General features: G+C 50.2%; 37 protein-coding genes and 1 tRNA gene (1 of these 38 running past the window's edge). 18 read left to right on the top strand and 20 right to left on the bottom strand.

What is annotated here, in order from left to right; genetic code table 11:
* A protein-coding gene (locus tag ACN0YR_RS03435) for an NAD+ synthase (RefSeq protein WP_417847795.1) crosses the window boundary here: on the top strand, window positions 1-1,487 show its 3' portion. Its footprint begins 181 nt before the window's first position; 1,487 of the gene's 1,668 nt are visible here — the last part of the coding sequence; its start codon lies beyond the left edge, outside the window; it ends in the stop codon at window positions 1,485-1,487.
* Between the two features lie 461 nt (window positions 1,488-1,948).
* The gene (gene leuC / locus ACN0YR_RS03430; RefSeq protein ID WP_417847794.1) at window positions 1,949-3,367 is read left to right on the top strand and encodes a 3-isopropylmalate dehydratase large subunit; all 1,419 of its coding nucleotides are present in this window, start codon (window positions 1,949-1,951) and stop codon (window positions 3,365-3,367) included.
* A 32-nt stretch (window positions 3,368-3,399) separates the two neighbouring features.
* Here leuC and ACN0YR_RS03425 read toward each other — a convergent pair whose 3' ends face one another.
* Window positions 3,400-4,515: a GDP-mannose 4,6-dehydratase gene (locus ACN0YR_RS03425; RefSeq protein WP_417847793.1), complete on the bottom strand. Its 1,116-nt coding sequence runs from the start codon at window positions 4,513-4,515 to the stop codon at window positions 3,400-3,402.
* Between the two features lie 73 nt (window positions 4,516-4,588).
* Here ACN0YR_RS03425 and ACN0YR_RS03420 point away from each other — a divergent pair, with 73 nt between their 5' ends.
* Window positions 4,589-6,211, top strand: coding sequence for a sulfatase (locus tag ACN0YR_RS03420; protein WP_417848007.1), 1,623 nt, complete (start codon window positions 4,589-4,591; stop codon window positions 6,209-6,211).
* Window positions 6,212-6,423: 212 nt separating this feature from the next.
* Here ACN0YR_RS03420 and ACN0YR_RS03415 read toward each other — a convergent pair whose 3' ends face one another.
* Window positions 6,424-7,014, bottom strand: a complete 591-nt coding sequence (locus ACN0YR_RS03415) for a superoxide dismutase family protein (protein ID WP_417847792.1) — start codon at window positions 7,012-7,014, stop codon at window positions 6,424-6,426.
* A 630-nt stretch (window positions 7,015-7,644) separates the two neighbouring features.
* Between ACN0YR_RS03415 and ACN0YR_RS03410 the strand changes: the two genes are divergently transcribed.
* Window positions 7,645-9,261 (top strand): serine/threonine protein kinase, encoded by a 1,617-nt coding sequence (locus tag ACN0YR_RS03410; protein ID WP_417847791.1) that lies wholly within the window; start codon window positions 7,645-7,647, stop codon window positions 9,259-9,261.
* A 136-nt stretch (window positions 9,262-9,397) separates the two neighbouring features.
* On the opposite strand, the gene ACN0YR_RS03405 is transcribed toward ACN0YR_RS03410, so the two are convergent.
* Window positions 9,398-10,858, bottom strand: a complete 1,461-nt coding sequence (locus ACN0YR_RS03405; RefSeq protein WP_417847790.1) for a hypothetical protein — start codon at window positions 10,856-10,858, stop codon at window positions 9,398-9,400.
* Window positions 10,859-11,338: 480 nt separating this feature from the next.
* Between ACN0YR_RS03405 and ACN0YR_RS03400 the strand changes: the two genes are divergently transcribed.
* Entirely contained in the window at window positions 11,339-12,253 is a 915-nt protein-coding gene (locus tag ACN0YR_RS03400; RefSeq protein WP_417847789.1) for a DUF58 domain-containing protein, read from the top strand.
* Window positions 12,254-12,265: 12 nt separating this feature from the next.
* Here ACN0YR_RS03400 and ACN0YR_RS03395 read toward each other — a convergent pair whose 3' ends face one another.
* Window positions 12,266-13,504 (bottom strand): HEAT repeat domain-containing protein, encoded by a 1,239-nt coding sequence (locus ACN0YR_RS03395; protein WP_417847788.1) that lies wholly within the window; start codon window positions 13,502-13,504, stop codon window positions 12,266-12,268.
* Between the two features lie 348 nt (window positions 13,505-13,852).
* Between ACN0YR_RS03395 and ACN0YR_RS03390 the strand changes: the two genes are divergently transcribed.
* Window positions 13,853-14,860: an RluA family pseudouridine synthase gene (locus tag ACN0YR_RS03390; RefSeq protein WP_417847787.1), complete on the top strand. Its 1,008-nt coding sequence runs from the start codon at window positions 13,853-13,855 to the stop codon at window positions 14,858-14,860.
* 4 nt (window positions 14,861-14,864) lie between these two features.
* Here ACN0YR_RS03390 and ACN0YR_RS03385 read toward each other — a convergent pair whose 3' ends face one another.
* From ACN0YR_RS03385 to ACN0YR_RS03365, 5 genes are all read right to left on the bottom strand, one after another.
* Window positions 14,865-16,295, bottom strand: coding sequence for an MFS transporter (locus ACN0YR_RS03385; protein WP_417847786.1), 1,431 nt, complete (start codon window positions 16,293-16,295; stop codon window positions 14,865-14,867).
* 474 nt (window positions 16,296-16,769) lie between these two features.
* Entirely contained in the window at window positions 16,770-17,399 is a 630-nt protein-coding gene (locus ACN0YR_RS03380) for a hypothetical protein (protein ID WP_417847785.1), read from the bottom strand.
* Window positions 17,400-18,004: 605 nt separating this feature from the next.
* On the bottom strand, window positions 18,005-20,881 hold the full coding sequence (locus ACN0YR_RS03375) for an SMP-30/gluconolactonase/LRE family protein (protein ID WP_417847784.1): 2,877 nt from the start codon (window positions 20,879-20,881) through the stop codon (window positions 18,005-18,007).
* 185 nt (window positions 20,882-21,066) lie between these two features.
* The gene (locus tag ACN0YR_RS03370) at window positions 21,067-22,815 is read right to left on the bottom strand and encodes a serine hydrolase domain-containing protein (RefSeq protein WP_417847783.1); all 1,749 of its coding nucleotides are present in this window, start codon (window positions 22,813-22,815) and stop codon (window positions 21,067-21,069) included.
* Between the two features lie 101 nt (window positions 22,816-22,916).
* Window positions 22,917-24,326: a DUF1501 domain-containing protein gene (locus ACN0YR_RS03365; protein WP_417847782.1), complete on the bottom strand. Its 1,410-nt coding sequence runs from the start codon at window positions 24,324-24,326 to the stop codon at window positions 22,917-22,919.
* Between the two features lie 349 nt (window positions 24,327-24,675).
* On the opposite strand from ACN0YR_RS03365, the gene greA reads away from it, so the two are divergent.
* The gene (gene greA, locus ACN0YR_RS03360; protein ID WP_417847781.1) at window positions 24,676-25,164 is read left to right on the top strand and encodes a transcription elongation factor GreA; all 489 of its coding nucleotides are present in this window, start codon (window positions 24,676-24,678) and stop codon (window positions 25,162-25,164) included.
* Window positions 25,165-25,457: 293 nt separating this feature from the next.
* Here the strand turns inward: greA and ppdK are convergent, their stop codons facing one another.
* The 4 genes from ppdK to gatC form a co-directional block, all read right to left on the bottom strand.
* Window positions 25,458-28,181, bottom strand: a complete 2,724-nt coding sequence (ppdK, locus tag ACN0YR_RS03355) for a pyruvate, phosphate dikinase (protein WP_417847780.1) — start codon at window positions 28,179-28,181, stop codon at window positions 25,458-25,460.
* A gap of 398 nt (window positions 28,182-28,579) precedes the next feature.
* Window positions 28,580-28,891 (bottom strand): L28 family ribosomal protein, encoded by a 312-nt coding sequence (locus ACN0YR_RS03350; protein WP_417847779.1) that lies wholly within the window; start codon window positions 28,889-28,891, stop codon window positions 28,580-28,582.
* Window positions 28,892-29,046: 155 nt separating this feature from the next.
* A complete protein-coding gene (gatA, locus tag ACN0YR_RS03345) occupies window positions 29,047-30,510 on the bottom strand; it encodes an Asp-tRNA(Asn)/Glu-tRNA(Gln) amidotransferase subunit GatA (protein ID WP_417847778.1) in 1,464 nt (487 codons plus the stop codon).
* Between the two features lie 262 nt (window positions 30,511-30,772).
* Window positions 30,773-31,066 (bottom strand): Asp-tRNA(Asn)/Glu-tRNA(Gln) amidotransferase subunit GatC, encoded by a 294-nt coding sequence (gene gatC, locus ACN0YR_RS03340; RefSeq protein ID WP_417847777.1) that lies wholly within the window; start codon window positions 31,064-31,066, stop codon window positions 30,773-30,775.
* Between the two features lie 286 nt (window positions 31,067-31,352).
* Here gatC and ACN0YR_RS03335 point away from each other — a divergent pair, with 286 nt between their 5' ends.
* Window positions 31,353-32,648, top strand: a complete 1,296-nt coding sequence (locus ACN0YR_RS03335) for a PLP-dependent aminotransferase family protein (protein WP_417847776.1) — start codon at window positions 31,353-31,355, stop codon at window positions 32,646-32,648.
* A gap of 257 nt (window positions 32,649-32,905) precedes the next feature.
* On the opposite strand, the gene speA is transcribed toward ACN0YR_RS03335, so the two are convergent.
* Both speA and ACN0YR_RS03325 read right to left on the bottom strand, forming a co-directional pair.
* Entirely contained in the window at window positions 32,906-34,822 is a 1,917-nt protein-coding gene (gene speA / locus ACN0YR_RS03330; RefSeq protein ID WP_417847775.1) for a biosynthetic arginine decarboxylase, read from the bottom strand.
* 447 nt (window positions 34,823-35,269) lie between these two features.
* On the bottom strand, window positions 35,270-37,423 hold the full coding sequence (locus tag ACN0YR_RS03325) for a prolyl oligopeptidase family serine peptidase (RefSeq protein ID WP_417847774.1): 2,154 nt from the start codon (window positions 37,421-37,423) through the stop codon (window positions 35,270-35,272).
* A gap of 291 nt (window positions 37,424-37,714) precedes the next feature.
* Here ACN0YR_RS03325 and ACN0YR_RS03320 point away from each other — a divergent pair, with 291 nt between their 5' ends.
* Entirely contained in the window at window positions 37,715-38,899 is a 1,185-nt protein-coding gene (locus ACN0YR_RS03320) for a methyltransferase domain-containing protein (protein WP_417847773.1), read from the top strand.
* Window positions 38,900-39,049: 150 nt separating this feature from the next.
* A complete protein-coding gene (locus ACN0YR_RS03315) occupies window positions 39,050-39,790 on the top strand; it encodes a PEP-CTERM sorting domain-containing protein (protein WP_417847772.1) in 741 nt (246 codons plus the stop codon).
* A 29-nt stretch (window positions 39,791-39,819) separates the two neighbouring features.
* Here ACN0YR_RS03315 and ACN0YR_RS03310 read toward each other — a convergent pair whose 3' ends face one another.
* Together ACN0YR_RS03310 and ACN0YR_RS03305 are read right to left on the bottom strand one after the other, a co-directional pair.
* Window positions 39,820-40,110 (bottom strand): hypothetical protein, encoded by a 291-nt coding sequence (locus tag ACN0YR_RS03310; protein ID WP_417847771.1) that lies wholly within the window; start codon window positions 40,108-40,110, stop codon window positions 39,820-39,822.
* Window positions 40,111-40,960: 850 nt separating this feature from the next.
* The gene (locus tag ACN0YR_RS03305; RefSeq protein WP_417847770.1) at window positions 40,961-42,145 is read right to left on the bottom strand and encodes a M28 family metallopeptidase; all 1,185 of its coding nucleotides are present in this window, start codon (window positions 42,143-42,145) and stop codon (window positions 40,961-40,963) included.
* A gap of 273 nt (window positions 42,146-42,418) precedes the next feature.
* Here ACN0YR_RS03305 and ACN0YR_RS03300 point away from each other — a divergent pair, with 273 nt between their 5' ends.
* On the top strand, window positions 42,419-42,721 hold the full coding sequence (locus ACN0YR_RS03300; RefSeq protein ID WP_145202445.1) for a hypothetical protein: 303 nt from the start codon (window positions 42,419-42,421) through the stop codon (window positions 42,719-42,721).
* A gap of 932 nt (window positions 42,722-43,653) precedes the next feature.
* Window positions 43,654-44,796: a hypothetical protein gene (locus ACN0YR_RS03295; protein WP_417847769.1), complete on the top strand. Its 1,143-nt coding sequence runs from the start codon at window positions 43,654-43,656 to the stop codon at window positions 44,794-44,796.
* Between the two features lie 159 nt (window positions 44,797-44,955).
* Here ACN0YR_RS03295 and ACN0YR_RS03290 read toward each other — a convergent pair whose 3' ends face one another.
* Window positions 44,956-46,323, bottom strand: a complete 1,368-nt coding sequence (locus ACN0YR_RS03290; RefSeq protein ID WP_417847768.1) for a glycerate kinase type-2 family protein — start codon at window positions 46,321-46,323, stop codon at window positions 44,956-44,958.
* Between the two features lie 240 nt (window positions 46,324-46,563).
* Window positions 46,564-46,636 (bottom strand) — tRNA-Thr (locus ACN0YR_RS03285).
* Window positions 46,637-47,406: 770 nt separating this feature from the next.
* Between ACN0YR_RS03285 and ACN0YR_RS03280 the strand changes: the two genes are divergently transcribed.
* The 3 genes from ACN0YR_RS03280 (at window position 47,407) to ACN0YR_RS03270 (ending at window position 53,794) form a co-directional block, all read left to right on the top strand.
* Window positions 47,407-48,633: a phosphoglycerate kinase gene (locus ACN0YR_RS03280; RefSeq protein ID WP_417847767.1), complete on the top strand. Its 1,227-nt coding sequence runs from the start codon at window positions 47,407-47,409 to the stop codon at window positions 48,631-48,633.
* 596 nt (window positions 48,634-49,229) lie between these two features.
* Entirely contained in the window at window positions 49,230-50,420 is a 1,191-nt protein-coding gene (locus tag ACN0YR_RS03275) for a TlpA family protein disulfide reductase (protein ID WP_417847766.1), read from the top strand.
* A 281-nt stretch (window positions 50,421-50,701) separates the two neighbouring features.
* Complete coding sequence (locus tag ACN0YR_RS03270; protein ID WP_417847765.1) at window positions 50,702-53,794, top strand: DUF1553 domain-containing protein; 3,093 nt, start codon at window positions 50,702-50,704, stop codon at window positions 53,792-53,794.
* Between the two features lie 760 nt (window positions 53,795-54,554).
* Here ACN0YR_RS03270 and ACN0YR_RS03265 read toward each other — a convergent pair.
* A complete protein-coding gene (locus ACN0YR_RS03265; protein ID WP_417847764.1) occupies window positions 54,555-55,019 on the bottom strand; it encodes a hypothetical protein in 465 nt (154 codons plus the stop codon).
* Between the two features lie 482 nt (window positions 55,020-55,501).
* Here ACN0YR_RS03265 and ACN0YR_RS03260 point away from each other — a divergent pair, with 482 nt between their 5' ends.
* The 3 genes from ACN0YR_RS03260 (at window position 55,502) to ACN0YR_RS03250 (ending at window position 57,620) form a co-directional block, all read left to right on the top strand.
* Complete coding sequence (locus ACN0YR_RS03260; RefSeq protein ID WP_417847763.1) at window positions 55,502-55,915, top strand: TadE family protein; 414 nt, start codon at window positions 55,502-55,504, stop codon at window positions 55,913-55,915.
* 67 nt (window positions 55,916-55,982) lie between these two features.
* A complete protein-coding gene (locus tag ACN0YR_RS03255) occupies window positions 55,983-57,161 on the top strand; it encodes a VWA domain-containing protein (protein WP_417847762.1) in 1,179 nt (392 codons plus the stop codon).
* Between the two features lie 30 nt (window positions 57,162-57,191).
* Complete coding sequence (locus ACN0YR_RS03250; protein WP_417847761.1) at window positions 57,192-57,620, top strand: TadE/TadG family type IV pilus assembly protein; 429 nt, start codon at window positions 57,192-57,194, stop codon at window positions 57,618-57,620.
* Window positions 57,621-57,671 lie beyond the last annotated feature (51 nt).

The raw sequence follows: 57,671 nt of genomic DNA, 5'->3' as shown, positions 1-57,671 counted from the left end.
CTTGTGACGCAGCGGTTCTCGAACTGACTGACCTCACGACCGGGAATTTTGGAATCCTGATCGGTCACCCTTCCCTGTGGGACTCAGCTTCTGGCAAGCCATTCAATTCAGCGACTCTTCTCGGCGACGGCAAACGGCTCGCGACAATCCACAAATCCTTGCTCCCCAACTACGACGTTTTCGACGAAGAGCGATATTTCGATCCGGGGAAAGATCAATCACCCGTTGAGTTTCTCGGAAAGCGATTGGGGATTCACATTTGCGAAGATGCCTGGTTTGGAGAGCCTGAAACGTTTTACAGTCTCCCCCCGATTGTGCGGAAAGATCCCGTTCTTAATCTCGCCGAACAAGGTGTGGATATTTTTATCAACTTGTCTGCCAGTCCCTTCGAAGCTGGAAAGTTTGCACGACGACAAGAGATCGTGAAGCGGCATGTGTCGACGCATCGACGTCCGGTCGTTTTTGCAAATCAAATCGGCGGCAACGACGACCTTGTTTTTGATGGCAACAGCTTCGTTCTGAATACCGACGGAGAGGTCGTTCAATCACTGGCTGCTTTTGAAGAAGACATGCAGATCGTTGGTTTCAACAACCTTCCCTCTCCAATTGTGCAGGAGTTTGATCGAGAACAAGAACTTCTCGACGCGCTGGTACTCGGGCTGGGAGACTACATGAGAAAGTGTGGTTTCACCGATTGCGTCCTCGGTCTTTCTGGCGGCATCGACAGTGCACTCGCAGCGGCAATCGCAGCCCGGGCGGTCGGCGGAGAGCGAGTCCATGCGATACTGATGCCAAGCCGCTACAGCACGGACCACAGCATTGACGACTCGCTCAAGCTCGCCGAAGCTCTTGGGCTCGATACGGAAACAATCCCAATTGATGCGGTCCATCGAGCATATGAAGGACTGCCTGTTGTGGGAGAGGACCTGGCGATCAACCCGACAGGCCTTCCCGATCAAAATCTGCAAGCCCGAATCCGGGGAGCCATCGTCATGACCCGGAGCAACACCCATGGGTGGATTCCGCTTGCAACAGGAAATAAAAGTGAACTCTCCGTCGGCTATTGCACCCTGTACGGCGATATGTGTGGAGGATTTGCCGCACTGTGCGATCTCTACAAACAGGACGTTTACGAACTGTCTCGCCACATCAATAAGATCGAAGGTCGAGAAGTCATTCCTAAGAACATTATCGACAAAGCTCCCAGTGCAGAGTTGGCACCAAACCAGTTCGATCAAGACAGCCTTCCGCCCTACCCGATTCTTGATGCGATCCTGAAAGGGTTGATCGACGAGCAGGCTTCACCCGCTGAGCTCGCCAAAGAGTTCCCGGAAGAGACAGTCCGCTGGGTCGTTCGACAACTCGACCGCAACGAGTTCAAACGTTGGCAAATCCCTCCAGGCACGAAACTCTCTGCGAAAGCCTTTGGAACCGGTCGACGTATGCCCATGGCATCCCGCAGCTACACCGGATTTGAAGATTCGTAATCGAAGGCAAAGTTTTTTCAGACGGAAATCTCGCCTCGATTCTTCCGAAGTTTCGCTCAGGACGAACCTTCACGGAGTTCGAATTGTCGTGCTCATGTGCATTTACAACGCTTGCAGTTCGTGTGAAGTTCATTTTCACAACTTCATAGACTGCTCCGCGCGGTATAGAATGTGACGAGCGATATTGAATTTGCTCGTCAACGTTCTCATTTTACACAACTGTTTATCATAACAGGGATTTTCCCTACTGAATCGAATCGGTGGAGCGGAAATCTGATCTGCCATTCTGGACAATTGGTAGGCATTTTTCGTACAAAGAGATATTCGAGTTTCTCGCAGAAGTCTCGTTAAAAATCCGGAAACCTGCGTCACGAAGGCTTTCTCAGCGTATGAGAGGTCAGGTTCATGCTTCCGGGTAAACTCTTACATCAAACCTTCTGCATGTGTCTGGAAAGTGAATCATGAGCGACAAACAAAACCTGTTTAACAAAGTCTGGGATCTTCACACTGTTGGGACGTTGCCATCCGGGCTCGACCAGCTCTTTGTTGGTCTCCACCTGATTCACGAAGTCACCAGTCCGCAAGCATTCGAAATGTTGCGTGAACGTGGCCTGAAAGTCCTGGCTCCAGAGCGGACAGTTGCAACTGTGGACCACATCGTCCCGACCGATGTCCAGTCACGGCCTTTCAATGACATGCTTGCAGAACAGATGATGTCTGCGATTGAAAAGAACTGTCAGGAATTCGGCGTCACGTTGATGGACCTCAAAGACAGCCGACAGGGAATTGTCCACGCAGTTGGACCAGAGCAAGGACTTACCCAGCCAGGTATGACCATTGCCTGCGGTGACAGTCACACATCAACTCACGGCGCCTTCGGAACAATTGCTTTCGGTATTGGAACGTCACAAGTTGCGTATGTCCTTTCGACACAAACCCTCGCCATGAGTCGCCCGAAAGTTCGACGTGTTGTCGTCAACGGCGAATTGGCCCCGAGTGTGTTTGCGAAAGATGTGATCCTGTACATTATCCGGAAATTGGGTGTCAAAGGCGGAATTGGATACGCCTACGAATTTGCCGGCGAAGTCTTCGACCGAATGACCATGGAAGAACGGATGACCGTTTGTAACATGAGCATCGAAGGGGGAGCTCGCTGCGGTTACATCAACCCCGATCAAACAACAGTCGACTACCTCGAAGGTCGCCCGTTTGCTCCTAAAGGGGAAGAGTTCGATAAAGCAGCTCAGTGGTGGCTCTCATTGGCATCTGGCGAAGATGCAGAATTCGATGACGAAGTCGTCTTCAACGCTGCAGATATCGAACCAACTGTGACTTGGGGAATTAACCCCGGTCAGTCTGTCGGGATCAACGAAAACATCCCAGCCGTCTCCGCATTCCCTCAAGAAGAGCAAGTCGGCGTGCAGGAAGCTCTTGAGTTCATGGAACTCGAAGCTGAACAATCAATGAACGGCGTCAAAATCGATGTCGCCTTCATCGGCTCTTGCACAAACGGTCGAATCTCTGACCTGCGTGAAGCAGCCACTATCGTCAAAGGGCACAAAGTTGCCGACGGAGTGAAGGCGTTGGTCGTCCCCGGATCACAGCTCATCGCGAAACAAGCCGAGAAAGAAGGTCTGGATAAGATCTTTATCGACGCCGGTTTTGAATGGCGCGAAGCGGGTTGCTCGATGTGCCTCGCCATGAACCCTGACAAACTCAAGGGCCGCGAGATGTGTGCATCCTCATCAAACCGAAACTTCAAAGGCCGACAGGGAAGCCCGACTGGAAGAACCCTGCTAATGAGCCCCGCCATGGTCGCCGCCGCTGCGATCCGCGGAGAAGTCACCGACGTCCGAGAATTCTCCGCCGTCCCGGCTTAAAGTCACGAATGAATTCCATTTCACCGCACACTTTAAGTGTGCGGTGAAATACGGTTTCTCTCTGACTCATTACGCCGCTGAACGATGCGCTGCTTGACCATTTCTTCGATCATTTCGACAAAGGTCGTTCCGGGTTGCCAGCCGAGTTCAGTTTTGATGCGGGTCGGATCTCCAACGAGTCGTGTTGGCTCAACAGGTCGGAAGAATTTGGGATCGGACGTCGTGTAGTCTTGCCAATCGAGTCCGACGGTTTGAAATGCGATTTCTAAAAACTCTCGCAGCGAGTGCCATTCTCCGGTGGCAATCACAAAGTCTTTCGGTACTTCATGCTGAAGCATCATCCACATCGCTTCAACATAATCGCCTGCGAAGCCCCAGTCTCGACCAGTCTCCAGATTGCCTAACACAAGTTTGTGTTCTTCTCCGAGAGCAATGCGTGCAGCGGCATCAACAATCTTTCCAGTCACAAACTCCGTAGAGCGCCGGGGTGATTCGTGGTTGTACAGAATCCCTGAGCAAACAAACAGGCCGTAAGCTTCTCGATACGACTCGACCAGTGATTGAGCGGCAACTTTCGAGGCAGCATAGGGTGAACGTGGCGCGTATCGCGTCAATTCAGTTTGCGGAGACTCTTCTGCCCCACCAAATATCTCGGCACTGCTCGCCTGAAAGAATCGGATTGATTGAGACCTGCTCGATGTCCGAATCGCCTCGAGCAGCGAAAGAGTCGACTTCACATTGGCATTGAACGTGGCTGTGGGACGATCGAACGAATCACCAACCCGAGTCTGCCCTGCAAGGTGATAAATTTCGTCGATCTTGTGCTTGTCGAGAAATTCACTTATCGATTCTTTCGTAGCGAAATCCAACTCATGGATCTTCAAGACTGAGTCGAGTGGATCTTCAATCGGGCGGGCCTTGTTGAGTCCCGCTTTCAGGTGATTCAGACTCTCGCTTTCCGCTGATCGCGTTGATCCGTGGACGCAGTACCCTTTAGAAAGCAGGAGTTCACACAAGTATGAACCATCCTGTCCGGTAATTCCGGTGATCAGTGCCGTTTGTGGCATTTCGAGATAAGTCCCGGTAGGTGAGATGAATGTCAGGGAGATGAGTGGTTGAGCCGTCTCTACGTCGACTCGCTTGACCACTCAGATGGGAAACCGGATGATCGTTGAGAACAACTCAGAGATCAACAAACCAACGATGGAGAATATTAAGCAGATGCTGAATCGTAACCCCTTTCTCACATTCATAGCAGCCTTCTTCACGTTGACGGCAGCAATTCAGGCTGCCGATAAGCGCCCGAATATTTTGTTCATTTTCACGGATGATCACGCTTCGCACTCGATTAGTGCTTACGGATCGAAAATCAACAAGACTCCGAATCTCGATCGCATCGCAAATGAAGGGATGCTCTTCGAAAATTGCTTTTGTACAAACTCCATCTGCGGACCGTCCCGAGCGGTTATTCAGACCGGTAAGTACAGCCACCTCAATGGGTTCCGTACGAATGCCGACAAGTTCGATGGGACTCAACAAACATTTCCGAAGCTCCTGAAAAAATCCGGCTACGAAACTGCAGTCATCGGAAAGTGGCACCTGGGTGAGCACATGCCCCCTCAAGGCTACAACTATTCTGAAGTTCTGATTGGTCAAGGTCCGTACTATAACCCTCTGATGCTCAGAGACGAGAAGGGTGATGGAAATCCGAAGCGGACGAAATACACCGGCTACACCACAGAGATCATCACCGACCTCGCATTGGAGTGGCTGAAGAATTCTCGCGACGACGAGAAACCATTCATGCTGATGTATCAGCATAAGGCTCCGCACCGCGAATGGGCTCCGGGCCCGGACTACTTGCACATGTTTGACGACGTTGAGATTCCCGAACCGCCAAATCTGTTCGATGACTACTCAACCCGAGGACGTGCCGCCCACGAACAAGACATGTCGATCGCTAAAACGATGACTCCGCGCGATCTCAAGTTGACTCCCCCGCCATATTTGAATGAAGAACAACTCAAAGTTTGGAACGCTGCGTACGAACCGAAAAACGAAGCCTTCCGCAAAGCCAATCTCAAAGGCGACGACCTGATCCGCTGGAAGTATCAACGGTATATCAAAGACTATCTTCGCTGCATTGCTTCGGTCGATGACAACATTGGTCGCATGCTTGATTACCTGGATGAAGCAGGACTGGCTGAGAATACTGTCGTCATTTACAGCTCTGATCAAGGGTTCTATCTGGGCGACCATGGTTGGTTCGATAAGCGTTTCATGTATGAAGAATCATATCGACAACCACTTCTCGTTCGCTGGCCAGGTGTCACGAAACCGAAGTCGAAAGATAAGCATCTCGTTTCGAATATCGACTTTGCAGAAACATTTCTGGACATTGCAGGACTCGATATCCCCAACGATATGCAAGGTCATAGTCTGGTTCCGCTACTAAAAGGCGAGTCGCCCAGCGACTGGCGGAAATCACACTACTACCACTATTACGAATTCTTAAACGACCGCCGTACTTCCCACATGGTCAGGCGTCACTACGGAGCTCGCACTGACAGATACAAACTGATTCACTTCTATAATCTTGACGAATGGGAACTCTACGATCTGGAAGCGGACCCGCTGGAAATGACTAACATCTATGCCGAGCCACAATACAAGTCGCTCGTCAAAGAGTTGAAGGCAGAGATCAAACGACTACAAACGGAACTTGAAGTCCCCGATGACACCGGTTCGGTTGAAGTCAATCCACCGTCTTTGAAACTCAAGCAAAATCCGCCACGTCAAAGGCAGAAACCAAAGCAAACTCCAAACAAGAACAATTCTCAATAGCGTAATCACGTGCGGTTTGCGTCTGCAATGAAATGGGGTACTCAAAAAAAACGCCGCGTTCGGAATTTCCGAACGCGGCGTTTACTATTTCACAACAAAGAGTTGATCGACTCGAGCAGTTTGCTCTACCGTTTGCCCGTGAAGAACGCATTTCTCCAGTAAAAACGCTGTTCGCCACGAGGCAGAACCTGCAAACCAATTCGAAGGATGCTCTAGTTCTTCTTCTTTGGAGGTTGAGCGATTCCAATCACGCCGACTGCAACACGTGGGCCAGCATCACCAGAAGGTTGACTCTTCAGATCATCTTTCCCAGCGTGGACGACGATTGAACGTCCAATGACAAAGTGAAGTTTCAAATCTTTTTGAGTGATATCGACTTTGGAGACGCCTTCACTATCTGCGGTGATATTTCCAAGATCCCCTGCATGTCGTTCATGGTCATCTGGAGCACCGTGATCGTGTCCATCAGGATTGTAGTGTCCACCGGCAGCTGTTCCGTCGGCAGCTCGAAGGTCTCCAAATTCATGAATATGGAAGCCGTGCTCACCAGGAGTCAGACCAGTCACTCGTCCGGTCACACGAACTCCGGACTTGGTTTGTTTCAATGTCAGGCGACCTCGAACCTTGTTTCCTTTTGTGGATCGCAAAACGACGACACCCTCCGTAAACATTGGGGCATGTGAGTCGTCATGGGCATGACCATGCTTTTCTTTACTATCCTCCGCTTGAGCCGGTGACAGCAAGACCGTCATCCCCAAAAGCGCACAGAATGTCATTCCTAGAGTTGTCGATTTCTTAAGCATTTGTTTTCCTTTCAACATCGAGTTCGTTCTTCACAGAGAAGAATCTTATCCACGTCACAACACAGTGGTCAGAAGCCAGAGGCTACAACCAGAGGAGAATCAAATCCACCATTCAGCATTAGGCATAGTTGATTCATCCATTCCACTCCACTGTAATCAATTCGTTGTCATATTTCCTCTCTGCTCCACATATTCATTAGCTGTAACCGCGCTCGCATGAAGTTTCGACGCCTGTCGCGGGCCTCACAAAGGAGGTGCCGTAGTGTCCCTCCCCCCTTAAATGCGGTGAGTAAAGGTGATGCACAATGAAACACAAATCCGTGCGATAACGATCGGCCTTCAGGAAATCAAACCACATCGCAGCAGGTAAGATCTTTGATAAATAATCTCGTACTGCGACCTTATGAAAGATTCTAGAGGAAGCCGACCTCTCCCAAATATCTGAGCAATTTTGCGTTTCTTCAGGAATTCTACACGCATTTCAATCAAGAGAGCCTCATTCACTCAGATGTGCACGTGTGCTCTCTCGAACTTTGTATGCAGTTTCTCATGAAATTTTCGGATTCGGCATGTGGCGTGCTTACTGCTTCTTATTGGTTTAGATAGTTGAGACAAAAGCGGGAACCAAGCATGACGACACAAACAACTTCCATGACGGAGATGCCTGAACAAATCGGGCCGTTTTTGGTTAAAGAACAAATTGGCCAGGGAGGAATGGGAGTCGTCTTTAGAGCGGAACACTTCGAAACCGGTCAGTCGGTCGCGATTAAGATTCTCAATGAAAAATCCTCGACGGACACTACCGTCAATGAGCGATTCACTCGCGAAATAGACATTCTCAAAAAGTGTCAGCATCCAAATATCGTTCGTTCCTTGGGAACGGGAGCGATTCACGATCGCAAATTCTACATCATGGAGTTTGTTGAGAACGGTTCCGTCGCTGACCTCCTGAAAAAGAAGCGTAAGCAGTCCTGGCAAAAGGTGATCGGATGTGGAATTCAGGTCGCCAAGGCTCTTGAATATGCGCATGGAAAAGGAATCATCCATCGTGACCTGAAGCCAGCGAATTTGATGATCGACAAAAAGGGGTACATCAAGCTTGCGGACTTCGGCATCGCTCGCGATATGCACGAAAGCGCGTTGACGCAAACCGGAAAAACGGTCGGAACGCTGGCGTACATGTCCCCCGAGCAAATCACGGGGAAATCTCTCGTCACACCTCGAAGCGATATCTATGCGCTGGGCTGTGTCCTCTACGAAATGCTCACCGGACAACCCCCTTTCACTGGTGAAAACGAAGTGGAAGTTCTGTTCAAACACATTCAAGATGAACCGCCGCAGATTTCGGTCCTCGCTCCTGAAACTCCTGTGTGGCTTTCAAAACTGATTCACAGCATGCTCGAGAAAGATGCGAACGAACGCCCCTGGGACGCGCCGTTTCTCATCATGAAACTCAATGAAATCCCAAAGAAAGTCGAAGATCAGGAGGCGCGACTGCTCAAGTCGACCAAACAGGGAAAGAGCCTTCTGACAGCCAGATACGATAAAAAAGAACGCCTGAAGAAGAAGAAAAAGAACTCTACAAACCAGAAAGGAGCTTTCTACGAACAGAGTTGGTTCCTGGTTTTGACGCTCGTTCTGGTCTTCGGCGGGATCGCTGGCATCGTTCAATATTCCCGCAGCGAAGGCCGACTCTACACTCGAGCAGCTGAAGCGATGGCGAGTTCAAACCCATCTGACTGGACTCGAGTTGAAGGAGACCTGATCGCCCTGCAAACGCGATTTCCAGAGAGTCAGCACGCGACAGAAATTACGGGCTGGCTCGACCAGATTGGGATGCATCGTGCCGAAAGAAAAATCGAAACAAATGTCCGCTTCGGTCGCGATCCTCAATCTGAAGCAGAGCGACTTTATGTGGAAGCTCAACAGTTTGAAAAGTTCGGGGACCGACTGACAAGCTTAGAGAAATATGAGGCGATGCAGCACGTTCTGACTAATGATGACGACAACCGCCCTTTCCTCAACCTTGCCAGACAACAGAGTGAAAAAATCAAAACTGCCGTCGGTTCTACGAGTGACCGAACAGAATTCGTTAAGGAACAACTCGATCTGGCAGCGAAGCTGGAGCAGGAAGGAAAAACCATCGGAAGTAAAAAGAAGCTTCAGGCTATCATCCGCTTATACGGCAACAATCCAGAGTTCGACTCACTCACCGAACAGGCACGAACTCAGCTGAAAGAACTTTAGAGCATCTTTCGAATTGGTCTGCAGGTTCTGCCTCGTGGCGAACAGCATTTTTACTGGAGAAATACGTTCTTCACGGGCACACGGTAGAGCAAACTGCTCTAGAGACGCGGGAGTAAACCGACTACCTCGAAGAGCTCTATATCTCTTCATCTCCTTGCGTTCCGTGATCCCATTCATCGAGCATTTTCTGGATGCGTTTCTGGTCCAGTTCGTCAGGATTGCAGTGCGCGAGTGCGTATTTCAGAGCTTCTTTGGCATCGTCCGTTTCACCAAGATCTTGCAGCGTCAATGCCCATTGAACTTGCACGACAGTGAGTGTCGGGGTTTCTGATTTGGCGTAGTGCCAGAGCGTCAGAGGTTGCGACCAGACCGGCAAGTAGGTCAAGGTCCCCCAGCAATAAAGTGAAACGATTGCCACGCAACTCAGAAGAGGTCCCATTGCAAATCGCCTCGAAAGTTGTGGAAGTTGAAACGATTGCCAGATTTCTTTTGCTCCAAGAAGCACTCCGCAGAAGAAGGGGACCATCGGTAAATAGAGATACCGATCATTCATCAAGGTCGTAATGGGAAAGAGATTCAAGACAGGAACGAGCAATAAAATCCAGCTGACAAAACAGAACACAATCATTGGATAGCGTTTGTGGAACTTCCAGGCGAGAACTGCCAGACCGATCCAACTTACAACGGAAAGTCCAATCCAGCCCGCAATGCCAGTTGTCGCGGGATCGTACAGGACACAAAGATCGGTCGGCACAAACATCATGCCGACGTATCGCCACAGCACAGTGCAGTCAATCGCGAAGATCCAGAGTTTGCTCGCACCGATATGGCTTCGCACTCCGCCCACAATTGTTGTTTGTGCAGACATTGTGATAAAGATCAGCATGACACAGAAGAACATCGGGATAATCTGCTTAGCAGCCGAGTCAGCAAATTTCTTTTTACAAACAAGAACATCCCAGGCGACCACAATCGGCGGGACAACAACAACAGAAGCTTTGCTCAACAATCCCAGCAGCAACCAGATAATGCCCCACCCTTCATGCCGTGAAGTCCTCTCAACTCTCAACCAGCAGATGAGACTCGCGAGCATAAAAGTCGTTGAGAGCAATGTCTTTCGAGAAGAGATCCAGGCGACTGTTTCAACTTGCAGTGGATGTAAAGCGAACAGAGCAGCGAGGCCCCAGGCAGCGAGTTGATTCTTTGAAATCCGTTCAACCAAGCTGTAAACAAGAACGGCATTCACAGCATGCAGAAGAACGTTCGTCAGGTGGTATCCTCCCGGCCACAACCCCCACAAAGTGTGCTCGACGAGAAAAGTCCCTATCGTTAACGGAGCAAAATTTCTGGCAACCGGTTCAGTCGCAATCTTGTAGAGATTGAGCGGATTCCAACTCTTAATAAGGTCGTTCTGAACGATGTACCAGGTGTCATCCCAGTTCAGGAATCCAAAATTCACAACCGGTGCGTAAACGAGAAACGTTAGCGTGACTAAGCCTAGAACCGGCCAGAGATTCGTTTGCAACCAGGCACGAAACTGAGTCCGTACCCTCTTCCAGAAGGAGATCTGCTGTTCTTGTTCTGGCAATGACGACACGTTCAAGCTCCGAGAGGATGAGAGGTTTCATCCCAAACGTAGGTCAAAAAAGACTGCTGCTCGAACGCAACAGATCCGGACAATCGAAAGAATCGCAAGCGAGACTGTACTTGCGGTTTGTAACGATTTTCCGTTCAACGGAAGGCAGAACCGCTCCTCTTCGATGCCGACCTGATAGATTTTTTCGAATTGGTGTTCGCGCCTGTTGATTTCGAATCGAAGTGGATTGAGTTACGATATCGAACATTGGGAAAAACTGCAGAGCTTGAGAAGTGTTCATCGGCTCCAAACAAACTAACTGAATCAGAGAGCGAGTGAAGTTTCCTTGAGTTATGTTTCCTCCCACCTGATTTGACAGATCGTCAACACTGACCGAGCACGCCTGTGAGCGAGCAGTTTTCTGGCGACGCCTCTTATCAGGCCTGATCAAACATCAGGAATGGAATTCAACCGATCAGTCTCAACACGACAGGTTCGATTGTGGCAAAAGATGTTCCGTTACATGATCCCAGCGCATTGGCGAAGTTTGGCAATCTTGATGTCATCGCTAAGCTGATCGTGGAAGGATATATGATCGGTCAGCACAAGAGTCCCTTCAAAGGGACAAGCGTCGAGTTCGTCGAACATCGTCAATATTACCCTGGCGACGAAATTCGCCACATCGACTGGCGTGCCTACGGGAAAACCGGAAAGTACTACATCAAGGAATATGAAGAAGAAACGAACCTGCGGGCTTATCTTTTCCTCGATTGTTCTGGCAGCATGAGCTACGGAGAAAGCACTCTCTCAAAGTTTGCATATGCGAAACAACTGGCTGCGGCGTTTACCTATTTGCTTCATGCCCAACGAGACGCCATCGGCCTGCTGACTTTCGACGAGAAAATCCGTGAGCGAATCGATCCGGGAACCAGCCAGAAGAACTTTCAGCAGATCATGAAAGTTCTGGAAGATTGCAAACCTGCTGGAGAAACGAGTCTGGGGAAGATCTTCAACTCCGCAATTCCGACTCTCAAACGGCGAAGCTTGATCATTATCTTTAGTGACCTCTTCGACAACATTGAGGCACTCAAGCAGGCAATACAGCTCTTCAAACGAAATCGCCACGAAGTGATGCTCTTTCAAATCCTCGCTCCCGAGGAAGAAGAGTTTCCGTTCAGCAAACCAACGCAATTCCGCAGTTTGGAACAGAATCGGAACCGCATTCTTGTTGATCCTCATCGCCTGCGATCGATCTATCTCACGCAGTTCGCAGAGTTCCAGAAAAATCTGACTGAACTCTGCGGCCATTCCCGCTACGACTTTGCATCGATGAAGACAACAACCCCTTACGGACAGGCTCTGGGAAACTATCTCGACGCTCGAACGCGATTCTCTTCACACGCGTCAGCCAGATAAGCAATAGAAACGTTAATTCTCTTGCGGCTTTGGTGACTCTCGTTGATCGAACGTTAGCTTTCTCAACAGCTTCTTCGCAGAAGATCGCTCCAAAGGAGGAACATCAAGATCGTTCGCAATTCGAAGAACCTCCTGCTGTAATTCAGGCGACTTTTCCAGGTGTTCATCAAGTGCTTGATACGCATTCAACCGCACTCTTCGATCAACAGCTCCAAGGTGGTCAAGCAGAATCTGCTGAGCTGCCTGATGAGTGACATCACGCCGGAGGATCTCCGCAGCAGCTTCCGTTTGAATAATTTCTGAGGAATCCTGCAGTGCCGTATCAAGCAACTGAGAGACTTCATCAGACATCTTCATTTGCTTGATCGAACGGATCACGTATTGGCGTACACTCTCGTCGTGATCTTTCTGCAAGTGCTGTAATGCTCGGACAGAATCAATTCCAATTTTCCCGAGAGCATCGGCAGCGGCTTCTCGTACTTCGCCAGCCTCGTCAAAGAGAATGGCATCGACCAATGTCGGAATCGCAATTTCTCCGCGCGGCCCAACTTGACCAATCGACGTGATCGCAGCGAGTCGCATTGGAACCCGGTCTTCCCTCGCAGCATCCACCAGTGCAGAGAGTGCAGGTGCCGCTGCTGGCCCTAAAATCCAGAGTGCCTCAACTGCTGCTACTCGTAACTCGTTCTGACCTGCTCGTTCCTGTTTCGAACCCTCTTGCAAAATTTTGAGATAAGTTGGGAGCGCGACGTTTCCATTCTTGCCGACTCGTCCCAGAGTCTCCATGGCATTCACGCGAATGAGATGCGGAAACTCTTCATTGAGGATGATGTCACGAATTTGCTCATCAAGATCAGAAGCAACTGTCCCGTACAAAGAAAGCGACTTCAAGACCCATAAGCGGGTGTCGACAGGCTGATCACCGGGATTTTTCAGCAGTTCCTCAAGAAGTGGAATCGCGGACTCCGCATCCTGACCAATCCGTCCGAGTGTCTCAGCCGCCTGACGTCGACTTGCCCAGGGAGCCTCTTCATCCTCGACAATGGAAGTCAGACCATTCACGTAAACGGGTTGGCCAAGAGTCTTGAAGTCAGACGATTTGACGAGCTGGCTCCATTCATCGAGAGTCAGTTCGCCATATTTTTTCTCTTCTTCCGCTACGACGACTGTGGCAACGAAGAGGCACAGCATAAACGAAAACGGGATCGCATCATAAAATCGAATTTTGCTGGCGTGTTGAATGCTTTGCACGTTAATTTCTCGCAAGTAGATGAAATTTCAGTGGTCAGGCCGCTACGAAGCTTCACAGAGCAGTTTGCTCGAAATCCAGGGAAATTCGCTTCGTGGAGTCCCTCCGCGACCCGAAGATCGGTGAGACGGACCTCAATAGCTCCTGTTTTCAGCGTGGACTCTCCATAACCGCAATGAGGTTCGCTGACGACGCCAGACAATTTCCTCTCTGGGCGATATAGTATCATAGACATCAGAGTGTACTTCGTGTGAAAAACATTATCGCGTTCTGCGTAACATGTTCAAATTCACTTCTCCGAGGGTATCACTTATTTCGACAGTGACTGTTACATAAAGAAATCCCCTGAGTTGCCGACTTTTTCACCACCTACATTCGAATTCATTGTTGATCGCTCTTTGAGTGGAATTCGCATTGATTCTTTTCTGATCAAACACCTTCGGAACTACACCCCCTGGCGGATACAGCGTATCGTCGCTGCCGGTGGGGTCCGAATCAATAATGCCGTTGCCGAACAAACAGATCGTATCTTCAAAGGGCAAACTGTCAGCGTTCGGTTGATCGAAGCTCCTGACAAACTGCTCGCTCCGAAAGAGATGGAGCTTGAGATAATTTATCAGGACGAATGGTTAATCGTGGTCAACAAACCAGCCGACCTGATCGTCCATCCGGTGGGTGAAGAACAGTCTCGAACGCTTGCCAACGGGCTACAACATTTCCTCGATCAACAGACTGGAACGAAAGGCATATTACGCCCGGGGATGGTCCATCGTCTTGATCGCCAAACCAGTGGAGCCATCGCAGTTGCGTTGACTTACAATGCTCACGCGAAACTCGCGGGCGAATTTGAAGCGTCACGCGTCTCCAAAAGCTATCTGGCAATTGTCGAGGGTGTCATTGAACGAGACGAAGGGCGTATCGACCGCCCTATCGGCAAGGCTCGCTCAGGCATGCACGTCTTGATGTCTTGCCGCCCCGATGCCGTCAAAGCAAGAAATTCCAAGACGAATTTCCGAGTGCTTGAACGCTTTCCAAACCATACTCTGGTTCTGGCACGTCCTGTCACAGGCCGGAATCACCAGATTCGAGTTCACTTTGCCCACATTGGCCATCCCCTCATTGGTGATGAGTTCTACAAAGCCCACGGAAAGTTCCATCCGAACTATGCCGATCTCAACGACGGCGAGTCCCGCACTGTCGAAACCGGATTTCCGATCAAGCGACACGCCTTGCACGCCGTACAACTCGAGTTCGCCCATCCGATCACAAGTCGTTGGGAAACATTCATCGCTCCACTTCCCAGCGACTTTCTACAAACGCTGGGAAAGCTACGAAAACAGCAGGTTGTTCAGCGATGAGCAATCAGGTCTCAACGGTTTCGACTTTTTCTGCACCAAGTTGAGACGGCTTAGCGGCCTGGGCTGTCTTCGCGGCATTCTCTGCGGAAGACCAGTTTCGATACAGTCCAGCTGGATACCGGAGAACACGCAGAGGGCTCACCCCGATGAGGTGTGTGACCACTTGCATGGTGTCGAGCGAAGCCGGCTCTTTAATTCGCAACACCATTTTCACGGACAATATCCTCAAAATGAGGCTGACAAAAAAGAAGAGGTGGTACTCTGAGAAAGTCCAGCCGTTCACCACCACCGACCAACCATCAATTTGCGTCAGAATCGCCCCCGCCATGATCGCTGTGATTCCACCAACAACCCCAGCCATGGCAGTTCCCGAAGCAATGTACATCGTCCGGTTTTCAGAGGGTGAATTTTTGAGGAGGAATCCATTTGTCGCGATAGCAAACCCTGCATTCAATGCGGCATCGAACATGAAGATCGGGACCAAAATATTAAATGCCATACTTGGATCTTTGGGAACAAGCAGCAATCCGATCATGTTGAGGGTCTTGAAGCAAACACACAAAATCAGCAACGGCCGATTCCCAAAATGATCCCCCAGCCGTCCAAGCCATCGCGACGTGAGTGCTCCGCCCACCCATGAGAGTGTCCAGAGTAACAAGACCTGAAACAGACTCATTCCGATGTAATCAAGCAGATACAAACTGATGAAAGCAGCCCCAATCATCGCTGCGAAATGCCAGAAACACATAAAAGCAATAAACGACCGAAAACCCTGGTGCAAAAACGGGGCAAGGAAAATCGTTTTCATCGAAGTCGGCGGCAGCTTGCTCACAGGCGGCTCATCGACTTTCAGAAAGATCAGAATGTCCGCAATGCCCAACACCCCGGCAACCGTCGCCAGGATCGGATAGCCGATTCGGATATCAAGCCCAGGGCGAGAAATCAACAACGCTCCTCCAAGGAGCGAAGCCGCAGCTGACCATTGAACCCAGCGATGCCTGTATCCCCAGTAGCTGTTTAAGTCGCCATGTGGGAGGTAATCTCCCATCCAGGAGAGCCACAGTGGTGTACAAAAATGAAGCAACCCCTGATTAATCGCGACCGCTCCCAGAAACATCCAAATCCAGAAGAGGTCTCCCATCTCTGGCCACAACCAGGGACCAAGAGCAATGGGAACAATCATGGCACGCTGCAGTAGGGACAAGCTCATCCACAGTCCGCGCCGATAGGTCAGATGATTAGCGACGAAGGCTGCCAGAAACTGAAATCCGAGCAGCATGACAGGGAGAGAATTCAAGATGCCGACATGAAAGCTCGTGCCCCCCAGCCCTCGCACAAAATCGATCGAGGCAGCCGAGAGCGTCAATTGCGTATAGGACATTCCCAGGCAACCGGCGACGATGATGTTCCGTTTCGCAGTCTTAAGAGGCCACACTCGATTCAATCCATTTCACGCCTGCAGGAGACTTCGGCACAGTCAACACAACTCAAAACGATCCAACAACTGTGGTTCCAGCAACTGTGATCGGGCTTAAGAAGCTTCTACGAAAGCAGTTTTGAATTGGTGCGCGCGATCTGCCTCGTGGAGTCCAGTATATTTCTGGAGGAACCATTTCTTCACGGGCATCGAAGGCACGTACCTGTTCAAAAGCGAACTGTATCAGGTTCGCTCATTCTTGAGGAATAGCGAAACCCGGAATGAGGTACATCGACCCGTTATTCACAACCTTGAGAAAATCGCCCCGGTCGCATTTACGAATCGGCGTCCGCGTTCCGCCTCGCTAAGAACAGCATTTTCACTGGTGAATCGCATTCTGCATCGGCACACGGGAGTGCAAACTGATCTTAGATCAGAGAGCGTAAATGCTCGATGACTGGCAGTTCGTGCGGCGGTTTGAGTTTGGGAACCCTACTTTTGATTCGCAAGATAAGCCTGGCGATATCGTTCGAGCTTTTCCATCTGCTCGTCCGGGATCTCTGAGCTGTTTGCGGCAGCCGGTTGCTGCGTGGGCTGCTGTTGAGCAGGCTGTTCGAAAAAATCTCCTTCGGTGACCTGTTCCTGATCCCCATCTTCTTTGTAGGTGAACCCAGAGTAGAGGAGGATCGCGCCGAGAACGCAAAAAACAGAACAGACTAGAATCCGGGACATCGGAGAATGTTCTACGAATGAATCGACGGGGAGGTAAACACCATAGCCCTTCGCAGCATTAATGCTGGGTTGGTGCGAATGATACTGAACGGTGATTTTCTGGCCTACGGCAAGCCCTTGGGCCTCAGCCTCGCTGATCGTGGCTGTTTTTCCGTATGTCTTGCCATTTTCAGCGACAAATTCATAGTCAAACTGGTAGTGCTTACTAAGGTCGATTCCCGTCAGCTTATGCTCAACAACATCCGCATACAGGTCCGTAATCACACCTTTTGTTTCGAGATCCTTCTTCACCACAGCAGGAGCACCAATGCTGCTAATTGCAAGAAAAACGCCGAACGCACCAATCAGAAACAGACCTGCGCCTAAACAGATTGCCGTTTTCTTGCCCATCAAACTTGCCTCATCTATGCTCTTGCTCGATTTACACAACTCCATCTTCAAAAATCTCTCCCTAGTCCAAACTCTAGCTGCCATTCTGGATGAGTGACTGAAATTTTATGTGAGTTTTCAAAACTCCAGTGCGGGCAAGTGCTCTAGAGCATCTTTCTAATCGGTTTGCAGGATCTGCCTCATGGCGAACAGCATTTTCACTAGAGAAATGCGTTCTTCACGGGCACACGGTAGAGCAAACTGCTCTAAAATAAAGGTCGCTCAAGTCTTCAGTGCCCATTTAGCGCCTGGTGTGTCACCCGTGCCATATGACGAGATATGACCTTAGACGAACCGTCAACAAGCTCTCGAGGCAAGCGCAAGTTGCTCTGAACACTCTCTTAAAGAACCAGCACAACGGGCAGTTTCCCGAGTGAATGCCAGCTATTCCGGAAGCTGCGTGAGTGTTGATTTAATATTGACCTGCCCGTGATCTCCCCGTTCTGCCTCGTGGCGAGCAGCCCAGGAGTCACGAAAGTGACTTTCGCGGGCACAAAAAGAATTGAAAACGCACCCAAAATATTTGCAGCGGAATTCACCATCTCGGAGATGATTCGGTCACATCGTTATTGATTGAACTGTTTCCAGGATCGACCGGGACGATCAACTCGAAATGTGACAAGTCGCGTCGATTCGACTTCCGTCACGTAAACGGAACGCCCATCGGAACCACCAAAGCAAAGATTGCTCGGCCGCATCCCTAACACGTGGATCTCACGCAATATTTCTCCAGTGGGAGTCATCTTCACGACAGTCCCTTTCCCATAACGAGTCAGGTACAAGTTGCCGTCGACATCCGCACGCATTCCGTCAAAACCGTGATCCGGAAACTGTCGAATGAGTCGTTTGTCTGTCAGCGTCTTCTCTTCGGTAATGGTAAACGCCCAGACGTTTCGTTGACTACTTTCGTTGACGTACAGGGTTCTCCCATCCGGACTAACTTCAATCCCGTTTGTCGTTCCAAGATCTTTGGCAAGTCGCGTTGTCGTTCCATCAGGATCGATTCGCCAGAGCTGCCCTGTCGATTCCTTCCAATTGGGATCGCTTGCGTACAGGGTTCCATCGTCCGTGATTGCGATATCGTTTGGCTGATTCATCGCTGCATCCTGAGCATGCAGCGAGATGGCGCGGGTTTCAGGATTGATCCGCCAAATTTTATGGTTGACATAATCAGCAACAAACATTTCTCCCCCTTGCCCAAAGCGGATGCCGTTTCCAACACCGTTCTCAGGAAGATTCACAAAGACTTCCCCTGCCCCATCAGGAGTGACTCGACCGATGGTCCCCTGCCGCGAGTAATTCACAGCGTAGATATTGCCTTGAGCGTCGCAGGCCGGGCCTTCGATGCCCGGTGTAAACTCACCGGGCCGAGTCACCGCACGAGCGACCCACAAAGGTTCTTCCGGAGAAAAAACAATATCCGATCCTCCTCCAAACTTTGCTGGAAGTGGCATGTTTTCAAACCCCGCATCAGTTGCTCCCAACCGAAACTGCCACCTTCCCGCTAGCTTCATCTCACGCTTTGCGGCATGAAGTATCGGGGCCGCAGTGAGTGCAGCTGTCTCTCCGGGAACATTCAGCGTCAACAGGTTGTAATCGCCGACTGCGATTGCTTCCTTTGCAATTTCAAAAATGCTTCCATCCCGAGAATCCAGCTCCTTGCCGTTCACCCATACCCGAACAGCCCCGTCTGGAGCCGGACTTGTCAGCCGGAACGAAAGTGGTTGCCCCTCTTCAATAAAAGACGTTGGGAGATAGAGCACACAACGATACCAGCCAGAGCCTTCGACTTCTTTCAGAACACCCTGCGAAGCCCCCTCCCAAGTCGACGGGACAGCTACATTTACCCAATGCTCTCGATATTCTTCTTCCGGAGTCAACGACGGAATCGATTCCGGGACAGCCTGATCAACTCCCCAGTAGACGGAGTTCGTCAGGAGTCGTACGAATGAAGTTTGCTGAAAATCGTCCGGATGCCCCAATGCAACATAGAACGACTTTCCGCCATCGGACCGAGTGTATATCCACGCAACCGGGTCCGCGTCATGCCCTTTGACAGAACCTTCCATGATCACGTTCGCCCCGGATCGTAAAGGACCTGTTTTATATTGATGACCACTCTGCACAAACGGAGTCTCATCAATCCCGGTCGAGACGACATGCTCTCCACCTGCAGGAGTGAGCTTCACTGTCGAACGAAGTTCATCTGGATAACTTCCGTGGTAGTTACCGCCAAAAACGTCGGCATCGAACTCCGGCCAGTCGCTGTAACCTTCAGGAACTTCTGAGTTCCGCAAGGCGAACGCATGGCTGGATGTACGTAGACCGATCACCGGCTTTCCTGCGGTAACGTACTCGCGAAGAATCGACATGTCAGCTTCGGGTAAGAGACGCCGCCTGACACTCAGTAGAAGCAGGTCAGCATCGCGGATCACCTCAAAGCCGGGAATTGAATATGGGTCCTCTTCATCGGCGTGCAACACGGTCACTCGAAAGTCGCGACCGAGTGCCCTGACCGCGAAATCGGGCAGCGTCGCATGCGACCCATACGGCTTCTCAGCGATGACCATTACGACGTGCGGACGGCTGTCTTTCGAAAATCGAAATGGTTCTCCACCAAGAATCTGGTCACTCGTGATCGTTGGGCAAATGTATCGTTCAATGTGCGAAATAATCAGGTCATTCCCTGTAAAGTGAGAGACATAAGGCCATCGCTGTGGGTTGTACATGGCGTCAGTCATGTCACTCATCAAGACAACCCGTTTACCATTCCGTGCCATCTGCCGCAGACCAAACGGACGCCCAAGAACACACATATTGACATGCACGCCAGTCAGAATCACATTTTTGATGCCGCGACTTTCCAGCACATTCCAAACTTCATCCCCTCGGTCTGAAATAAAATCTCGCGCCGCGTCGATGGAAATCAAAGCTGATTGTCGTTGCCAGGGGAGGTTCGGATCGCGTCCCAGTTTAATTAGCTTTTCCCGCCAGACTGCATGCTCTTGAGGATCGTCGTCCTCTCCTCCATCCGACTGATCAATCGGATAAGCGGCACGTTCTTCAGATGGAATTTGCGAACACCAATCGCCAATCGCATGCGGAACTTGCTTCGCACGAGGAGCAGCCACCGCTCTTTGCCGGGCAGCATGCCCCTCATAGGCGGGCATGCAGTCACTCGGCGAATGAATAATCGTCACTCCTTGATCGCGTGCTTTCTTCAGCACCTCATCGAGACGAGGTGCAAACTCCTCCAGTCGACGGACTGCATTCAGGCAATGGTGATAGTCCCAGACATCACAAACAATGATCGCAGTTTCGGATGGAGACCAGGACTCCATTGTGGTGACTGGCAGAAACCGTCCCGTTCCAACACCCGATTCCCGTTGTGAATGCAGTTCCAGTTTGAGCGGTTCAGCAGTCTGACTCGTAGTCGGCAACATGATATTCGGCAACGCAGTTCCAAAGATCAGTGCAAGAAAACGGACTGACGAAAATGAATGTCGCTTGAGCATGTCGATCCAAATGGGCTGAGCTATTCTGGAGTCTTTTAATCGATGCGACTCAGTGTAACACGATTGAGCCACACGTGAAGCTCTCGCAGACAAACGGTTCTACGGTCCACCAATCAATCCTCACAACACTTTCTCAACAACGTCATGACAGCTGCTCGGTGTTTTTGAAAATCCTTCCCTGCTCCGTTCCGAGCCATCGCAAAGACCAGCCGCTTATCAGGATTGACGACCAGAAGTGTTCCGCACCCGCCAGCGTGGCCATAGCTCCCCGGTCCTAAAAAATGACCAAAGTCCTGAAGCCCAATCCCGTACTTCGTTTTCAAGTCGGGAAAGAAAGGTGTGAGCGATGTAGGAAGGATCGCATCGTGAGTTTCCTCAGAAATGACTTCCCATGAACCATATTTTCCTCTGTTAGCCAACACCACACCGATTCGTGCCATGTCCTCTGCTGAGAAGCCAGTTCCACCGGGCAGCATGTCGTGGATGCCAAGCGGTGAGAACATGTCCCGCTCCATCGCATCCCAGTAGTTTCGCCCTCGCAAAAGTTCCAGTGAACGAACCGAAAGAATCACACCGACGACGCCATACCGAGACTTGGCCCCGGGGTCCCATTCTCGTGGACAATGAGCGATCAGACTCTCATTCCACGTGTGAAAGTAAAACAATCGTCGAAATGCGAGTTCCCACGGGAAGTGAATTCCGGTCGCGTGAACGTGACCGGCGCGGAATGTCAGCTTGCGATCCTTCGCACTGTTGAAGTCTGGAAGAAAGTTGCCAATCGGTTCGTCTAGCTGAATCGCACCTTGATCAACATACATCGCGAGTTGAAGTCCAATGAGTGGCTTCATAGCTGAGTCCAGCCGCATCGGAGTATTGACAGTGACTTGGTCACCTTCCACTTCTCCGTATCCTTGTGAAAGAACAACTGCGCCGTTCCGCGCGACCACGACCGCCATCGGTTCCTGCGAGGCTGCATACCATTCATCAAGTTTGAGCTTGAGGATCTTGACCTGCTCTTCAGAAATTCCAGTCTGATCAAGTGGCCTGTTGTGCAACGTCGGGGCCGGCGCACCAGCAAGTTTTTTCGGAACAGCTTTTACGAGCGGAGTCTGGTCGATCCCCATGAATTTGCGTTTCAACCGCACATGTCGAGTCGCGTTCTCCATTTGCAACTGCCCCAACCGAATCGAACCCGTTGGCTGATCTGAATCAAGCAGCGCAGCCAGTTCGACTGCCCCCGCTTCTGTGCTTTTCCAGCGGTTCAACAGTTCAGCTGCTTCTTCACGTTGACGATCAGAATTCTTGCCGGCCTCACTGGTTCCCAGGCTCTTCTCCGCGATTCTCTCATTCGCAAGTTTCGTAAGATCCCGAGACTTCACGACACAACAACAAGTCATCGCTCGACGTAAAGGAGGTCCGTCGGGAACAGGCGCTTCTCCATAGACATAGTAACGTCCCGGTTCGCTGGCAACCTTCACTGATTCGAACTGATCGTTGAACCAGCGAGTCGGAATTGTCGCGTCATCGAGCACCTTCGAAACGAGCAAAGGGTGCTCCCAAACCAGTTCGGGCAACTGTTGGCCTTGCCTCAGAATAAAGCCACCGGGCGGTGAGAACTGCTGCTCACCGAAATGCCTGCGAAGCTCCAACTCACCCGAACGGTGTTCGTTTCCAACGGGTTGCTGCCCCCACGCGACCGATGCAACGACAAGGAAAATGATTGAAACTAGAGCATCTCTCGAATTGGTTTGCAGGTTCTGCCTCGTGGCGAACAGCATTTTTGCTAGAGAAATGCGTTCTTCACAGGCAAACGGTAGAGCAAACTGCTCTAAGCAGCTACAGCACCCGGTTTTGTGAACCATTATGATGTTGGTCTCTTGTTATCTGCTGATCCACAATCCATCCACAACTCGATGCGCCATTTGACATAAACATCTGATGCAGCAGGCTACCGCCAGCCAACTCACCCCACTTCTGCAAGCGGCTGCGCCTCATCCAGGATGTATTGAGGACGGCCTTGAGGGTCGATCAGGGCGACTTGGCTGGCATCGATACCGAGGTTTTTATAAAGCGTGGCAAAGACATCCTTGTAGGTTACAGGACGCTCGATCGTCTCAGCTGCAAGACGGTCTGTTTTCCCGATCACTTGACCGGTTTTCATACCACCGCCTGCAAGGAAACAGGGACCGACTCGCGGCCAGTGATCTCGACCACCGTTAGAGTTCACTTTCGGAGTCCGTCCAAATTCTCCCCAGACGACAATCGTCACGTCATCCAGCATTCCACGTTCCTGCAAGTCAGTCACAAGTGCATGGAGTCCAAAGTCGACGATCGGCATCAGTGTGTTGATGCGTCCGAAGTGGTCTCGATGGGTATCAAAGTCGCTGATGGAAACACTGACAACACGAACCCCCGCTTCGATCAATCGTCTGGCGAGCAAGAACTTCTGCGGAGCATTGGGCCCTTCACTGGTGTAAGAGGCAAGCTCATCGCTACTTGAGGGGGCAGTAAACTTCTGGACGACTTCTGGATCTTCCCGGGAAAGATCCATCGCCTCTGCAAGCTTTCCTGAAGTCAGAATCCCGGTCGCCTGTTGATGGAACTCATCCATCGCGTCCATCATTCCGGTGGCGTCGACCTTTCGTTGAATGCGATCTAACCCGGAGAGCAACGATTGCCGATGATCGATTCGAGAAACAGTCAAGCTTTCATTGAGTTCTAAACTCATCTGATGATCAGCCCCGAGCCGTCGAAGTTCTCCTTTCATTGCCGCTTCAAGTTCGCGTTCGAACATCTTGGAAATGTCAGGGCGAAACGGTTGATATGCTGGACCAAGAAAACCTGGACGCGCACTGTTTCGCACGAGCGGTCGACCTTGCATGATGTCGACAAATGCCGGAGCGGAATCGGTGGGGCTTCCAAAAAGTTTATTGATCACGCTTCCCATCGCAGGCCGACCACCGAGAGACGCCAGGTCTTTAAAACCATATCCCGATTGACATTGAAAGGCATCGTGACGACCGGCAGATTCCACGAGGGTTCGAATGAAGACAAACTGCTCTGCGATTGAGGCCACCTTCGGCATCAACTCACAGATCTGAACTCCAGGAATCGATGTGGAGATCGGACCGAACTCTCCGCGAATTTCAGCAGGAGCATTCGGTTTGGGATCAAGTGTTTCCCACTGAGGCGGACCGCCGTCGAGATGGATGTTGATCACCGCTTTCTGAGAGTTCTTGACACCAGCCTGTGCTTCCGCTTTCAACAAACCCGCCAGCGTTAAGCCACCGAAACCGATCGCGCCAGCGTTGAGAAATTCCCGACGTGTCAAACCGTCGCAATGTTGAACGGGCGATCCCAGAAATCGAATCATTTGTACAGACCCCAAAGATAAAAATTAGTCGATATTATCATATCACATGTTGTTGATAATACTGCAAGCCCTGATTGGAATTTCGCTCCATTCGCGAATTCATCGTTTCCATGACAGGGTGAAATGAGCTAGACTCGGGTTTACAAATTGCACCTACACGGAACCGGCTTCTGTCGCGTTCCGTGTTTTTTATGGCCTTATTAGTCCTGACGAAATCTGAAAGTGATCGCAATTCATGCGATTTAAGCAACTTCAGTGGGACTATTCGAATTTCTTAGACAACTTAAGATTCGGGACCGAACACCAGCCTCTGGGGCGGGTCGAATCACAGAGAAGACGAGGAGAGATCATGGCACCGCAACCGATTACCCGAGAAGGCTTCGAAAAAATCAAGGCTGAAATTAAGCATCTCGAAGATGTCGTCATGCCGGAGATTGCAGAGAAGATCGCTGAAGCTCGCGCAGAGGGAGACCTCAAGGAGAATGCCGAATACCACGGACAACGAGATGAGCAGGGTCGGGTGGCCGCCAAAATTTCTCAACTCAAGTCACGTCTCAAGGATTGCCAGATCCTCGATAAGGCTGATATGCCCAAAGGTGTCGTCACTTTTGGTTCCACAGTGACCATCAAAGATCTGGACATGGATGAAGAAGAGACTTACGAATTCGTCGGCCCTGGCGAAGAAGACTACGACGGCCCGATCATGAAGATCCTGACCACCAGCCCGATTGCGACTGCGCTGATGGGCATGAAGGTCGGCGAAAAAGTCAGCATCGAACTTCCACGAACAACAATGGATGTCGAGATCGTAAAGATCGTCGACCACGGTAGTACCTAGCGTATTCCCCAAAGATGCGTGAAACCTGTCTCGTGGAGATGTGTCATTCACCGGATGAAAAGCACTCTTCACAGAGACCAGAAACACGAAAGTGTTCTACCTCAGCCTGTGACTCTCATGAAACTGATATGAGTTGGATTCGACAGAGCGTTGAACTCCGAGAAAGCTCAGCAACCAACTTCTCTGCATTTTCAAAGCGAAACCAACAGGTCAACCAAACGGGTGAAACAAAGAAAAAAGCCCCTCACAATTTGTGAGGGGCTTATTTTGTTCATTCGGTCGATTCGAATATGTTACGAATCCAAAGCTGCTTGAGCGGCAGCCAAGCGAGCGATTGGAATTCGGCGTGGTGAACAACTGACGTAGTTCAGGCCGATTTCGTGACAGAAGAAGACTGATTTCGGGTCACCACCATGTTCGCCACAGATTCCGATTTTCAGATCTTTCCGTGTTGAGCGACCACCTTCGACACCAATTTTCATCAACTTGCCAACGCCTGTTTGGTCGACAGTCTGGAATGGGTCAGCAGGCACAATGTCGTGTTCCTGGTAGTAGCCGATGAAGCCCTTGTAGTCGTCTCGACTCATTCCGAGAGCTGTTTGGGTCAGGTCGTTTGTTCCGAAGCTGAAGAACTCTGCATCTTCTGCAATTTCATCAGCTGTCAAAGCAGCACGTGGAATTTCGATCATGGTTCCGACCATGTAATCAACTTCAACGCCTTGCTCTTCGAAGACCTTAGCTGCGGTCTCACGAATTACCTTAGCCTGGTTTTCAAATTCTGTTTTGAAACCAGCCAGCGGAACCATGACTTCCGGGTAACAGTTAATTCCCTCTTTCTTCAAGCCACAAGCAGCTTCGAAGATGGCACGAGCTTGCATCGCTGTGATTTCTGGATAGACAATTCCAAGCCGGCAACCACGATGCCCAAGCATTGGGTTAGTTTCTTCCAGTTCTTCAACACGTCGTAACACAGCTTCTTCACTCACTCCAAACTCTTTAGCGAGTTTCGGTCCGAGAGTCGGATCATCGTGCATGTGATGCTTCGACAAGAACTCGTGAAGTGGTGGATCTAACAGACGAATTGTGACGGGACGGTCGCCCAGTGTTTTAAACAGGTGGGTAAAGTCGTCACGTTGGAATGGAAGAAGTTTTGCGAGTGCCTTGGCACGGTCTTCCGGTTTGGTCGCGAAGATCATCTCGCGAATTTCGTCAAGGTGATCGAAGAACATGTGCTCAGTTCGGCACAGTCCCACACCTTCTGCTCCCAAAGCGACAGCAGCCACAGCGTCGTCCGCTTCAGCATTTGCTCGTACGTTTAGAGTACGGTACTCATCCGCCCATTTCATGAGCTGTTCGTAGCGTGCGTATGTTGGAGCATCTTCAGCATTCATGTTGCCGAGAAGAACTTCCATTACTTCTGAAGCGGAAGTGTCAATCTGGCCGTTGAAGACTTCGCCAGTGAATCCGTCAACTGAGATCCAGTCACCCTCTTTGAGGACGGTGTCACCAACGGTAACGGTACCTGCTTCGTAGTTAATGTTCAGTTTATCACAACCACAGACACAGGTTTTTCCCATTTGACGGCTCACGAGAGCAGCGTGTGAAGATGCTCCCCCGAAGGCTGTCAAAATTCCCTTGGCGACTTTCATTCCTCGAAGGTCTTCTGGGCTGGTTTCACGACGAACAAGAATCAACTGCTTGTCGTTGTCTTCGTTCCACTGAGCTTCAGCATCTGAAGCGTGGAAAACAATTTGACCAGAAGCTGCCCCAGGACCGGCGTTGATTCCTTTTGCCAGCAGGCGATTATCTTTCTGAGCCGCTTCCTTAGCTGCTGGATCGAAGATCGGCTGAAGAAGTTGGTTCAGATCGTCCGCAGGGATACGACGCTTTTGCAACGCAGTCTTTGGATCAATCAGACCTTCGTTGACGAGGTCGACAGCGATGCGAACAGCTGCGAAACCGGTTCGTTTAGCGTTCCGAGTCTGGAGCATCCAGACCTTACCTTTTTGAACGGTGAACTCGATGTCCTGAACATCCTTGTAATGATTTTCGAGCTTCTTCCCGATTTCCACCAACTCAGCGTAGGCTGCTGGATCGTCTTGCTCGAAAGTCTCTTCGACACGCTTAGGTGTGCGTGTTCCTGCCACAACGTCTTCACCTTGAGCGTTGATGAGGTAGTCACCGCAGAAACCAGGTGTTCCGTCTGAGCAGTTCCGTGTCAGTCCTACACCAGTGGCACAGTCATTGCCAAGGTTTCCGAAGACCATCGCCTGTACGTTGGTTGCAGTTCCCCAAGTGTGAGGAATTCCGTATTGACGGCGGTAAACCGTCGCACGGTCGTTCATCCAACTTCCGAAGACAGCACCGATACAACCCCAGAGTTGTTGCATTGGATCTGTCGGGAACTCAACGCCAGCATGTTTTTTGATGACAGCTTTGAACTCAGCCACGATCTGCTTGAGTTGATCGACAGTCAAATCTTTCTCGTGCTCGACGCCGGTTGATTCGCGGGCTTTGTCGAGAATATCCTCGAAGTGATCTGGATCATTCTTTGATTCTGGCTTGAGACCAAGAACGACGTCACCGTACATTTGAATGAAACGGCGATAACTATCCCAGGCGAAGTGTTCGTTTCCAGACTGTTTAATCAGAGCGGCAACAGTCTCGTCGTTGAGCCCGATGTTGAGGACAGTGTCCATCATTCCTGGCATCGACTCACGAGCACCCGACCGGCAAGAAAGAAGAAGCGGGTTTTCTTTGTCGCCAAACTTGGCTCCCATGACTTCTTCGGTATTTTTCAGCCCAGCGAGAACCTGCTCTTCAAGACCTTCAGGATATCCACCATCGTTGTCGTTGTAGTGAATGCAAACTTCGGTCGAGAGCGTAAATCCGGCGGGTACGGGCAGACCAATCTTGTTCATCTCTGCCAGATTCGCTCCTTTTCCACCAAGGAGATTCTTCTGAGATGCGTCCGCATCTGCTTTTCCGCCACCGAAGGTGTAAACATACTTTGACATGGTTTTTCCTTACCTTGACCACCTCTGTGCGGAATCTCCACACAGAGTATTGAAACAGGTGATTGGTGATTTTATCCCGAAATCCCAGGAGTCGGGATATCGTCAAGAAGGTCTCTGAGCAACTTCGGCGCAGATTTTCTCTTCATTCCTCGAAAGAAAAATGGACACTAACGACCCATAACACGGACTTCAAGTGTTCGCAGCCCGGATGCCGCCATCGTCCTTGAATCGAGAATTTCAAACCCGAAATGTTGCTTCCACTCTGAATCGACATACAGAAAAGCCCAAGGCAACCGAGCCGCTGGGCTTACTGTTTTCGAATGCGATCACGCTGCGCTAAATCTGCACTACGTCAGATTTGCTGCGTTTACCTGCAATATCAGAGTGTGAACCACTGACTATTTTGAAGCAGTTTCGTTCAGATCAACCGTGAATGGTTGACGAACGACTGGAAGATCGACCATTCCCGATCGAATCAAACTGACAGGAACTCGACGGCGAACAACTTTTCCATCTTCGACCACTCGAATCTTCTGCAAGTTCTTTTTGAACTTACGTCGAGTAATACCAGTCGTTTTACGACCGTTACCGCCGAGGTACTTGGGTTTACCACGCTGTGACACGCTGTTCCCGATGGCTGGCTTATTCTCACCATACAGCTTGTGTTTTTTTGCCAGTTTCGCTCGTTTATTTTTTTTCAACGTACTCATGGGAACAACTCTTTTTGACTTCTCAGTCGGATACTGTTCAAAATTGAGAGCGGGCGATTGTAATCATTCGACCGAATGACTTCAATTCCATCACGCGAAAAGATTTTCACGCGTAAAAATCCCGTAAACCTCAACACATTAACACTTTACAATTTTCACAAAGCAGGAGTCAGGCAACTTTCGGAGTTTGCGGCCTCGTACATTCTTGCCGCGCGGAGCAGTTTCCCCTCTTCAAAGGCGGGTGCGAGAAGTTGGACGCCGATGGGAAGGCCACTCGCGGAAGGCCCAGCTGAGATCGAGATCCCGGGAATTCCCGCCAGGTTTGCCCCAATCGTATAAATGTCATTGAGATACATTTTGAGTGGGTCATCGACCAACTCCCCAAGCTTGAACGCTGGGGTCGGGCTCGTGGGCGAGAGGATCACATCAACATCTTCAAATGCCTTCTGATAATCCTCGGCAATGAGACGCCGAACCTTCAACGCTTTCAAATAGTACGCATCGTAATAGCCAGACGAGAGAGCGTAAGCTCCGAGCATGATGCGGCGTTTCACTTCAGGTCCAAACCCTTCTCCGCGGGAGGCTTCGTACAAATCTGCCAGGCTCATCTTCCCATCGGATGAAGCTCGATGCCCGTAATGAATCCCATCGTATCGAGAAAGATTACTCGAAGCTTCAGAGGGAGCGATGATGTAGTAAGCTGCCACTCCGTATTTCGCGTACGGCAACTCCACTTCTTGAATAGTTGCCCCTTGAGATCTGTAAGATTCGATCGCCTGTTCAGTTTTATTTCGAACCTCGTCGTCCAGTCCATTACTGAAATGTTCTGGTACGATCCCGATCTTCAAGCCTTTGAGTGGTTCTTCAAGCTGGTCGCATAAAGAAGACGTTGGAACATCAACCGAGGTTGAATCTCTGCGATCATGTCCCCAGATTGATTCCAGTAACAACGCAGCGTCTGTCACGTTTCTCGCAAACGGACCAATCTGATCGAGAGAACTCGCAAATGCGACGAGACCATACCGCGAGACCCGGCCGTAAGTCGGCTTCATCCCGACCACCCCGCAAAACGATGCCGGCTGACGGATCGATCCACCGGTATCAGAACCGAGAGCAAGCGGAACCATCCCAGCGGCGACGGCGGCAGCGGACCCACCACTTGAGCCCCCCGGAGCACGTTCGAGATCCCAGGGGTTGTGCGTTTGTTGAAAAGCTGAGTTTTCACAGGACGAACCCATCGCGAATTCATCCAGATTTGTACGACCGACCAGAACCGCACCCGCAGCTTTTAACTTCTCAATCACATGTGCATCATAGACTGAAGTGAAGTTCTCCAGCATTTTGCTTGCACAAGAAGCTTTCCAGCCATCAACGCAAATATTGTCTTTAACAGCAATTGGAACCCCAGCCAGTGGACCGACTGTTTCTCCTGCGGCTCTTTGCCGGTCAATTTCCTCAGCCTGCTGGAGTGCAGAATCGGAGCAGACTTCTAAAAATGCATTGACGTTGCCATCGACAGCCTCAATCCGATCCAAATGTTGCTGGACGAGTTCGACGCTGGTGGTCTCACCAGATTGGAGTTGTGCGAGTTGCTCGTTTGCGGATTTGTAGTGATTCACAGCTCAGAGTCTTTCAGGACAACATACGTGGGCGATGCATGTATGTTTGTAAAGGATTTCAAACCTCTCCAACATCCTCTGCAAAGAAGGATTTCCTCAGTGATTGGGAGGCCAAATTCAGTTTTAGTACCAGTCTTCAAAAGTCCGGATCTCGGAACCATTAAGTTAAAAGCCTGCTTTCAGTTGTTTCACTCTTAACTCGAGATCCGTGGCCAACGGCCTAAGTGAAACACTCTTCTCAGTAGCAGCCGCACATGTCGCGTTAATTTCCATCCAAAATTTGCGGAACGAGGAAGTATTTCCCGTCGGTCTTTGGAGAGTTTTTCAGAGCCGTTTCTCTCGGAAGCGAGGGTTGCACTTCATCGCTCCGAAAAACGTTCGTCACATCCGCAGCGTGTGCCATCGGCTGAACGTTGTCGGTGTCGACTTCGCTGAACATCTCGACATAGCCGAGAATATGCCCCAACTGACCGGCAAATTGCTCAACTTCTTCTGGAGTCAATTTCAGTCGGGCCAGTTTGGCGACTTTCTGAACATCTTCTGTACTAAGAGTCATTGGGTTCCACTTCTTTCAATAATTCCGCCGTTGAACTTCAATGCCGAGTCGCTCCACTGTTCAAACGTGCCCTGCTGAACGCTGAACCTGTTAAATCCACCCTATAAAATGAGGGGCACATTCCGATCTGACCAACTTGATCAACGAAACGTCAACCGATTGAAGTCAATTGATTTTCTATGATCATTGCACCACAGTTCAAGGGTGCTGCAAACTCGACGATTTTGATTTCTTTGCGAACAATAACACAAGAGTCGGGTCTGACGAAGCAGAAAGAAAGAGCAACATGTCCACATCGACAAAGTCACCCCTGATTCTCAGTGAGCGAAGCCACCAGACCCGAGACCTCGCGATCAGCTTTCTGATGCAGCAAGGGGTCGAAAATCCGCAATGCCTTTCCCTGGCTGCCGGACTTGTTGATCCTCACACTTTGCCTGTTCAAGATGCACTTCAGGCAGCTTCTCAGGTTTTGTCGACAGAGGAATCGGGCCGCAGTGCTCTTCAATACGGAACAACACAAGGGAGCCTCGGATTAAGAAGCGAGTTGCTAAACCATTTCGCTTCGCTGGAAGATGTCGAGGCCAATGATCTCGGCATCGATAAACACCAATTGATCGCAACCACCGGGTCACAGCAACTGCTCTCACTTGTTTGCGAAGTCCTTTTCGACCCGGGTGACATTTGTCTTGTCGCTGGCCCAACGTACTTTGTTTTCGCAGGAAATCTTGCAGGAGTCGGAGCCAGGTCCGTCACCATTCCGGCTGACGAACAGGGAATGCAGCCCGAGGCTCTGAACGCTGCACTTGAACAAATCGACTCGATGCAAGAGCTACATCGAGTCAAAATGATTTACGTGGTCAGCTATTACGACAACCCAAGTGGAGTTTGTGTCTCGACCGAACGGCGTCAGCAAATTGTCGAAATTGCTCAGAAGTGGTCTCGGGACCATCGCATTCTCGTTCTCGAAGATGCCGCTTATCGAGAGCTCCAGTACGACGGTGAAATTCATCCTAGCTTGTGGTCCTTCGATGAGTCACGAGACCATGTGATTTACACTCAAACATTCTCAAAGACATTTTCACCGGGGATTCGCGTGGGGTTTGGAGTCCTTCCGGAAGATCTGGTCAGCCCAATCTGCGATCGAAAAGGGAACGAAGATTTCGGCTCATCCAACTTCAATCAGCACCTCATCGCGGAGACCCTCAGAAGTGGGCGATACACTCAGCATCTTCAAAACGTCCGAGAAGGATACCGCCAGAAACGAGACTCAATGCTCGCTGCAGCCAAGGAATACTTTGAAGATCTGCCAGGAGTCTCGTGGATCTCACCTCACGGCGGTCTTTATGTCTGGATGTCCTTACCTGAAGGAATCGCAACCGGTTTTGACTCCCCACTCTTCAAGGAAGCCGTCGCCAATAAGGTGATGTATGTTCCAGGAGAACTCTGCTACGCCGGTCCAGTTGAGAATCGCCCGAAACATCAAATGCGACTCAGCTACGGAGTACTGACACCAGATAACATCACCGAGGCGATGAAACGACTCGCGGTCTCAGTAAAAAATGTGATGGCAAATAATGCTTAAAGCACGTCTGCACAGTTTGCTCGCGAATTTTCACTGCAGGTGAGATTTAAACCTGAGCCTGAACATTGAAGGCTCGGGAGCTTCCTTGGCGGGAGCACCCGAGCCATACAAAACGACTATTGGAAATGCCGAAAGCGAAAATCGAATCCTGCGATCTAGAGCAGTTTGCTCTATCGTTTGCCCGTGAAGAACGCATTTCTCTAGCAAAAATGCTGTTCGCCATCAGGCAGAACCTGCAAACCAATTCGAAAGACGCTCTAATCACTGACACCTTCAAGATACGTGTAGCCGCTGAGTCCATCTTCATAGAATTTGATGAACCGCCCCGCTTCGGCATTGTCAATTCGTGATTCGCGGACTGCTTGCTCGATAGCAGTTTGCAATCGCGCAATCAACTCTTTCCCGTCGAACTGAACATAGTCCAGAACTTCGTTGACGGTTTCACCTTTGATCATTGTCTGCAAGACAACCTGCCCCTTTTCATCGAGTTCGACGTGAACCGTATTTGTATCACCGAAGAGGTTGTGCAAGTCTCCGAGAATCTCCTGGTACGCTCCAATGAGAAACGCAGCGAGGTAATACGGCGAGCCGTCAAATTCATGAAGCCGGAGTGTTTTCTTGACGTCTCGACGATCGATGAATGTGTCAATTTTTCCATCTGAATCACAAGTGATGTCACACAAGACGGCATCACGCGTTGGTCGTTCTTCGAGTCGGTGAATCGGCATCACGGGGAAGAGCTGCTTAATCGCCCAACTGTCTGGCATCGACTGAAACAGTGAAAAGTTACAGAAGAACAAATCAGACAACATACTCGGAAGCGACGTCAATTCTTCGGGAATGTACTCGAGTTCTTCGACAAGCTTTCCAATTTTGCGACAGATGGCGAAAAACAGGTTCTCTGCCAAAACACGCTGCTCCAATGGAAGATACCCACCACTAAACAGGCTCATCGCCATGTCCATTGCCTGTTGAGCATCGTGGTAGCTCTCCTGAACGTTTCGTACGGTCAGTTCCTGAGAGGTCAAGAACAGATCATGCAGTGGCTGTTCATAGTCCTCGGGAATCTCGGCCAGAGTCGTATCGTATTCCCCTTGACGAGTCACACCTAGAGTTCCGAATACGAGCACGCTGTGAAAAGCTGCGATCGCCCTGCCACTCTCCGAGAGAATGATTGGGTGTGGAACATCCGTTTCTTCGCAAACTGTCGTGACGTGATAAATAATGTCGTTTGCATATTCCTGGAGCGTGTAATTCATGCTCGATTGATAGTTGGTCTGCGAACCGTCGTAATCCACTCCCAACCCTCCACCGACATCCAGATATTCCAGTCCGGCACCGCGTCGATAAAGATCTGCGTAAGTACGAATCGCTTCAGTGACCGCAGCTTTCACTTGTCGAATGTTGGTAATTTGACTGCCGAGATGAAAATGCAGAAGCTTGAAACAATCTTCCATTCCTTCTGATTCCAGAAGCTTTAATCCCTGCAGTACTTCACTGACAGTCAGCCCGAACTTTGAACGGTATCCTCCTGAAGACTGCCAACGACCGGCTCCCCGGGCAGCGAGTTTCACCCGCATACCAATTTGCGGACGGACGCCGATTCTTTTCGCCAAAACCAGAATGCGTTCGAGTTCGCTGTATTTCTCGACGACTGGAATGACTGTGCGACCGATCTTCTGGGCAAGCAATGCCATCTCGATAAATTCATCATCCTTGAAGCCGTTGCAGATGATTGGCATCGATGGATCGGTCATCGCGACGACAGCGAGGAGTTCAGGCTTGCTGCCAGCTTCGAGGCCGAACCCATACTCACGTCCGTACTCAACGATCTTCTCAACAACTCCTCGCTGTTGATTCACTTTGATCGGATAGACGCAAGCATACCGTCCCTTGTAATCGTTCTCCGCGATTGCTTTCGCGAAGACATCACGAATTTCAGTCAACCGTTCTTTGAGAATCCCATTAAATCGCAGCAGGATCGGCAAGTCGAATCCACGCACCTGGATTCGATCAATCAGATCTTTGAGATCAATTGAAGTTTCCTGATTCCGATTTGGATGGACTTGTAAATGTCCATTTTCCCCAACGGAAAAGAAACCATTCCCCCAACGAGAGACATCATACAGCTCGTTGGAATCGTTTGTGGACCATTGCCGATTCGGATCGATCATATTCCGTTACTTCGTAAATCTAGAGCATTTTGAAAAAGATGGACGCATTCAGCTTCTTGCAAAGGAACGATTCACAACATGAAAAGCCTCCCTCACAGACACAGGAAACACGAAATCTTCTATTGGTAAAAAAGCGCAGCGAGATGCACTTGGCATAGCCAGTTTGCAAACGTCGGGCATTCTGCAAAATTCACGGACCCGAATATAGGATGACACACAAATATCGCCGAAGATTCTCGCCACCGAGAGTTGCACTCTTCAGCTGACTCGAACTGTCTTCAATTTCTTCCAGGATTTGAACTCTTAACTGGTAAGAATCTTCCAAGTCATGGAAATATGGATCTCCCCGAAAACAAGTGACGCCAAAGCCAAAGGTAGGAACTCTGTACTACAAAGCCGGGATCAACCTCACATCACTGATTTCCCCTTCAGCCACGACTGAGTCAATTAATCCAGCTCAACTCCGAGAGTCTGAACCAGGAACGCCCAATGATCGGCAAGTTCCTCGATGATCTTGGATGTTGGTTTCCCGGAACCGTGACCAGCTTTGGTCTCGATACGAATCAGAATTGGATTATCACAGCTTTGTGCATATTGAATAGCCGCTGCAAATTTGAAACTGTGCCCAGGAACAACACGGTCATCGGTATCAGCCGTCGAGATCAGAGTCGGCGGATAGCAGACTCCTTCTTTCGCATTGTGATACGGCGAGTAAGTCAGCAGAGCTTTGAATTCGTCTTCGTTGTCCGAAGAACCGTAGTCGTCAGTCCAGTACCGTCCGGCAGTGAACTTGTGGAAGCGGAGCATGTCCATCACACCGACTGCTGGCAGACAAGCGCCGAAGAGATCGGGACGCTGCGTCATGCACGCGCCGACCAACAGTCCTCCGTTACTCCCGCCTTGAATCGCAAGCTTCTTTGTTTGAGTGTATTTGTTCTCGATCAGCCACTCAGCTGCGGCAATAAAATCATCGAAAACGTTTTGCTTGTTCAGCTTCGTCCCAGCTTTGTGCCACTTCTCTCCGTATTCACCGCCACCTCGCAAATTCGCCACAGCGTAAACGCCTCCCATTTCCATCCAGGCGAGCCGACTGATCGAAAAGGATGGCGTGAGCGGGATGTTAAATCCACCGTAGCCGTACAGAAGCGTCGGGTTATTGCCGTCGAGTTTGATCCCTTTCTTATAAGAGATAAACATCGGGATGCGAGTCCCATCTTTACTCGTATAGAAGACCTGCTTGGCTTCGTAATCATCGGGATTGAAGTCAACTTTCGCCTGGCGAATCTGCTCGCTTTCGCCAGTCAGCATGTCGTACTTGTAAATTGTCGGAGGGAGCACGTAGCTGGAGAAGGAATAATAAGTTTCTGTGTCTGTCGATTTCCCACGGAAACCGAACGCTGAACCGATAGCGGGAAACTCGACATTTCGGAGAAGTTCTCCAGATTTCCGATAGACTGCGACTTGCGTCTTGGCATCTTTCAACGATTCCACCACAAACAGATTGGCAATGATCGTGACATCCCGCATCGCTTCCGGCTGTTCTGGAATGACCTCTTTATACGGAACCTCTGGAGCGACACCTTCCTCTTCGATTTGCTTAGAGACTTTGCGAGTGTCGATGGAAATCACTCTTCCGCGTGGAGCATCCAGATCAGTCTTAAAGAAGAAGACAGGTCCATCATTGCCAATAAAGCTGTACTCATTTTCAAAGTTTCGAATCAGCGGCAAAGGCATCGCCAGCGAGTCGTCGAGGTCTTTGTAGAATACGCGATAGCGATCATCGGTCCCGACATGAACTGTGATGATCAGGTAGCGACCATCTTCCGTAACCGAGGTCGAGTAACCCCACTCAGGCTGATCAGGTCGATGAAAGACGAGGACATCGTCAGCTTGGGATTCGCCAATACGGTGATAGTAAATCGCCTGATTGACATTCAGATTCTGAAACTCCGCGCCTTCAACAGGTTCAGGGAAACGACCGTAGAAAAACCCTCTCCCGTCCGGGGTCCATGCAGGCGAGTTAAATTTGATCCAATTCAGTTCGTCATCCAGAATCTTACCGGAATCGATCTCCATCACCTTCCAGGTTCGCCAGTCTGAACCCGCATCCTGAATTGAGTAGGCCAAGTAGCGGCCGTCATCACTGAAAGCTGTTCCACCGATCGCGACAGTCCCATCCTCGGACCACTCGTTCGGATCGATCAAAACACGCGGCTCGGCTTCTGAATCGTCCTGGACGTACAGCACATATTGATTCTGCAGACCATCATTCTTGTAGAAGTAAATCCGTCCGCCTGCGGTAAACGGAGTTCCGAATTTCTCGAAGTTCCAGAGTTCGGTCAGGCGCTTCCGAATCAGTTCGCGCTCGGCAATTTTTTCTAGGAAGCCGAACGTATGTTCATTCTGCTTTTTGACCCATTCGGCGACCTGCTCACTTTCGCGGACATCGTCCTCCAGCCAGCGATATGGGTCGTGGACTTTTTGTCCGAAATATTCATCAAAATGGTCAATGCGTTGAGTCATGGGAACTTCAGCTGATGCAGTCAAAGAAAACGTCACGAGCAGTCCCGACAATGCGAGGACCGTTGGGAATGGATTCATCGACATCTTCCTGAATAAGATTTGAATACGAGAAGTTGTACGTTAACAGAACCGTATCGGGAATTTCAGTATCGAGAGAATTGCCGAGAAAAATTCCCGGAGATTCGAGAAACAGTCATATGAGCACTCTCAAACCTGTTCTCGAACTGATTGATTTCGAATCAGTGAATGCAAGAATGATAGAGCGTTCGCGAATGTGATTCGCTTCACAGACTCCCATTCGGAATTGCCAGAGACTGCGGAGCTGCTATCCTCAAATTTCAAGAACAATGACTTTCTACGGAGATCTTCATGTCAAGCACAATGGACTCGCCCGAACGACCAGCCCTCAACGTCGACGCAGCCGTTCGCGACCGCTACTCAGCAGCTGCAGAAGCAGCTGAGGCGGCGTTGTGTTGTCCTGTCAGCTATGACCCGCAATACCTCAAGATTATCCCCGAAGAAATCATCGAACGCGACTACGGTTGTGGCGATCCATCAAAGTGGGTCAATGAAGGCGAGACGGTTCTCGACTTGGGATCGGGCGGAGGAAAAATCTGCTACATCGCATCTCAAATCGTCGGCGCATCTGGCAAAGTGATCGGAGTCGATTGCAACGACACCATGCTAGGCTTGGCACGGCAGTATCAAGGCGAAATGGCTGAAAAAATTGGCTATGCCAATGTCGACTTTCGAAAAGGTCGAATTCAGGACTTACAACTCAATCTTGATTTGCTTGAAGAATACCTTCAGCAGAATCCAACGCGAACATCGGCGGACTGGCTGCAGATGCAAGAGTACGCAGACCATTTACGAGCAACACAACCGCTCATCGCAGCGGACTCAGTCGATGTTGTGGTTTCAAACTGCGTCCTCAACCTCGTCAAAGATGAGGACCGACGTCAACTCTTCTCCGAGTTGCATCGCGTTCTGAAACGGGGTGGTCGCGCAGTCATCAGCGATATCGTTTGCGACGAACTGGTCCCGGAGAATTTACGAAACGACCCGCACCTCTGGAGTGGCTGTATCAGCGGTGCATTTCGCGAAGACCTGTTTTTGGAAGCATTTGCCGACGCCGGATTTTACGGCATCGAAATCGTCTCGCGACAAGAAGAAGCCTGGGCTACCGTGGAAGGTATTGAATTCCGCAGCATGACCGTTCAGGCATTCAAAGGAAAAGATGGCCCTTGCCTCGATCGACGACAAGCGGTCATCTACAACGGCCCCTGGAAGTCTGTCGTTGATGATGACGGACACAAACTCGTTCGCGGTCAACGCATGGCTGTCTGCGACAAAACATTCAAGATGTACACCCAATCCCCCTACGCAGACAAAATAACTCCAATTCCGCCAGCGACCGAAGTTGCACTCAAAGACGCCAAACCATTCGATTGCCACGGAGTCCCAACCCGCTCCCCTAAAGAAACCAAACAGGGCTCCCCCCTCCTCACACTCATGCCCGACGGAGACTGCTGCTCAACCGACGGGTGTTGTTAAATCCACAACGCAGGTGATTCCAGTTTCGCAGCAGTGCGTTCCCCGTAATATTGGCATCAACTCACTTTGGAACGACATCTTCACGAGCACCTGAACATCAAACCATGCAAATTTCAATTATTATAGGATGCACCTGGATGACATTATGAATTGACAATATTAGAACCTGATGGTAAAAAAATGGGTTCAGGTATTGAAATCATCTTCAGTCGTTCTCGGCAGGGCAAAAAAATGCGGCTACTTACCACACTCACATTGCTTTCGGCAATGTTTTGCGCAACCAAAGATGTATCTGGCGGGCTTATTACCGTGTCGTTGAACGAAGGGCTTTCTTTTCAAAATGAAGGAACACTTCAGTACGATGATACAGCTAACCTTAGCACGTTAGACGGTTCGTGGGGGCCGACAACGACCGGAACCGTAACTAAAGCTTCGTATGCAACGGGTTCTAGCGATCTATGGTTCGATGCAATTTCAGCTAATTTCGACTTAGCAGCTGCTGGTGTAGATTTCAATGACATTGTTTCTGCCGAACTTCGTTTTTTCGCAAAAAACGGTACCACTGATGGTTGGCCTGGGAATCATCGCTACGAAATCCTCCAGGGAGCAAAGAATACTACCCATGAGGACTCAAATCCCACTGGTACATCCTTTAATCTGCCAAGTGGTGATTGGATTACAACTTCCCTCAACACAAGTTGGTTTACCTCGAACAGTTTTGATGTAACAATCCGGTTGTGGGAAGTAGATGTCGATGCGATCGAATTGCGATTAACAACTCCAAGCGTTCCTGAACCCTCATCGTTCGTCCTGCTTGGCATCGGCGCTTGTGCATTGGGAGCCGGCACCTATCTCCGCCATCGACAAAAACAATCCACTACTACGGCCTAAACATCTCTTGAAGCGGAAAGCGTACCAACTTAAATCTGGTCACAAGAATGACTTTCGACATGTTGGGCGCCAATCACCCTCACCCCGCTCATACTGCTGTCGACAGACGTTTTGTTAATCAAAATTGAGTGACCGGCCTGACTTGTGCCATCTTCTTTGTCACTGCAGGCCTGCATACTTGTGCTCGTCGGATGACTTTTGCTTTGCTGATCTCGTTTAATCAACCGACTGGACTCGTGAATCGACATCGCAGCTTTTTCGCTCATAACTTCAGTAAGATAAAAGTAATTGACAATTGCTTTTTTGATTGAATGTAACATCGCAAGTTTCCTTCAGTGAGAAATTGCAGACCTGCCTGGGTCGCTGTCTCTTTCGGTCTGCCTCGACTTAAAGAAGGAGTGTTGCGTTGTGAATTCAACCCATCCTGAAGAGAAAATGAAATTCGATTCATAATCAAGGACATACAAAACGTTTATTCATTCGGCCGCGTCAGAGACGATGTGCTGCCCGAAGGTTTAGCCGGAACCTTATGGCCCTGACCTGATGAGAACATCAGCTTCGTCATACTCCTCGTAGGCATACGGAATCGCAGCTGAATCTAATAGAGTCAGAATCTGGTCAACGGCATCGGGATCGTCAGAGACTCCTCCGCTAGAGCATCTTTCGAATTGGTTTGCAGGTTCTGCCTCGTGGCGAACAGTATTTTTACTAGAGAAATGCGTTCTTCACGGGCACACGGTAGAGCAAACTGCTCTAAGCAAGGGAGGTGAGGCCGGAGCGAGCAGAAGATCAGAGTCAGTGGACTGTATCTCGAATTCAGTCCATGAACACTCACGCGTTGCCCAGCCATTTCTCGCGAAAAGCCGAGCAATCTTCCACAGCTTTTCGCCCGTTCCCAGCACGATGTGAAGGTCATACGGTAGGTGATCTTTGGGCGTCATCAGTAATCAGTGCAATAGCGTTCAGTACAACAAGCCAGACCTCGTTCGACTGGCGCGTAAAAAACAGAACCTCCCTGAAAGGGAAGTGGCCTGACCGAGAGAGTCACCGGGCTTCAACGAATTCCCATCATGGACCATTCTGGCAAACCGCTCGCAAGAAGTCAGGAGGGCTTTGTACACCGATTGCCCTGTAAAAGCTGAGCAGCGATTCAGAAAGGGCTCGAAGACCTCAAAAGATCGTGAGCATCATGATTTGGGTTGCTCGAACGAGCCACTTGCGTTCTTCGTTGGAATACTTTTTGGACTTGAGGATGTAGTCTGTTTTTGATTTGACTTGAGAGACAAAAAACTGCTGTGCATTCGTCAGTTCAAGAGAGCCACTTCCGCCAGCGTTCAGCAGGTTCACACAAACTCGATTCACCGATTCCACTTCTTGCAGCGATGGTTCCGGAGTACCTTCCCACGTGATCTCTCCCGGCGTATTCGCCATCGACTGGGCGACTTGATTCATCACCGTTGAAACTCGGGCGACCTTTTCAACATCTAAACGCTCTAACGTATCTTGCGGAGTATGATAATCAGGATGTTCGCCAGTGGAGAAAAACAAAAATGGAATCCGCCGGTAATAGAACGGACCGTAGTCGCTGCGGACACCGATGACGTCGACGCCGAGTTGTGCGATTTCTAATCCCTGCGGAACAGTTGCCGCTTCCAGAGCTGCGTGAACTTCTCGCGAACGTTCACTTCCTAAAACGAAGACTGTCGGAATGTCGAGCCCACCCAGCGACCGGCCAATCATATCTGCGGTCAAGCAAAACTTGATCGATTCAACCTCCATTGGAGGATGAGCGAGAAACCATCGCGATCCCCACAGCAGGTGCTCTTCCATATCAAACGAAAGAAACGCGACGCTCCGTTTGCCGGGAGATCTTGAAATGTGCCGGGCGACTTCAAGGAGCATGGAAACACCACTGGCGTTGTCGTCTGCTCCGGGGAACACTTTTCCCCCTCTGACTCCCAAGTGGTCGTAGTGTGCATTGACGATGATCCACTCATGCTTGAGTTTGGGATCTGTCCCCTCGATGAAGCCTCCAATGTTATAACCGTACACGGGGGGCATCTCTGCTTGAGACCCGAATTCTGGAATCGCTTGCAAGTAACTCTCATCGAAAAGTGGTTTCACACCCAGCGACTTGAAATGCTTAATGATGTACTCGCGGGCTTCGACTTTCCCCCAATCGTCCCGTCCCTGACGGTCTGGGCTTGCGAGGTAGTTCAGGTGAGGTTGAACATCATCCGCGCCAATTTGACAGGAAAGCTCCTGAGCATTTGTCTCGATCCCACAAAACACAAGAAAAAGGCTGAGCGCGAAGCCTCCGTAGAAACCCTGTAGACATCGCTGAATGTGGATCATTCGAGACTCAAATCAAGTGCAGTTAGACCGCCTGTGCGGATTTTAACGAAAAAGCCTATTCCAAAAGCAGAAACCAGCCGATCAAAGAAGTGATTGTTCGGTATTCAAACATCGTGTCTCTCAGTGCGAATTTAGTCCCCCGAGGCTGAATTGTCACGACGAACCAGGGACATTTCAGTACTTTCGTACCGTGAACCAGTGTGGGTGAACGGTTTGATGTCTGGGGTCAGGTACGCACAAGCGTCTCTCCTCAACGGATTAAGGAGTCATTTCATGTTGAAGCACACACTGCTCGCCGGACTCTGTGCAATTGCCTTTGTCGCAGTTGCCTTTGTCGATACGAGCGAAGCTGAAGCTGCTCAGCCCGGACAGCCATCCAACTGGCAACGGTTCTACTATTACCCGTATGTGTACTATCCACACAATTTCCAGACGCAGCCGGAAAGCTACGATCACCTGTACTACAGGTATCCACAAGAACGTCGGATTCCGGTCTACAACACCGACTGGCACAACTTCTATCCTAAAGAGCGTCCGTACCACTCCGGACACCATTTCCGCCTTGACGTTTTCTAGACGGAATCAGACCCACAACTGGTCCAAATACTGTTGGAATGGGCGTTTTCTCAGTGAATGAGAGATCGAAATCAGATTTCAGGACCAGTTCTAGAACTCACTCAATAGTGAACCGTTTTCGAGGAATCTTCAATGTCTCTTGGAATTGATGATGACTCATAACCGGGGGTGATGAAACAGCTTGAGGGTGAGGGGAACAGCCTGCTTCGAATTCGGAGCAGGCTGTTTACTTTTGCGCAGGCAGAACTTGGCGACATTCCCGCTTTCAGACACGACCTGAAAGCCCGTTCGCCGAAGTTCAAATGATTCTTTCCCAAATTTTCTCAGATCGAGACGGCCTCTCTGGCAACCGATTCTCTCCCGTCCAGCAAGTCCTCGCTGATCGAAATTCTTGGAAAACTTCACGTTGAAAATCTGCACGAAGAAAAAAGAATTCACCATGTTCAAAAAAAGCGACATTTCGCCCTTCTCAGGCTCCCGCTTTTTTAACGCTTATTTCTGAAAAAGTTTGACTCTCAGAAGGAGCGCCCTATGTTTCCGTGACTGCAAACGATCTGTCAACATTTTGTCAATCAAAACGCGGCAAGGAGAAGCTGGGAGCTTTGAGGGGACCTTGCCGCGTTTTTTCTTTTCCGACAACTGTTAAAATTTGCGGGTTATGACGATTCTACGCGAGTCGCAAGGTCATCTGTGCCGATTGATCATAGTGAGCACATCTCGATGCGATGCTTTCATGTGCATCCTCGATTCCTGAATTGAGAGTCCAGGCCAATCTGGCGTGGCAATGTCTAAAGTCGTTTTCGACTTGGCAACATCTCATTTCAAAGCCTGTTCAATCCTTCATTTGCCCAAGGCGAAATCGTGTCCATGATTGAGACTCATTTCACCAGCAGGCACGACCTGGCAGACCGAGCCGTGAGTGGTAGAGATCTATGTCAAATGCCCCTTTCAAAATTGCATTCTGGGTAATGAGCCTCGCCTTTGGGCTAACGGTCCTACTCACTGGATTGAAACCGGAAGAGATTCGCAACGCGCTCAACTCTCAAGGCAAAGCGCGACATGAACTCAAAACAAGCGAAGAGGAACTGTCAGACTCGCCAGCCATCGCCCAGCGACACCAAGAAGAACTCCAATTCGATCCCGCTCCGTCACCAGATCGTCAAAAATTAACAGCGGCGTCTTTCGAGCCGCTCCCTGCTGAGGCGACTCTTACACAAAGTTCGCAGCAATCTTCGCAGAGTTCACAGCAATCTTCATTGTCCCCAACGCCAAGTCCAATTCGTATCGCCTCTGCAGATGTGAACGCCAGCTTGGGGATGAGTAGCAATGCACCGACTGAACAGATCAGAGAACTCACACCGATCCCCGATCGGGAATTTCAGTACGCTGCAACTCGACCGATTGAACACCATCGAGAAATTCTTGTTCCCGAGCCGGTCGCTATTCCCAAACGCGCTGACCGTGAAGCGATGGATCATGAAGTCCATCATCTCAAAAAAGAAATATTACAGTTTCGACTCGCGGAAGCACGACGTGAAATTGAAGAGTTACGACGTCACGAACAGCGAACGGAAGTTGAGCGTGTTGAAAGCGAACTGAAAGAGCTCCGTGAAGACATTGCTGAGTTAAAGAGACTTCGCAACAAAGTCAACGAGAACCTGCCAACACAAGCCACTGCAGAAACCACCACGAAACAGCAGGACGTTATTCCCGCTGCTCCAGTCGAAACGATCAAGCCCGTTGAGATGACGGAAGTTGTGATTGAAGCCAAAGAACCAGAACAGTCCCACGAAGAAACGAGTTCCGCCATCGAAGTGACTGCTGGATCAAAAGACGACACCTACATCTTTAAATTTGAAAACGCCGAAATTCGGGATGTTCTCACAACCATTTCCAAGTACGCCGGGAGGAAAGTTGTGATTCGCCCCGATGTTGAAGGAACTTTCACCGGCCACTTCGAAGAAACATCAGCTGTCCAGGCGTTTGCTGCTGTCATCAAAGCGAACAACTTCGGTGTCAGCTTCCTCGGCGATTACGTCCTCGTGCGCAGCCACCGCGACCCAAAAATTCGCTAAGTTTTTTCGTGACCGCGAAGACTCAGCTTGGATTGACCTAGAGCAGTTTGCTCTACCGTTTGCCCATGAAGAACGCATTTCTCCATGAAAATGCTGTTCACCACGAGGCAGAACATGCAAATCAATTCGAAAGATGCTCTAAACAAACTCTGAGCAGTCTCAGCTTGATGACTCTGAAACTTCAACCAAACCGATTCGTAAGTCCATGACATTTGTGTGCGTTGGACCAGTCTTGATGAGACCGCCGGCACGCTCAAAAAACACATACGAATTGTTGACGCTCAGAAACTCATCAATCTGCAAACCTTGACTCTTCGCGAGACTCAAAACCGTCTCGTCGAGGTAGGCTCCCGCCGCATCTGTCGGCCCATCCTCTCCATCTGTTCCACCGGAGAGAATGACAATCCCAGAGTGATCTTCAGCTTGTAGTCGCTTCGCTGCGGCGAGTACCAACTCTTGATTGCGCCCCCCCTTTTGTGGCTGCTCTGTTTTCACAAGTTGAACAATCGGCTCGCCCCCGCTAACCAGACAAAACTTCTTGCCTACGGGTGAGTTCTCGCGAAGCTGCAAGCATCGAGTTGTGAACTCCTCGCCGAATGTTTTCGCAACCCCAGGTTGATCAAACTCAACAAGCGCCAATTCATACCCGAGCGTTCTTGCCTGTTCGGCAGCGGCTTCGACAGCGGTCTGATTATTTCCGATAATCACGTTCGAGTATTCGGAGACGATCTCGCGGGTTGATTGTGAATGAGTTTCCGACTCAGCAAGAACTCGCCTGATCGATTCCGGAACAAGTTCGATTGAGTCAACAAGTAAGCGATTCAAAATCTCCCACGCTGCTCGGGGATCTGGCACTACATCAACCGTCGGGCCAGAGGCAATCACTTCTAGTGGATCACCAATCACATCCGAGATGATCAACGTCACCAATTGCCCAGCGCGGCAGGCCCGCAATAATCCGCCCCCTTTGACATCAGAAAGTGCTCGGCGAACGGCATTGAGTTCATCAATCGTCGCCCCAGATCGCATCAGCAATCGGGTGACTCGCTGCTTATCTTCAAGAGAAATCCCCTGTCTCGGAGCCGGCAACAACGCGCTTCCCCCACCAGAGATCAGCACAACGCACAAGTCTTCTGGATTTAACGAAGCGACTCGCTGAAGAATTTCTTGAGTTCCTGCGACTCCGGCAACTGTCGGTTCATTCACACCTGCAGGCCGTGCACCATGCAAGTGGATCGTCTCCAGCTTGCGCACACAATCTTCAGGAACGTTCACCCACCCTGAAAGTCGTGATTTCAACTTCTCAGAGACCGCTGCCTCAAACCCGGCAGCCATTCCAGCCCCCGCTTTGCCAGCCCCCACAACGATAATCCGACCAGACCTTCCTGCCTGCCAACGAGTCCCAGCCACATTCAGTGTTTCTGCATCACCAGAAACGACCTCGCGAACCAACCGAGCAGAGTTGACCGCATCGACTCCTGCTTGCCAGATGGAAAGTGCATCGCTCTTCAAAGATGAATCAGCCATGGTGCGATGACTCAGTAAGACTGAAGCTGCGAACGAAGCCAAAGGTCGAACGGTTCTCGGTCATTGGAAACTTCCGAAATCCCCACCTTGCCTGCACAGCCGGACGCCCCAGGCAGTGCCACACAAAGAGTCGTTTCACAACTTACTACTAAGAGAGCCTAACAAGACCTCTGAAAGGGTTTGGATTCACTGCGAATCGAAGACTCGTTCAGGTTTTGTTAGCGCTAATAACTATCAAAGAGCCGCCGACTGGACTTGAACCAGCGACCTAGGCTTTACGAAAGCCTCGCTCTGCCAACTGAGCTACGGCGGCATCTGTTATGGTCGTAACGGTTTACGTCGGCACGAAAGTTTCGTGAAGCGGTCAGACGTAAGGATCGCAACAAGATTCTGCATTGAGTGAGGGGATTATTGGAAATTTGTCGGCATTCCGCAACTGCTGCCCCCTCAGTCAGTCAATGTTCGCGCCCAAGACTTACGGCATGTCTGCCAATGCCTGGCCTTACCAACCATGGAACGCTAATCATGCTTGAGCAATCTGGAATACCCAGGCACGCACGCTGCTCTGCTAATTCTGAGATGTGCATGAAGGTCTATTCAGCTTGGACGACGAATGAGGTTCCGCATCTGGTCGCTTTGCGATCGCCATGAAGCCAGTTTCTCTCAAGATTCACTCCATCTAAGCACTTGGCAGTCGAGACGTGGTTTCTTACGATTTTCTCATGTGACAGACTTTCACTCCACAGCCCCACTTCTTTAGGTGGTGTTGTGATAAAATACTCAGAGAGTTGTGTTGCGATCGACGCAACCTGAGCTGGGCTGACTGTTGTTCGAGATTTATTCGTGCGAATCAAGCAGCAGATCAAGTATCTGAACAAACAGCTATCTGAATAGAACCAGTCCGAAAACCTCTGAAATAGGTGCTTTCCTCAACGTTTGAGAGAGCAATTTCACGTTTCAGGACCAGTTCTAAACAGTGTTGTGTAACTCGTTACGCAACCCGGTAAATTCAAACTGATGTTGTCCCGCGAGCCCGTTGCTCATCCATCCTAAAGCTGACCTATTAAGAGGAACATCGTCTCCATGGCGAAAAAAACTATCGAAGACATCGACGTGTCAGGTAAAAAAGTGCTGATGCGTGTCGACTTCAATGTCCCGCTCGACGACAATCGGAATGTCACCGACGACCGACGAATTCGAATGGCGTTGCCATCAATCCAATCCGTTCTGAAACGAGGCGGCAGTCTCGTATTGATGAGCCATCTCGGACGCCCTAAAGGGGAAGTGGTCGCTAAATACAGCCTGAAACCAGCTGCCGAAAAATTGGCAGAACTACTTGAGGCTCCAGTCTCCTTCGCGACCGACACCGTCGGTGAAGATGCCCAGGCAAAAGTGGCGGCTCTTCAACCGGGTGAAGTCGTCGTCCTTGAGAACGTCCGCTTCGCTGCCGAAGAGGAAGTGAAGGAAGACGATCCAAAGACAACTGACGAGCAGCGTGCTGCGAAACAGGCATTTGGAGAAAAACTGGCTGCCTTTGGAGATGTGTACTGCAACGATGCCTTTGGAACATGCCATCGTCCACATGCGAGCATGTACACAGTCCCCTCAGTCATGGGCGACGCTCCCAAAGTGGTCGGATTTCTTGTCAAGAAAGAGATTCAGTACCTCAGCGACGCCATTGCGAACCCTGATCGACCATTCATCGCGATTCTGGGAGGAGCCAAAGTCTCCGACAAAATCAAAGTCATCGAGAATCTCCTTGATATCTGTGACAAGATTCTGATCGGCGGTGCAATGGCTTATACATTCGCACTCGCTCAGGGCGGAAAAATTGGAAAGAGTCTGGTCGAACCGGACAAGGTCGACCTCGCCAACCAGCTCCTTGAAAAAGGTGGCGACAAACTGATCTTGCCAATTGACACACACTGTGGTGACGCATTCAAAGACCCTGATTGCAACAAAGTGGTTGTTGATGCCGGACAAATTCCGGATGATTTCGAAGGCTTCGATATCGGCCCCAAAACAGCTGAAATGTACGCCGACCTCGTCAAAGGGGCGAAGACGATCATCTGGAACGGACCGATGGGTGTTTTCGAAGTTCCTCCATTCGATGCCGGAACGAAAGCGGTCGCTCAGGCGATTGCTGATTCAGATGCTGTCAGCATTATTGGCGGAGGAGACAGCGCCGCTGCGGTCCAGCAACTCGGATTCGCAGACCGTGTTTCTCATGTGAGCACCGGTGGCGGAGCAAGCTTGGAAATGCTGGAAGGAAAAGCATTTGCAGCCGTAGACGTGCTCGACGAAGCATAGAGTTTTTCCATGATTTCTCCCGTCCGTGAAGACTGTCTTTCACAACCACCTGGCCTGCTGCATCGTCTGGCCAGAACGAAGAAGACGGAAATTTTGGAACTGCTCATGGACTAATGAAATCGTGGTCATTCGCTCGAACTTTGAATACTTTCTCAAGTTTTGTTCGAGCGAATGAACGACGCATGCGTCAAAGACATTCGAGCATTATCAGTCTTTTCTGTGCCAGCGAAAGCCAGCTTCAAGACTCTACAGACTGCTCGCTACGAGACAGAACGTAAAATTACGGTCTCAGAACGGTATCAGATTTGTGCCAGGAAACTTTCCTGACTTGGACTTGAACACGCATCAAGTATTTCAAGTGTGAGTTGGCGAAGTCCTGTCGAATGCGTATGATGCTTCACCGAAACTTCAAGTTGCCTGTCGGCTAATTGAATTGTGAGATTCTTCACTGTCGATCTGCTGCTCGGGCGTCCACCATATAAACGATACTTTTTTCTTGCGGTGTCAGAACTGCGCGAATTACAGACCATCGTCACCTTTTCTGACCACAACAAGTTGGTCAATTTTTCTAGATACTATGACCTGAGGAGGGTCACATGAGTCTACGTTTATTCAGCTTGGCTTTGCTCTTTGCCGTGACGGTCAACTTCAGCACCGCTTCCGCACAAGATGCACCAGCGAAGGAAGCTTCCGACAAAGAAGCAGCGAAGGAAAGCGAAGAAAAGAAGGATCCATTTGCAGTTCCAGAAGGCACTGACGAGCGGATTCTGGATCTGTTCCTTCGTCGGTTAAGCCGAATGGCTCCCGAAGAACGAACTCCGGAAGGGATTCTTCAACACTTTACAAAACTCGACAAGGCCATCAATGAAGTCGCTTCTCGCGAAGTGAGTGAAGACATCTATCTCAATGCCATTCAGATGCGTCTGCAAGTATTGCAGATTCTCGCTCAGTTCGGTGACAACACCGCCATCGTCAAGCAGACGAAACTCCTCGACCAGATGAAACGAGATGAACGCCCAGCCGTTAAAGAACTGGTCGCTCAAATGGAACTCGAACAGCGAATCAATGGTCTTGCCGCTGCAACTCCAGAAGAAAAACAAGAGCTGATCGACGAGATCGGAAAGAAACTGGCGGACGCAAAAATTGATTCGCCAAGCTTCGGTGATCACCTTCAGGTCGCCATGCAAGTCGCTCGGTCTTTAGAAGGAATTGGCGATGAAAAGAATGCGATTGTCGCGTACAATAAATACGTCGAAATTCTCAGCAAAAAAGACCATCCACAACTCGGTGAAATCGTCAAGCGGATGGAATCGACCGTTCGTCGCTTGAACCTGCTCGGGAACAGCATTGAAGTTGCCGGTCCAACAGTGGGCGGTGGAGAATTCAAAATCGAAGACTTTCAGGGAAAAGTGGTCCTCGTTGATTTCTGGGCCACCTGGTGCGGACCCTGTATCGCTGAACTCCCGAATCTGAAAGGCCTTTACAAAGACTACCACGACAAAGGTTTCGAAGTGATCGGAATCAGCCTGGACGAAGATGAAGAAGCACTCATGGCTTTCACCAAAGAAAAAGACCTCCCTTGGAAGTCCATCTTCTTCCCAGAACCGGAAGAGCAAGGTTGGGATAATCCAATTGCCCGTCACTACGGAATTAGCGGAATCCCCACAGCGATCCTCGTCAACCAGGACGGCAAAGTTGTCTCTCTTCAGGCACGTGGAGAGAACCTGAAAGTTGAGCTCGTCAAACTGCTCGGACCAGTTGAAGAGAAGGAATCAGAAAAAGAATAAGAATCTCGTGGAGAATCTTCTCTCACAAACATCCAAGAAGGCCGCCGGAACCTGTTCCGGCGGCCTTCTTCTTGCGCTCAGTTTCCTCACAATTTGGACGATCACCTTCTCAGATGAGTTTCATGAGAGCTATACTTCTTCTTGATAGATTAAGAGCATCTTTCAAATTGCTTTGCAGGATCTGCCTCGTGGCGAACAGCATTTTCACCAGAGAAATGCGTTCTTCACGGGCACGAAAAAATTGAATTTGCTCCAAGACGATTACTCAGAGTGTACAAACCATGAACTCTCCCGCTATCGCGAAAAAGTTGATCACCGTGGTCGCTCTCTTTGGAATTTTCATTGTCAGTACGCTGGCAAGCGGAGCAGAGAAAATTACGTTCAATCAAGACATCCGACCGATTCTTTCGGACCGATGTTTTCTCTGCCATGGACCAGATGCGGCAACCCGTGAAGCTGATTTGCGGTTAGATATCGAAGAAGAAGCGTTCAAAGCCCTGGAATTCGGTGCTGGCTCACACGTCATTAAGCCGGGAGATCCTCAACAGAGCGAAGTCTATTTGAGAATTTCGACCGATGATCCCGACTCGAAGATGCCACCGCCAAAGTCGAAAATCGAACTCACACAATCTCAGATTGACCTGATCCGCCAATGGATTCAAGAGGGAGCGAAATACGAAGGACACTGGGCTTTTCTTCCTCCCGTGAAAGCAGATTTTCCTCAAGTGGAACAGGAGGACTGGGTCCGCAACGAAATTGACAGGTTCGTCCTGAGACGAATTGAAGAACGTAAACTGCAACCCAACCCGGAAGCTGCTAAAGAAAAACTCCTGCGACGCGTCAGCTTCGACCTCACTGGCCTGCCACCAACTCTTGAAGAACTTGATGCGTTCGCTGCTGACACCTCTGAGAACGCCTACGAAAAGACTGTCGACCGATTGCTCGCATCAGAGGCATACGGAGAACGGATGGCATCCGACTGGCTTGATGTCGCGCGGTATAGCGATACGTATGGCTATCAAGTCGACCGGGACCGCCATGTCTGGCCCTGGAGAGACTGGGTCGTTCGTGCCTTCAACAAGAACATGCCGTACGATCAGTTCATCACCGAGCAACTCGCTGGCGACCTCTTACCGAACGCGACCGACGATCAAATTCTGGCGACCACATTCAACCGTCTCCATCCACAAAAAGTTGAAGGTGGCAGCACACCGGAAGAGTTTCGGATTGAGTATGTCGCAGATCGTACCCAAACATTCGGGACGGCGTTTTTAGGACTCACGCTCGAATGCTGCCGATGTCATGATCATAAATTCGATCCGATCACTCAAAGCGAGTATTACCAGTTCTCGGCGTTCTTCGACAATATCGACGAAGCAGGACTTTACTCCTTCTTCACCCCTGCGGTCCCCACTCCCACATTGCTTCTGGCAAACGATTCACAAAAGAAATCCATTGCTGATCTGAAAGCCTCGATCGCAGCTGAAGAAGACAAGCTCAAAGCGATTGCTGACACACAGCAGGCTGCATTCCAAACATGGCTCAAAGAGAAACCAGAGGTCTCTGCTCCTGTCCAAGGCGAGGTCGCATATCTCGATTTTGAAAAGGTTGACGGACGCAACAAGCAGGTAGAAGGAGTCTTCGGCAATGCAGCCCAGCTGACCGGTGACGATGTAATCGGAACCGAAGTCGGCAATTTCAACCGTGCTCAGCCGTTCTCCGTTTCTTTGTGGATGCTCACTCCTGATGTCAAAGACCGCGCGGTCATCTTTCATCGTTCCCGAGCCTGGACCGATGCCGGGAGTCGTGGATATCAACTGTTAATCGAAGAGGGCAAGCTGAGTGCTTCGCTGATCCATTTCTGGCCTGGAAACGCGATTCGAATTAAAACGAAAAATCAAATTCCAACCAAACAATGGCAACACGTTGTCATGACTTATGACGGTTCAAGTAGAGCTGCCGGCTTAAAGATTTTCATAGATGGAATGCCTGCTGAATGCGAAGTTGTTCGCGATAACCTCACCAAGCAAATTACAGGTGGCGGGGGTGATCACATTGCCATCGGAGAACGGTTTCGTGATCGCGGATTCACGAATGGACTGGTCGATGAGTTCCGAGTCTTTGATCGTCGACTCACCAGACAAGAAGTTGGCCTGTTAAGCCAACGCTCCAACGACGTCGACACAAAGGAGAGGCATTCTGAAGTCGAACTGTACGAGACTTACCTGAACACTGTCGACGAAGCATATCGAGCACAACTCGAAACAGTTCTAAAGAAGAGAAGCGAACTCAACACGCTCATCGATGGCATTGCAGAGATCATGGTGATGCGTGAGCTGGAACAGAAGAAGCCGACTTACCGACTTGCGCGAGGTGCTTACGATGCCCCCGCTGAAAAAGTTACAGCACAGACTCCGACTGCTTTCTTCCCTCTTCCCGACGACGAGACTCCCAATCGGCTCACGCTTTCGAAATGGCTCACCTCCCCCGAGCATCCATTGACCTCACGGGTCGCAGTGAACCGGATTTGGCAAATGCTTTTCGGTCAGGGATTAGTGAGAACGCCCGAAGATTTTGGGAGTCAGGGAGAATTGCCGACGCATCCAGAACTTCTCGATTGGTTAGCGGTCAACTTTATTGAAAACGGTTGGGACACGAAGCAACTGATCAAACAGATTGTCATGTCGGCAACGTACCGCCAATCTTCAGATGCCACACCATTCGCATTGCAGACAGATCCAGAAAACCGACGACTCTCCCGCGCTCCCAACTACCGTCTGCCTGCTGAGATGTTGCGAGACAACGCACTCGCTGTAAGTGGACTCCTCGTCCAAAAACAGGGTGGGTCGCCAGCAAAACCGTACGAAGTCGAGGTCTCCTTTAAGCCGACAACACGATCCAAAGGAGAAGGCCTGTATCGCCGCAGCTTGTACACTTACTGGAAACGAACCGGCCCCGCTCCAGTGATGATGACGCTCGATGCTTCGAAGCGTGAAGTCTGCCGAGTCAAACGCGAACAAACCTCGTCACCACTTCAGGCCTTCGTGATGCTCAACGGTCCGCAATTCGTGGAAGCCAGCCGCGGTTTAGCTCAACGACTGATTCACAAAAATGGTGACGATGTTGAGAAAAGTCTGGTCGACATGTTCCGCACCCTCACCAGTCGGCAACCGACCGATGAAGAACTCGACGTGCTGAAAAATTTGTATGAGTCACAACGCAAATCATTCTCTCAGCATCCGCAACAAGCGAAGGATTACCTGACCGTCGGGGACCTCAAACCAGACGAAACTCTCGACCCATCACATCTGGCTGCCATGACCACTGTCGCCAACGCCCTGCTGAACTTCGATGAATGCGTCATCAAACGCTGAAAAGTGAGCCCCTGTGAGACACAACAATTCTGGAACTGAAAAAAGGCCTCTTGATTGATCCTGCCCCTTCGGGGTACAATATGTCCATGCACCAGCTCTTGGCTAGTTTCTGTTCCTTGCTGATCCTCCTTACGGGGTTCCCCCTGTTTGGCGTGGAGACAGAAATATCGTGCATGGATGGATCCTCGGCTGGACACCAAATTCTCGGCACAATCAGCAACAACGAGCCTAGCGATGCTGAGGCAGGTAGCTGTTGTTCTAGCGATGCAGGTGGCTGTACGAGCTCCTGTTGTGGTAGCAGTTTCAAATCGATTTTGACAAGCTTCACAAAAAATCGTGATTCCCAGCAATGTTGTGCTGTGGTCTTACATGATACAGAATCACGTCATTCAGCAACTCAAAGTGCCGCACTCAGTGACTTCACTCTCAATGTGTCAACACTGAGCGACAACATGTTGCAGAATCTGCAACAGTCTGAGAGTTCCGATTCACCTCAGGCGCCTGAATCCTCATCGGACTGCCCTTGTTCGACCGGAGATTGTTGTTGTTCGACAAGTACATCGATTTCATTTCTCGAAACTCAAACGTCACCCGCTTCAACCATCGTAATCAGTCATATCGACTTGGATAGCGATGCTCTACAGAGCCGTGGTGAGCACCCTTCTCCTCCACCTCCGAGAGTGTGAACGCAAGAGACTTTTCGTCCGTTCGCGCATGCGAATGACTTTGCGTTTTTTGAGCCAAACTGATGGCTCACCAATCACATTTTCTGGAGATATTCCATGTTACGCCAATTACTGGTTCTAAGTTCCGTTGCCTTCCTGGCAGCGATGATTTCACTCGGCATGAACTCAACAACTGTTGCGGGAACTGCAACACCTTGTGTGAGTTGCGTTGATTGCTCCTGTACCGATTGCGGTAGCTGTTCCGCTTGCACTGCAGGTTTGCCCTGCTGTGCTGAAGGAAGCGAATGCTGTGACGCGGCGAGTGAGTGCTGCGTTACCGCAACTGCCGACTGCTGCGTTCCAGGCGCACTCTGCTGCGTTGCTGATGCTCCATGCTGTGAGGAAAGCTCCGCGGCATGCTGCGTTGGTGGAGCTTGCTGCAAGTAAGGAACCTTCCAGCAATCAACGCCAGCAATGAACGATTGTGACAGGCCTTGAGAGGACAAAGTCAGGTATTCGTACCAGTCCTTAAGAGCGAACTGAAAGCGAATCGTTCTCAATTCTCTTTTCCTCCTCCAGATCCACCGTGGATCTGGAGGAGGATTTTTTTTATTGAAACGCCAGTAGCTGACTTGAAGTTGGCCTTTGTGATTTGCATTGTGGCGATCCGTTCATGAAACCATGAACGTGACCATCACGAGCACGACAAGCATCGAACGGGACAAGCATTCAACATGCTCGAACCTGGAATCTGAAATCCAGAGAGCGAACCACCCAATGATGCCAAAATGCAACGCGTCGACAGAAAACGCAACGTGCGCGTAATTCCGATGTTCCCTTTCCTGAACCTCATAGAATTCAAGACTTTCTAGTTTTGTGTTCAGCACAAAATAAATTGAGATAAGTTTTTACTCTGGAGCACGATCAGCATTGAAGTACGCATTCTATCTCGTGGGGGTCAGCCATGAAGTTCAGAAAGTGATCTTCACCGACGCGAAAAGCGTTGAAAGCTCTGGAATTCCTCAGAAAGCGGCTCGAATTCATGTATCGAAGAACATCTCAACAAGTAAAGGTTCCACCTCGTTGTGGATTGGCTGCGGTCGAGTTTGCCCTTTCGCTTCCGCTACTAATGATTCTGATCTTTGGATCGATTGAAGCATCCAATGCCATCTTCCTGAGACAGGCGATGACAATCACCGCGTTTGAGACAGCACAAATCGCCTCGTCAGTAGGCGGGACTGAAGCAGAAGCAAAATTACGCGGGAATGAACTTCTCACGACGTTCAACATTCAGGATGCCACGATTGATATTCAGCCATCGATCGACTCGACCATTGCACGCGGAACTCCGATGAGAGTGGAGATCACTGCCCCATCCAAAGCGAATTCTATTGGGCCAGCGTGGTTCCTCAAAGAAATTATGTACAAGCGTGTCTTTACGATGTATCGCCTGTAGAGAATTGAAATTCCAGACAGCCAAACGATCACCTCAGTCACTTCGCTCCAATCTGAGAACTTGACGAATGCGAATTCGACAAAAAAAACAAGGCCACAACCAACAACCTCGCAAAGGAGCGATGCTGATCTTCGTGCTGGCACTGCTCGTCGTTGTTCTGGCAATGGTGGTTTTCAGCGTCGACATTGCATTCATGCAACTGGCGAGAACTGAGTTACACGCTGTGACCGATGCTGCCGCGAAGGCTGCTGCAGGAGAACTGGCGAATACAAACGGGGACAAAGTCAAAGCGATTGAAGCCGGAATCCGAATCGCAAATCTGAACGAAGTCGCAGGAAAGCCATTAAAACTCATCGAATCCGATTTTGAATTCGGTCAATCGGTCAAACAGACAGATGGAAGCTGGCTGTTTCAACCGAATGCAATTCCGTACACAGCTGTCCGTGTTACAGGAGCGAAGGTCTCTGGCTCGGCCTCTGGTCCGGTTAATCTTTTCTTTGCCCCGATTTTCGGCCAAAACGTTTTCTCACCCACTCATGTTTCGATCGCATCCGAGTTTGATCAAGATCTCGTTCTGGTCATCGACCGATCCCATTCCATGTGCTTCGATGAATCTGGAGTTGACTGGAACTACCCGGACGGAGTTGACGAAGAAAACACTTACTATGCACCACCTCATCCCACCCAAAGCCGCTGGGCCAAATTGAGCTCCGCAATAAACACTTTTCTAGTAACAGTCAAAACTATCGAAATCCCGCCCCATGTCGCATTGGTGACCTGGGCTTCGAAGTTCGGTCCTGGTTCAAATGAAGCCAATGAAACCGGACAGACATGGCCCGCTGTCAGTCGAGACGTTGATTTAGGAACGGACTACGATGGTATCGAAAATATCATTGAGCAACGTGGTTCGAACACGATGGTCGGTGCTACAAATCTCGCTGCGGGAATTGATGAAGGAGTTGCCGTTCTGATCTCACAAAGCCGGGCTGATGCCAAAAGATCATTGATTGTGATGACGGATGGTCAGTGGAACACCGGACGACATCCGGTTGATGCCGCCGAGGACGCCAACAGTTACGGAATCACCATCTACACAATCACCTTTCTCGATAAGGCGGATCAGTCGACGATGCAACAGGTCGCAGAAGCAACCGGTGGAAGACATTATCATGCATCGAACGCAGACCAGTTGCAGGCAATCTTTGATGAACTGGCAAGATCACTTCCGGTTGCATTGACCAAGTGAACGCACCTCAAAACAAAGCAGTCGTGCCCGATGAAAAGAACGTCACAAAACACGAGTACCGAACGTCACGCCCGGCGTGGTGTGGCGATCGTCGAGTTTGCCTTGATGGCGCCGGTGGCGTTAATGATTACTTTCGCACTGATTGAATTCTCACGCGTCAACATGATTCGCAACACCGCACAAAACGCAGCCTATGAAGGAGCGCGTGCCGCAATCATTCCTGGGGGAAATGCCGCCACAGCCAAAGAGAGTGCAGAAGAGGTTCTCGCCACGATCCGGGTCAAAGAGGCAACCGTCACCGTCGACCCGAACACCATTACGAATACGACTCCTCAAATCACAGTGACGATTTCGATCCCTCTCGGAAAGAATATGTGGCTTGCTCCAAGCTACGTCATGGACCAGACGATGGTCAGATCTTGCGAACTGAATCGAGAGTCAACCCAAAGCGGATTCTGAAAAGGGCTCTTCTTCTCAAAACGCCATTCAGACTTTCAGAGATCGCATGCG

Origin of the sequence: Thalassoglobus sp. (assembly GCF_048270125.1) — a bacterium.
GTDB lineage: Bacteria > Planctomycetota > Planctomycetia > Planctomycetales > Planctomycetaceae > Thalassoglobus.
Note: the sequence above shows the minus strand (reverse complement) of the source record. Positions and strands in the feature narration are given on the sequence as shown.

What these genes read in the sequence shown, in the direction of transcription:
- ACN0YR_RS03280 (WP_417847767.1), top strand. Translation starts at nt 47,407, where the DNA reads ATGGCGAAAAAAACTATCGAAGACATCGACGTGTCAGGTAAAAAAGTG.
- ACN0YR_RS03370 (WP_417847783.1), bottom strand. Translation starts at nt 22,815, where the DNA reads ATGGTTCACAAAACCGGGTGCTGTAGCTGCTTAGAGCAGTTTGCTCTA.
- ACN0YR_RS03300 (WP_145202445.1), top strand. Translation starts at nt 42,419, where the DNA reads ATGTTGAAGCACACACTGCTCGCCGGACTCTGTGCAATTGCCTTTGTC.
- ACN0YR_RS03305 (WP_417847770.1), bottom strand. Translation starts at nt 42,145, where the DNA reads ATGATCCACATTCAGCGATGTCTACAGGGTTTCTACGGAGGCTTCGCG.
- ACN0YR_RS03290 (WP_417847768.1), bottom strand. Translation starts at nt 46,323, where the DNA reads ATGGCTGATTCATCTTTGAAGAGCGATGCACTTTCCATCTGGCAAGCA.
- leuC (WP_417847794.1), top strand. Translation starts at nt 1,949, where the DNA reads ATGAGCGACAAACAAAACCTGTTTAACAAAGTCTGGGATCTTCACACT.
- ACN0YR_RS03325 (WP_417847774.1), bottom strand. Translation starts at nt 37,423, where the DNA reads ATGAATCCATTCCCAACGGTCCTCGCATTGTCGGGACTGCTCGTGACG.
- ACN0YR_RS03270 (WP_417847765.1), top strand. Translation starts at nt 50,702, where the DNA reads ATGAACTCTCCCGCTATCGCGAAAAAGTTGATCACCGTGGTCGCTCTC.
- greA (WP_417847781.1), top strand. Translation starts at nt 24,676, where the DNA reads ATGGCACCGCAACCGATTACCCGAGAAGGCTTCGAAAAAATCAAGGCT.
- gatC (WP_417847777.1), bottom strand. Translation starts at nt 31,066, where the DNA reads ATGACTCTTAGTACAGAAGATGTTCAGAAAGTCGCCAAACTGGCCCGA.
- ACN0YR_RS03310 (WP_417847771.1), bottom strand. Translation starts at nt 40,110, where the DNA reads ATGTTACATTCAATCAAAAAAGCAATTGTCAATTACTTTTATCTTACT.
- ACN0YR_RS03380 (WP_417847785.1), bottom strand. Translation starts at nt 17,399, where the DNA reads ATGGGCAAGAAAACGGCAATCTGTTTAGGCGCAGGTCTGTTTCTGATT.
- ACN0YR_RS03250 (WP_417847761.1), top strand. Translation starts at nt 57,192, where the DNA reads ATGAAAAGAACGTCACAAAACACGAGTACCGAACGTCACGCCCGGCGT.
- ACN0YR_RS03275 (WP_417847766.1), top strand. Translation starts at nt 49,230, where the DNA reads ATGAGTCTACGTTTATTCAGCTTGGCTTTGCTCTTTGCCGTGACGGTC.
- ACN0YR_RS03255 (WP_417847762.1), top strand. Translation starts at nt 55,983, where the DNA reads ATGCGAATTCGACAAAAAAAACAAGGCCACAACCAACAACCTCGCAAA.
- ppdK (WP_417847780.1), bottom strand. Translation starts at nt 28,181, where the DNA reads ATGTCAAAGTATGTTTACACCTTCGGTGGCGGAAAAGCAGATGCGGAC.
- ACN0YR_RS03335 (WP_417847776.1), top strand. Translation starts at nt 31,353, where the DNA reads ATGTCCACATCGACAAAGTCACCCCTGATTCTCAGTGAGCGAAGCCAC.
- ACN0YR_RS03320 (WP_417847773.1), top strand. Translation starts at nt 37,715, where the DNA reads ATGTCAAGCACAATGGACTCGCCCGAACGACCAGCCCTCAACGTCGAC.
- speA (WP_417847775.1), bottom strand. Translation starts at nt 34,822, where the DNA reads ATGATCGATCCGAATCGGCAATGGTCCACAAACGATTCCAACGAGCTG.
- ACN0YR_RS03260 (WP_417847763.1), top strand. Translation starts at nt 55,502, where the DNA reads ATGTATCGAAGAACATCTCAACAAGTAAAGGTTCCACCTCGTTGTGGA.
- ACN0YR_RS03415 (WP_417847792.1), bottom strand. Translation starts at nt 7,014, where the DNA reads ATGCTTAAGAAATCGACAACTCTAGGAATGACATTCTGTGCGCTTTTG.
- ACN0YR_RS03365 (WP_417847782.1), bottom strand. Translation starts at nt 24,326, where the DNA reads ATGATTCGATTTCTGGGATCGCCCGTTCAACATTGCGACGGTTTGACA.
- ACN0YR_RS03295 (WP_417847769.1), top strand. Translation starts at nt 43,654, where the DNA reads ATGTCAAATGCCCCTTTCAAAATTGCATTCTGGGTAATGAGCCTCGCC.
- ACN0YR_RS03420 (WP_417848007.1), top strand. Translation starts at nt 4,589, where the DNA reads ATGCTGAATCGTAACCCCTTTCTCACATTCATAGCAGCCTTCTTCACG.
- ACN0YR_RS03350 (WP_417847779.1), bottom strand. Translation starts at nt 28,891, where the DNA reads ATGAGTACGTTGAAAAAAAATAAACGAGCGAAACTGGCAAAAAAACAC.
- ACN0YR_RS03375 (WP_417847784.1), bottom strand. Translation starts at nt 20,881, where the DNA reads ATGTTGCCGACTACGAGTCAGACTGCTGAACCGCTCAAACTGGAACTG.
- ACN0YR_RS03410 (WP_417847791.1), top strand. Translation starts at nt 7,645, where the DNA reads ATGACGACACAAACAACTTCCATGACGGAGATGCCTGAACAAATCGGG.